The sequence below is a fragment of the Nocardia sp. NPDC051981 genome (assembly GCF_040680715.1).
Taxonomy (GTDB): Bacteria; Actinomycetota; Actinomycetes; order Mycobacteriales; family Mycobacteriaceae; genus Nocardia.
This window is the reverse complement of sequence record NZ_JBFAXK010000026.1, coordinates 1-57,671: the sequence shown is the minus strand read 5'-3', so window position 1 is coordinate 57,671 and position 57,671 is coordinate 1. Positions and strand designations below refer to the sequence as shown.

General features: G+C 66.9%; 43 protein-coding genes and 1 pseudogene. 22 read left to right on the top strand and 22 right to left on the bottom strand.

Translation table 11 applies throughout. The features are described 5' to 3' along the window. Window positions 1-32: 32 nt before the first annotated feature. On the top strand, window positions 33-1,040 hold the full coding sequence (locus AB0L60_RS33545; RefSeq protein ID WP_364622448.1) for a bile acid:sodium symporter family protein: 1,008 nt from the start codon (window positions 33-35) through the stop codon (window positions 1,038-1,040). Between the two features lie 4 nt (window positions 1,041-1,044). Here the strand turns inward: AB0L60_RS33545 and AB0L60_RS33540 are convergent, their stop codons facing one another. Then, the gene (locus AB0L60_RS33540; protein WP_364622445.1) at window positions 1,045-2,436 is read right to left on the bottom strand and encodes a nucleobase:cation symporter-2 family protein; all 1,392 of its coding nucleotides are present in this window, start codon (window positions 2,434-2,436) and stop codon (window positions 1,045-1,047) included. A 398-nt stretch (window positions 2,437-2,834) separates the two neighbouring features. Between AB0L60_RS33540 and AB0L60_RS33535 the strand changes: the two genes are divergently transcribed. Genes AB0L60_RS33535 through xdhC form a run of 3 tightly spaced genes read left to right on the top strand, consistent with a single transcriptional unit; the run spans window position 2,835 to window position 7,469 of the window. Beyond that, window positions 2,835-4,283 (top strand): FAD binding domain-containing protein, encoded by a 1,449-nt coding sequence (locus AB0L60_RS33535; RefSeq protein WP_364622442.1) that lies wholly within the window; start codon window positions 2,835-2,837, stop codon window positions 4,281-4,283. After that, window positions 4,280-6,649, top strand: coding sequence for a xanthine dehydrogenase molybdopterin binding subunit (xdhB, locus tag AB0L60_RS33530; protein WP_364622439.1), 2,370 nt, complete (start codon window positions 4,280-4,282; stop codon window positions 6,647-6,649). Before AB0L60_RS33535 ends, xdhB begins: the two co-directional genes overlap by 4 nt. Before the next feature lies 1 nt (window position 6,650). After that, window positions 6,651-7,469 carry a xanthine dehydrogenase accessory protein XdhC gene (xdhC, locus tag AB0L60_RS33525; protein WP_364622623.1) on the top strand — a complete coding sequence of 273 codons (819 nt, stop codon included), beginning with the start codon at window positions 6,651-6,653 and terminating at the stop codon, window positions 7,467-7,469. Between the two features lie 21 nt (window positions 7,470-7,490). Here xdhC and AB0L60_RS33520 read toward each other — a convergent pair whose 3' ends face one another. Continuing rightward, entirely contained in the window at window positions 7,491-9,107 is a 1,617-nt protein-coding gene (locus AB0L60_RS33520) for an FAD-binding protein (RefSeq protein ID WP_364622436.1), read from the bottom strand. A gap of 81 nt (window positions 9,108-9,188) precedes the next feature. Here AB0L60_RS33520 and ligD point away from each other — a divergent pair, with 81 nt between their 5' ends. The 3 genes from ligD to AB0L60_RS33505 all read left to right on the top strand — a co-directional run bounded on the left by ligD (window position 9,189) and on the right by AB0L60_RS33505 (window position 12,563). Then, window positions 9,189-10,184, top strand: a complete 996-nt coding sequence (gene ligD / locus AB0L60_RS33515) for a non-homologous end-joining DNA ligase (protein WP_364622433.1) — start codon at window positions 9,189-9,191, stop codon at window positions 10,182-10,184. Between the two features lie 171 nt (window positions 10,185-10,355). After that, entirely contained in the window at window positions 10,356-11,804 is a 1,449-nt protein-coding gene (locus AB0L60_RS33510) for a lipase maturation factor family protein (RefSeq protein ID WP_364622430.1), read from the top strand. Window positions 11,805-11,810: 6 nt separating this feature from the next. Continuing rightward, a complete protein-coding gene (locus AB0L60_RS33505) occupies window positions 11,811-12,563 on the top strand; it encodes a hypothetical protein (RefSeq protein ID WP_364622427.1) in 753 nt (250 codons plus the stop codon). A 50-nt stretch (window positions 12,564-12,613) separates the two neighbouring features. Here the strand turns inward: AB0L60_RS33505 and AB0L60_RS33500 are convergent, their stop codons facing one another. After that, window positions 12,614-14,857 carry a phosphocholine-specific phospholipase C gene (locus AB0L60_RS33500; protein WP_364622620.1) on the bottom strand — a complete coding sequence of 748 codons (2,244 nt, stop codon included), beginning with the start codon at window positions 14,855-14,857 and terminating at the stop codon, window positions 12,614-12,616. 881 nt (window positions 14,858-15,738) lie between these two features. Between AB0L60_RS33500 and AB0L60_RS33495 the strand changes: the two genes are divergently transcribed. The 3 genes from AB0L60_RS33495 (at window position 15,739) to efeB (ending at window position 19,884) form a co-directional block, all read left to right on the top strand. After that, entirely contained in the window at window positions 15,739-16,227 is a 489-nt protein-coding gene (locus AB0L60_RS33495; RefSeq protein ID WP_364622424.1) for a GtrA family protein, read from the top strand. Window positions 16,228-16,559: 332 nt separating this feature from the next. Next, window positions 16,560-18,623 (top strand): iron uptake transporter permease EfeU, encoded by a 2,064-nt coding sequence (efeU, locus tag AB0L60_RS33490; protein ID WP_364622420.1) that lies wholly within the window; start codon window positions 16,560-16,562, stop codon window positions 18,621-18,623. Window positions 18,624-18,651: 28 nt separating this feature from the next. Continuing rightward, window positions 18,652-19,884 carry an iron uptake transporter deferrochelatase/peroxidase subunit gene (efeB, locus tag AB0L60_RS33485; RefSeq protein WP_364622417.1) on the top strand — a complete coding sequence of 411 codons (1,233 nt, stop codon included), beginning with the start codon at window positions 18,652-18,654 and terminating at the stop codon, window positions 19,882-19,884. A gap of 21 nt (window positions 19,885-19,905) precedes the next feature. Here the strand turns inward: efeB and AB0L60_RS33480 are convergent, their stop codons facing one another. The 5 genes from AB0L60_RS33480 to AB0L60_RS33460 form a co-directional block, all read right to left on the bottom strand. Next, on the bottom strand, window positions 19,906-21,303 hold the full coding sequence (locus tag AB0L60_RS33480) for an FAD-binding oxidoreductase (RefSeq protein WP_364622413.1): 1,398 nt from the start codon (window positions 21,301-21,303) through the stop codon (window positions 19,906-19,908). Window positions 21,304-21,666: 363 nt separating this feature from the next. Continuing rightward, window positions 21,667-21,933, bottom strand: coding sequence for a transglycosylase family protein (locus AB0L60_RS33475; protein ID WP_364622410.1), 267 nt, complete (start codon window positions 21,931-21,933; stop codon window positions 21,667-21,669). Between the two features lie 166 nt (window positions 21,934-22,099). Then, the gene (locus AB0L60_RS33470; protein ID WP_364622407.1) at window positions 22,100-23,560 is read right to left on the bottom strand and encodes an NAD(P)/FAD-dependent oxidoreductase; all 1,461 of its coding nucleotides are present in this window, start codon (window positions 23,558-23,560) and stop codon (window positions 22,100-22,102) included. 414 nt (window positions 23,561-23,974) lie between these two features. Continuing rightward, on the bottom strand, window positions 23,975-24,313 hold the full coding sequence (locus tag AB0L60_RS33465) for a transposase (protein ID WP_364622404.1): 339 nt from the start codon (window positions 24,311-24,313) through the stop codon (window positions 23,975-23,977). An 87-nt stretch (window positions 24,314-24,400) separates the two neighbouring features. Continuing rightward, window positions 24,401-25,351: a LysR substrate-binding domain-containing protein gene (locus AB0L60_RS33460; protein WP_364622401.1), complete on the bottom strand. Its 951-nt coding sequence runs from the start codon at window positions 25,349-25,351 to the stop codon at window positions 24,401-24,403. Between the two features lie 346 nt (window positions 25,352-25,697). Between AB0L60_RS33460 and AB0L60_RS33455 the strand changes: the two genes are divergently transcribed. Beyond that, on the top strand, window positions 25,698-26,240 hold the full coding sequence (locus AB0L60_RS33455) for an SMI1/KNR4 family protein (RefSeq protein WP_364622398.1): 543 nt from the start codon (window positions 25,698-25,700) through the stop codon (window positions 26,238-26,240). Between the two features lie 70 nt (window positions 26,241-26,310). Here AB0L60_RS33455 and AB0L60_RS33450 read toward each other — a convergent pair whose 3' ends face one another. The 3 genes from AB0L60_RS33450 to AB0L60_RS33440 form a co-directional block, all read right to left on the bottom strand. Continuing rightward, window positions 26,311-26,928: a hypothetical protein gene (locus AB0L60_RS33450; protein WP_364622395.1), complete on the bottom strand. Its 618-nt coding sequence runs from the start codon at window positions 26,926-26,928 to the stop codon at window positions 26,311-26,313. Window positions 26,929-27,087: 159 nt separating this feature from the next. Continuing rightward, entirely contained in the window at window positions 27,088-28,023 is a 936-nt protein-coding gene (locus AB0L60_RS33445; protein WP_364622391.1) for a tyrosine-protein phosphatase, read from the bottom strand. A 40-nt stretch (window positions 28,024-28,063) separates the two neighbouring features. Beyond that, window positions 28,064-29,548: a cellulase family glycosylhydrolase gene (locus AB0L60_RS33440; RefSeq protein ID WP_364622388.1), complete on the bottom strand. Its 1,485-nt coding sequence runs from the start codon at window positions 29,546-29,548 to the stop codon at window positions 28,064-28,066. A gap of 290 nt (window positions 29,549-29,838) precedes the next feature. On the opposite strand from AB0L60_RS33440, the gene AB0L60_RS33435 reads away from it, so the two are divergent. The 4 genes from AB0L60_RS33435 to AB0L60_RS33420 all read left to right on the top strand — a co-directional run bounded on the left by AB0L60_RS33435 (window position 29,839) and on the right by AB0L60_RS33420 (window position 34,466). Continuing rightward, window positions 29,839-30,549 (top strand): hypothetical protein, encoded by a 711-nt coding sequence (locus AB0L60_RS33435; RefSeq protein WP_364622385.1) that lies wholly within the window; start codon window positions 29,839-29,841, stop codon window positions 30,547-30,549. A gap of 144 nt (window positions 30,550-30,693) precedes the next feature. Continuing rightward, window positions 30,694-31,650 carry an alpha/beta hydrolase family protein gene (locus tag AB0L60_RS33430; protein WP_364622617.1) on the top strand — a complete coding sequence of 319 codons (957 nt, stop codon included), beginning with the start codon at window positions 30,694-30,696 and terminating at the stop codon, window positions 31,648-31,650. A 209-nt stretch (window positions 31,651-31,859) separates the two neighbouring features. Next, a complete protein-coding gene (locus AB0L60_RS33425) occupies window positions 31,860-33,398 on the top strand; it encodes a cellulase family glycosylhydrolase (RefSeq protein ID WP_364622382.1) in 1,539 nt (512 codons plus the stop codon). Between the two features lie 297 nt (window positions 33,399-33,695). Then, window positions 33,696-34,466, top strand: a complete 771-nt coding sequence (locus AB0L60_RS33420; protein WP_364622379.1) for a hypothetical protein — start codon at window positions 33,696-33,698, stop codon at window positions 34,464-34,466. A 411-nt stretch (window positions 34,467-34,877) separates the two neighbouring features. Here the strand turns inward: AB0L60_RS33420 and AB0L60_RS33415 are convergent, their stop codons facing one another. Further along, window positions 34,878-35,843 carry a LysR substrate-binding domain-containing protein gene (locus AB0L60_RS33415; RefSeq protein WP_364622376.1) on the bottom strand — a complete coding sequence of 322 codons (966 nt, stop codon included), beginning with the start codon at window positions 35,841-35,843 and terminating at the stop codon, window positions 34,878-34,880. 306 nt (window positions 35,844-36,149) lie between these two features. Between AB0L60_RS33415 and AB0L60_RS33410 the strand changes: the two genes are divergently transcribed. After that, window positions 36,150-37,046, top strand: a complete 897-nt coding sequence (locus AB0L60_RS33410) for a tyrosine-protein phosphatase (RefSeq protein WP_364622373.1) — start codon at window positions 36,150-36,152, stop codon at window positions 37,044-37,046. A gap of 18 nt (window positions 37,047-37,064) precedes the next feature. Here the strand turns inward: AB0L60_RS33410 and AB0L60_RS33405 are convergent, their stop codons facing one another. Next, window positions 37,065-37,886 (bottom strand): helix-turn-helix domain-containing protein, encoded by an 822-nt coding sequence (locus tag AB0L60_RS33405; RefSeq protein ID WP_364622370.1) that lies wholly within the window; start codon window positions 37,884-37,886, stop codon window positions 37,065-37,067. A gap of 107 nt (window positions 37,887-37,993) precedes the next feature. Between AB0L60_RS33405 and AB0L60_RS33400 the strand changes: the two genes are divergently transcribed. The 3 genes from AB0L60_RS33400 (at window position 37,994) to AB0L60_RS33390 (ending at window position 42,325) form a co-directional block, all read left to right on the top strand. Beyond that, window positions 37,994-39,241, top strand: coding sequence for a cytochrome P450 (locus AB0L60_RS33400; RefSeq protein WP_364622367.1), 1,248 nt, complete (start codon window positions 37,994-37,996; stop codon window positions 39,239-39,241). Between the two features lie 660 nt (window positions 39,242-39,901). Then, the gene (locus AB0L60_RS33395) at window positions 39,902-41,323 is read left to right on the top strand and encodes a cytochrome P450 (RefSeq protein ID WP_364622364.1); all 1,422 of its coding nucleotides are present in this window, start codon (window positions 39,902-39,904) and stop codon (window positions 41,321-41,323) included. Between the two features lie 9 nt (window positions 41,324-41,332). Next, entirely contained in the window at window positions 41,333-42,325 is a 993-nt protein-coding gene (locus AB0L60_RS33390) for a GAF domain-containing protein (RefSeq protein ID WP_364622361.1), read from the top strand. A 973-nt stretch (window positions 42,326-43,298) separates the two neighbouring features. Here AB0L60_RS33390 and AB0L60_RS33385 read toward each other — a convergent pair. The 5 genes from AB0L60_RS33385 to AB0L60_RS33365 form a co-directional block, all read right to left on the bottom strand. Then, a complete protein-coding gene (locus AB0L60_RS33385; protein WP_364622358.1) occupies window positions 43,299-45,158 on the bottom strand; it encodes a cellulase family glycosylhydrolase in 1,860 nt (619 codons plus the stop codon). 332 nt (window positions 45,159-45,490) lie between these two features. Beyond that, window positions 45,491-46,213 (bottom strand): hypothetical protein, encoded by a 723-nt coding sequence (locus AB0L60_RS33380; protein WP_364622355.1) that lies wholly within the window; start codon window positions 46,211-46,213, stop codon window positions 45,491-45,493. A 24-nt stretch (window positions 46,214-46,237) separates the two neighbouring features. Then, window positions 46,238-46,591, bottom strand: a complete 354-nt coding sequence (locus tag AB0L60_RS33375) for a hypothetical protein (protein ID WP_364622352.1) — start codon at window positions 46,589-46,591, stop codon at window positions 46,238-46,240. Between the two features lie 57 nt (window positions 46,592-46,648). Beyond that, on the bottom strand, window positions 46,649-46,939 hold the full coding sequence (locus AB0L60_RS33370) for a hypothetical protein (RefSeq protein ID WP_364622349.1): 291 nt from the start codon (window positions 46,937-46,939) through the stop codon (window positions 46,649-46,651). Window positions 46,940-47,116: 177 nt separating this feature from the next. Beyond that, entirely contained in the window at window positions 47,117-47,539 is a 423-nt protein-coding gene (locus AB0L60_RS33365) for an OB-fold domain-containing protein (protein ID WP_364622346.1), read from the bottom strand. 516 nt (window positions 47,540-48,055) lie between these two features. Between AB0L60_RS33365 and AB0L60_RS33360 the strand changes: the two genes are divergently transcribed. Continuing rightward, window positions 48,056-51,337, top strand: coding sequence for a protein kinase (locus AB0L60_RS33360; protein ID WP_364622343.1), 3,282 nt, complete (start codon window positions 48,056-48,058; stop codon window positions 51,335-51,337). A 528-nt stretch (window positions 51,338-51,865) separates the two neighbouring features. Here AB0L60_RS33360 and AB0L60_RS33355 read toward each other — a convergent pair. The 4 genes from AB0L60_RS33355 to AB0L60_RS33340 all read right to left on the bottom strand — a co-directional run bounded on the left by AB0L60_RS33355 (window position 51,866) and on the right by AB0L60_RS33340 (window position 55,787). Beyond that, entirely contained in the window at window positions 51,866-52,831 is a 966-nt protein-coding gene (locus AB0L60_RS33355) for a LysR family transcriptional regulator (RefSeq protein ID WP_364622340.1), read from the bottom strand. 88 nt (window positions 52,832-52,919) lie between these two features. After that, window positions 52,920-53,315 carry a MarR family transcriptional regulator gene (locus tag AB0L60_RS33350; protein WP_364622337.1) on the bottom strand — a complete coding sequence of 132 codons (396 nt, stop codon included), beginning with the start codon at window positions 53,313-53,315 and terminating at the stop codon, window positions 52,920-52,922. 478 nt (window positions 53,316-53,793) lie between these two features. Then, window positions 53,794-55,038, bottom strand: a complete 1,245-nt coding sequence (locus tag AB0L60_RS33345; RefSeq protein ID WP_364622334.1) for a serine hydrolase domain-containing protein — start codon at window positions 55,036-55,038, stop codon at window positions 53,794-53,796. A 59-nt stretch (window positions 55,039-55,097) separates the two neighbouring features. Beyond that, window positions 55,098-55,787, bottom strand: coding sequence for an OB-fold domain-containing protein (locus AB0L60_RS33340; RefSeq protein WP_364622614.1), 690 nt, complete (start codon window positions 55,785-55,787; stop codon window positions 55,098-55,100). A 1,356-nt stretch (window positions 55,788-57,143) separates the two neighbouring features. On the opposite strand from AB0L60_RS33340, the gene AB0L60_RS33335 reads away from it, so the two are divergent. Both AB0L60_RS33335 and AB0L60_RS33330 read left to right on the top strand, forming a co-directional pair. Beyond that, the gene (locus AB0L60_RS33335; RefSeq protein ID WP_364622330.1) at window positions 57,144-57,395 is read left to right on the top strand and encodes a hypothetical protein; all 252 of its coding nucleotides are present in this window, start codon (window positions 57,144-57,146) and stop codon (window positions 57,393-57,395) included. 162 nt (window positions 57,396-57,557) lie between these two features. Beyond that, window positions 57,558-57,671 (top strand): annotated as a pseudogene (locus AB0L60_RS33330) (1,4-dihydroxy-2-naphthoyl-CoA synthase); the annotation flags it as partial.

Sequence of the window (57,671 nt, the reverse complement as noted above, 5' to 3'; positions counted from 1 at the left end):
GCGATCAGCATCCGCGCTCCTACCGTCGAAACGTGCAGCTCCTCGCCAAACTCCGCATCGACTCCTTCATGCTGGGCATCCTCGCCACCGTGGCGCTGGCCGCCCTGCTGCCCGCGCGCGGGGACGCGGCCGAGGTGCTGGACTGGGCCACCAAGATCGCCATCGCGGTGCTGTTCCTGCTCTACGGCGCCCGCCTGGAACCCCGTGAGGCCCTCGCCGGACTGCGGCACTGGCGACTCCACTCCGGAGTACTGGCAGCCACTTTCGTGATCTTCCCGCTGCTGGGCCTGGCCCTGCGGGTGCTGGTGCCGAGCGTGCTCACCCCGGACCTGTACACCGGTGTGCTGTTCCTGTGCCTGGTGCCCTCGACGGTGCAGTCCTCCATCGCCTTCACCTCGATGGCACGGGGCAATGTGGCGGGCGCGGTGGTGAGCGCCTCACTGTCGAATCTGATCGGCGTCTTCGCGACCCCGCTGCTCGTGATGGCCTGCATGAAAACTACGGCAGGCGTACATGTTTCACCATCGGCGGTGCTCGCCATCGTGGTCCAGCTGCTGCTGCCGTTCCTGGCCGGGCAGCTGCTGCGCCCCCGCCTGGGCTGGGTGCTCGGCCATCCGGCAGCCACCAAGACGGTGGATCGCGGCTCGGTCTACCTGGTCGTCTACGCGGCGTTCAGCGCCGGTGTGACAGCGGGCATCTGGCACGATCTGTCGGCCCGGGTGCTGGTGTCCACGGTGCTGGTCTGTGCGGCCCTGCTGGCCACCGTGCTGGCCCTCACCACGCTGGGTGGCCGCCTGCTCGGCTTCTCCCGCACGGACCGCATCGTGCTGACCTTCTGCGGCTCCAAGAAGAGCCTCGCCACCGGCCTGCCCATGGCCTCGGTGCTGTTCGCCGGGCATCCGGTCGGCCTGATCGTGTTGCCGCTCATGATCTTCCACCAGATCCAGCTCTTCACCTGCGCGGCTCTGGCCCAGCGCTATGCCCGCCGGGCGGACCCGGTGGAAGCCGAGTTGCCCAGCGGTGCAGTGGAACCGGTGTGATCGGTCAGTGCTCCTCGTTCACCGGTGTGCCGGTTTTGCTCGCACCCCAGTGATTGAAGACCAGATTGAGCACGAAGACCACGATCACGGCCGAGGTGATCGGGCTGCCCGCGATCATCTGGAAGTCGGCCGGGAACTTGGTGTAGATATTCGGGGCCACCGCCGGCAGCAGCGCCACCGACAGCGTGACCGCGATGATCAGCATATTGCTGGTGCCCTCGAACTGGACCTTGTGCAGCACCCGCAGCCCGACCGCGGTGACCATGGCGAACATGACCGTTGCCGCACCGCCGATCACCGGACCCGGCAGTGCCGCAACCACACTGCCGACCTTGGGCACCAGCCCGAGCGCCACCAGCATGCCGCCGCAGGCCGCGACCACCCAGCGGCTGCGCACGCCGGTCAGCCCGACCAGGCCGACATTCTCTGCGAAGGCGGTGTCGGGGAAGGAGTTCATGAATCCGGCCAGCACCGCGGAGAGTCCGTCGGCGGCCAGGCCGCGTCCCAGGTCCGCGGGCTCGAGTTGCTTGTCGACCATTTCGGCGACGGCGACCATATCGGCGGTGGACTCGGTGAAGGTCACCAGCATGACCACACACATGGAGATGATCGCGCCGAGATGGAACTCGGGGGCGCCGAAGATGAACGGCCGCGAGATCGCGAACCAGCCCGAGGACCCGACCGCCGACATGTCGACCAGATGCATGGGCACCGCCACCAGCGTGCCGATCATGACACTGATCAGCACGGCCAGCTGGGCGATCAGCCCGCGGGCGAACCGGTGGATCACCACGATGAGCGCGATCACCAGCCCGGCCAGCGCGATATGCGAAATCTGGCCGTAGTCGGCCGCTTTCGGGTCGTCGCCGGCGATCAGCCCGGCGTCCGCGCCGATCAGCGACAGCCCGATCACACAGATCACGCAGCCCGACACCAGCGGCGGGAAGAACCGCACCACCTTGGCGAAGAAGCGGGCGATGATCAGACCGAATACGCCCGACACCAGGATCGCGCCGTAGACGGTGGGCAGCCCGGCCTCGCCGCCGCCGAATTGCTGCGCGATCAGGATCATGGGCGAGACCACGGTGAAGGTCGCGCCCGCGACCACCGGCAGCCGGACACCGAGAATCCGGCCGATGCCGACCGACTGGATGATGGTGACGATGCCGGAGACCAGCAGATCGGCATTCACCAGCAGGCCGATGGTGTGGGCCGGCAGTTTCAGCGCCCCGCCGACGAGCAGCGGCACCGCGACCGCGCCCGCGTACATGATCGCCAGGTGCTGCAGGCCCAGCAGCGCCAATCGTGGGGGCGGCGGGATTTCGTCGACCGGATGCCGGGGCCGGGCGACGCCGATATCGGGTTTACGGGAGGGGCGCGAAAAGCGCATTTGCATGATGCCTCCTGGAACGCGTGAACAACGGCCCGAACAGGCCGCGACCACGACCCGAATGATGACGCAGGAAATACCTGTCCCGCAGCAGATTGTTCGATTGTCCAGCCGGTTCGGCGCGCCTCCCGGCCGCCTTCGTATTTTCCTACAGAATCCCGCGGCGCGCGTCCCCTCGTGTTGACCGAATATCGTGCCGCGACGTAGGTTCGGGGCCTCGTAACCCGTGGTCACAGGCAGGAGGCGACCGGATGTCCACCAATTCCGACCTGCGTCGCCTCGCCCACCGGACGGTGTGGGTGCCCGGCCGCGTGGCGCACGGCTGCTGAGGCGCGGCTTTTCTCGACGAGCGGAATTAATCCGCGAACACTGGATAGTGCACTCGACGTAGAAGGCAGCCTGCAATGGCAATTTTCATGACGGTGAACGGGAAGACCACGACGATTTCTCCCGCCGCGCCGCATACCTCTCTGCTGGACTTTCTCCGGGAGCTCGGGCTCACGGGATGCAAGGAGGGTTGCGCGGAGGGCGAATGCGGCGCGTGTTCGGTGCTGGTGGCCCGGCCGGGAGTGGCCGAGCCGACCGAATGGGTGGCGATCAATGCCTGCCTGGTGCCCGCCGTCGCGCTGGACGGACAGGAGATCGTCACCGTCGAGGGCCTGGGCGGCCCCGCGCGGCTGCATCCGGTGCAGCGTGAGATGGCGGTGCGCGGCGGATCGCAATGTGGTTACTGCACACCGGGATTCGTGTGCAGCATGGCCGCGGAGTACTACCGGCCGGATCGGCGGGCGCTCGACGAGATCGCACCCGACTGCGCGCATGCCGAGACCGGGCCCAATGGCTTCGATCTGCACGCGCTCAGCGGCAATCTGTGCCGGTGCACCGGCTACCGGCCCATCCGCGATGCGGCGTTCGCGGTCGGCGAGCCCGAGGCCGATGACGAACTGGCCCGGCGGCTCGCCTCCGACCCGCCGGAACTGGTGGCGACCGACTTCAGTTCCGGTGGGCAGCGTTTCGTCCGGCCTGCGACCCTCGCCGACGCACTCCGGCTGCTGCGTGAGCACCCGGACGCCACGGTGGTGGCGGGCAGCACCGACCTGGGCGTCGAGGTGAACCTCCGCGGCCGGCGGGCGGAGTACACGCTGGCCGTCGATCAGCTGCCCGAACTGCGTGCGCTGACCATCGGCGCGGACCGGATCGAGCTGGGCGCGGCGCTCACCCTCACCGAGATCGAACGCCGCCTCGCCGGGCGGGTGCCGCTGCTGTCGGAGTTGTTCCCGCAGTTCGCCTCCCGGCTCATCCGCAATGCGGCCACCCTGGGCGGCAACCTCGGCACCGGCTCGCCCATCGGCGACGCACCGCCGGTGCTGCTGGCGCTGGCGGCGTCGGTCGTGCTGGCCGACGCCGCCAGCGAGCGTGAGGTCGCGCTGGCCGACTACTTCACCGGCTACCGGTGCTCGGTGCGGCGGCCGGACGAGCTCATCAAGTCCGTCCGGATTCCACTGCCGCTGGCGCCGGTGACCGCCTTCCACAAGATCGCCAAGCGCCGCTTCGACGACATCTCCAGCGTCGCAGTGGCTTTCGCGCTCGACATCGAGGACGGTCTGGTCCGCACCGCGCGCATCGGGCTGGGCGGTGTGGCCGCCACCCCGGTGCGCGCCTACGACACCGAGGCGGCCCTCGTGGGCCGGCCGTGGACCGAATCGACCGTGATAGCCGCCGCGCAGGTGTTGCGGGACGAGGGCACTCCGCTCGACGATCACCGCGCCAGCGCGCGGTATCGCAGCGCCATGCTCGGGGAGAGCCTGCGCAAACTGTTCGCCGAGACCGAACCCGCGGGGGTGCTGTCATGAGCCACCTGTCGCAACGACCCGAGAATCCCGCGGTGGGTGTGGCGCTGCCGCACGAGAGCGCCGCCCTGCACGTCACCGGGGCCGCGCTCTACACCGACGACCTGGTGTACCGCACCAAGGATGTGCTGCACGCGTATCCGGTGCAGGTGCCGCACGCGCACGCGCGCATCACCGCCCTGCACACCGCGCCCGCGCTGGGCGTGCCGGGCGTGGTGCGGGTGCTCACCGCGGCGGACGTGCCCGGCATCAACGATGCCGGCGTCAAGCACGACGAGCCGCTGTTCCCCGACGAGGTCTGCTTCCACGGCCACGCCGTCTGCTGGGTGCTGGCCGAGACCCTGGAGGCCGCGCGGCTGGGCGCGGCGGCGATCGAGGTGGAGCTGGAGCCGCTGCCCTCGCTGATCACGATCGAGGACGCCGTGGCGGCCGGCAGCTTCCAGGGCGCGCATCCCCAGGTGCGGCGCGGCGACCTGGAATCCGGGTTCGCGGCCTCGGCGCACGTGTTCACCGGTGAGATCCACTTCTCCGATCAAGAACACTTCTACCTCGAAACCCATGCCGCCCTGGCGCATGTCGACGAGGGCGGGCAGGTGTTCGTGCAGTCCAGCACGCAGCATCCGTCGGAGACCCAGGAGATTGTGGCCCACGTACTCGGGCTGCACAGTCACGAGGTGACCGTGCAATGCCTGCGCATGGGCGGCGGATTCGGCGGCAAGGAGATGCAGCCGCACGGCTTCGCGGCCATCGCGGCGCTCGGCGCGACCCTCACCGGGCGTCCGGTCCGGTTGCGGCTCAACCGAACCCAGGACCTGACCATGTCCGGCAAGCGGCACGGATTCCACGCGCAATGGCGGGTCGGATTCGACGCCGACGGGCACATTCAGGCCCTGGACACCACCCTGACCTCGGACGGCGGCTGGAGCCTGGACCTCTCGGAACCGGTGCTGGCCCGCGCGCTCTGCCATGTCGACAACCTGTACTGGATTCCCAACGCGCGCTTCACCGGTCGCATCGCCAAGACCAACAAGCCCTCCAACACCGCCTTCCGGGGCTTCGGCGGTCCGCAGGGCATGCTCGTCATGGAGGACCTGCTGGGCCGGTGCGCGCCGCTGCTCGGCCTGGATCCGATGGAACTGCGCCGCCGCAACTTCTACCATGCCGGGCAGACCACGCCCTACGGGCAGCAGGTGCGCCACCCCGAACGCATCACCGCCACCTGGGACCAGGTGCTCGCACGCGGTGAGATCGCCACGCGCACACGGGAGATCGCGGCCTTCAATGCCACGCATCCGCACGTGAAGCGCGGGCTGGCCGTGACCGGCGTCAAGTTCGGCATCTCGTTCAATATGACGGCCTTCAACCAGGCCGGGGCGCTGGTGCTGATCTACAAGGACGGGTCGGTGCTGATCAATCACGGCGGCACCGAGATGGGGCAGGGCCTGCACACCAAGATGCTGCAGGTGGCGGCCACCACACTGGGCATCCCGCTGGACAAGGTGCGGCTCGCGCCGACGCGAACGGACAAGGTGCCCAACACCTCCGCGACCGCGGCGAGTTCGGGGGCCGACCTGAACGGCGCGGCCATCAAGAACGCCTGCGAGCAGCTGCGCGAACGCCTGTTGCAGGTGGCGGCGGCTCGGCTGGGGGTCCATGCCTCCGACGTCCGCATCGCCGACGGCGTCGCCCGCGCCCTGGGCCCCGGTGACGCGGTCGTCGAGTGGAACGACCTGTGCCGGACGGCCTATCTGCAGCGAGTTCAGCTGTCGGCGGCCGGTTTCTACCGCACCGAGGGCCTGCACTGGGACGCGAAGACCATGCACGGCTCGCCGTTCAAGTACTTCGCCTACGGCACCGCCGCCGCCGAGGTGGAGGTGGACGGCTTCACCGGCGCGTACCACATCCGCCGCGTCGACATCGTCCACGATGTCGGCGACAGCCTGTCCCCGCTCATCGATATCGGCCAGATCGAGGGGGGCTTCGTGCAGGGTGCGGGCTGGCTGACGCTCGAGGACATCCGCTGGGACACCGGTGACGGACCCGGCCGCGGGCGGCTGCTCACCCAGGCGGCGAGCACCTACAAGCTGCCCAGCTTCTCGGAGATGCCCGAGGTCTTCAATGTCACCCTGCTGCAGCACGCGCACGAGGAGGGCGTGGTGTACGGGTCCAAGGCGGTGGGGGAGCCGCCGCTCATGCTGGCGTTCTCGGTGCGCGAGGCGCTGCGCCAGGCCGCCGCGGCCTTCGGACCGGACGGGGTGAGCGTCGAGCTGGGCGCACCCGCCACGCCGGAGGCGGTGTACTGGGCTCTCGACGCGGCCCGGCGGGCCCGCGAATTCGCCACCGGGGAAAGCCTTTCCGCCCGTGCGTGACATGACCTGGGTGACCGCGGTCGCGCGCCTGCGCGACCGGCGGGAACCCGGCGTCCTGGTGACGGTGGCGTCCGTGCGCGGCCACGCACCGCGCCGGGCGGGCGCGAAAATGGTGGTGGGACAGTCCGATATCTGGGGTTCGATCGGCGGCGGCAATGTCGAGGCCGTCGCCGTCGAGCGCGCCCGCGAGCTGATCGCGAAACCGCACGCCGAACCCGAGCTGATGGAATTCGCCCTCAACGACAAGGTCGTCGGTCAGCACGGTGTCCAATGCTGCGGCGGCACGGTGACCGTGCTGCTCGAGCCGTTGCCGGTGCGCCCTGCGGTGGCGATCTTCGGGGTCGGTCACGTCGGGCTGGAACTGGCCCGCATCCTGGCCCGTCAGGATGTCGACCTGCACCTGATCGACTCCCGGCCCGAGGTGCTCTCCGGGGAACGGCTCGCGCCGCTGGACGACGCCATCGCGCGGGTCCATACCCATCACACGCCGCTGCTGCCGGAGCAGGTCCTCGACCGGCTGCCGCCCGGCACCCACGTCCTGATCATGACCCACGATCACGCCGAGGACGCCGCCCTCTGCGATGCCGCCCTGCGCGCCGACGACCTCGGCACCATCGGCCTGATCGGATCCCCGGCCAAGTGGGCGCGGTTCCGGAAGCGGCTCACCACCGAGGGCGGTCATTCGCCGGAAGCCCTGGGCCGCATCAAGACTCCGATCGGGCTGGCCGATATCACCGGGAAGGAACCGGCCGTCATCGCGGTGAGCGTCGCGGCGGATCTGTTGCACACTTTCGAACTCGGAGCGCGCACCACCGACTGACGCCGTGGCCGGCCGCCGGGGTCAGTGGGTGGCCGCCAGCTCCACGCTGTGGGTGCCGGCGCGGCGGCCCGAGAAGACGCAGTCGGCCAGGGACAGGCCGCTCACGTACGAGTTCGAGCACACCCCGACCGCGGCCCGGCCCGCCGCGAACAGACCCGGGATGGCCGCACCGGATTCGGTACGGACTGCGCCCGTCTCCTCGTCCACCAGCAGCCCGCCCAGGGTGAGCATGGGCATCGGGTAGGTCAGCCGGGACCTGAACGAGATATCCAGCAGCGCAAAGGGTCCCGCGTGCAACGGGCGGCGGATGTCGTCGGGCTTGCCCATGGGGTCGGGCAGCTGCTGCTCGATGGCGCGATTGTGCGCGTCCACGGTCTTGCGCAGGGCCGCCGGGTCGATGCCGGCCCTGGCCGCGACCTCCTCGACGGTCCGGCCGGTCACGCTGCCGAACCGCAGCAGCCGCTCGGCCTGCATACGCTGGAACCACACCGACTGCTTCCCGATCTGGCGGCGCGCCTCATCGGCCAGCCGCGCATCGACCAGCAGCCAGGCCCGATGCCCCGGACTCGCGGCGATGGCCGCGCCCAGGGCCGCACCGTAGCGGGACTCGTCGATCATGCGCTGCCCGTTGGCATCCACGGCGATCGAGCCGAAGTAGGCGCTCGGCGGGGCGATGAAGCGCCAGGTGGACAGCGCGTCCATGCGACCGGTGGCCGCGCCCGCCGCCCGGGCCATGGCGATGCCGCTGCCGTCGTCACCGGCGGTGCCCAGCGGCAGGCCCTCGGCCCACGGATAGCCGGGCGCGTGCTCGGCGACCATCGCGCCATTGGCGATGAAGCCACCGGTCGTGAGGATGACCCCCGACCGCGCCCGGATGCGCACCGGCGCCCCGTAGCGCCGCTCGATGCGCGCCAGCAGCGCCTGCACCGCCTTGCGCGAACCCTGGTGGTACACACCGGGTTTCGCCGAGATCCGGGCCAGTGCGGCGAACCTGCGCTGCACCGCCGCGGGCGCGCCGCTGATCGTGGTCGCCTCGATGCCGACCACCCGGCCGTCCTCGACCACGAGTCGCGTTGCCCGGGTGCCCGTTCGAACGCGCACTCCGTGTTTCGCCGCCGACTCGGCGAGCGGACCGAACAGCTTCTTGCCGGACACGCCGCGTCCGTGCGCGCGATGCCCGCGCTGCCGCGGTCGCGCCAATTCGCGGAAGCCGCCGGAGTTTTCGCTGCCCGAGTAGTACAGGTAGTAGTCGTCGGTGGGGTACGAGGTCTTGAAGGGGCACAGCGACGGCTGGAACGGCACCCCGTGCCCGGTCAGCCAATCGATCAGTGCGGGCGACTCCTCGCAGAACCTGCGCAGCGTCCGCTCGCTCACGGTGTCGCCGACCTCGGCGCGCAGATACGCGAGCATGTTCTCCACGTCGTCCTCGACCCCGGCCGCGCGCTGCACCCAGGTGCCTCCGCCCGCGTACACGATTCCGCCGGACAGCGCGGTCGCCCCGCCGCCCAGGTAGCGGTCCAGGGCGAGCACGTCGGCGCCCGACTCCCGCGCGGCCAGCGCCGCCGCGACGCCCGCGCCGCCGTATCCGACCACCACCACATCGGCCGAAGAGTCCCAGGTACGCACCGTTGCGTTCACCTTCCCGAGTGAAGAAATCCCAGCGAGGTGAACTATAACGTGTTCTAGTTCGGTGTGTGGTTCGCGGCGAGCCGGTCGCGGATGACCGGAAGGCCGGTTACCGTCGGACGGGTGGCCAGCAAGTCAGCCGCACCGGCGATCGAGGTGCCGGTCGGCGAACACACGGTGCGCGTGTCCAATCCGGATCGGGTGTACTTCCCGGAGACCGGGGCGACCAAGCTCGACCTGGTGCAGTACTACCTGAGCGTCGGCGACGGGATCGTCAACGCCTTGCGGGACCGGCCGTGCATGCTGCACCGCTTCCCGAAGGGCCTGCCCGGCGGCAAGGTCCACCAGAAACGCCTGCCCGGCGGTGCACCGGACTGGATTCCGACTGTCCAGCTGTACTTTCCGCGCTACGGCCGCACCGCCGACGAACTCTGCGTCGAGAAGCTCGCCGACGTGATCTGGGCGGTGCAGATGTCGACGGTCGAGTTCCATCCCTGGAACTCGCGCCGCTTCGATACCGAACTCCCCGACGAATGGCGCATCGACCTCGACCCCATGCCGGACTGCCCGTGGTCGCGAGTGCAGCGGGTGGCCGGGGTCGTGCACGAGGTGCTCGACGAGCTGGGTGCGGTCGGCTGGCCGAAAACCTCCGGCGGCAAGGGATTGCACGTCTACGTCCGCATCGCGCCCCGCTTCGGATTCCAGGAGGTACGCCGGGCCGCGCTGGCCTTCGCTCGCGAGGTGGAGCGGCGCGCGCCCGCGGACGTCACCACCGCCTGGTGGCGCAAGGATCGCGATCCGGCGCAGCTGTTCGTGGACTACAACCAGAACGCCCGCGACCACACCATCGCCGCCGCGTACTCGGTGCGTGGCGTGCCCGAGGCGACGGTGTCGACTCCGGTGCGCTGGAACGAGATTCCCGAGGTGCACCCCGGCGACTTCACTATGAAGACCGTGCCCGCGCGCTACGCCGAACTCGGCGACCTGCACGCCGGTATCGACGAGGCGGTGTTCGACATCGAACCGCTGCTGGAGTGGGCCGACCGCGACCGGATCGACGTCGACCTCGACGAGGGCGGCGGCGACTAGAGCTCGCCGGTTCCGCCGGCCAGATGCACCACGGTGAGCAGCAGGCAGGCGGCGTGCCGGAAACGGCCGCCCCGGGTCAGCGACCCGGCCCGGTGCGCGCGGGGGGTGAGTACGCTTCCAAGTGGACGGACGTAGTGCCCGAGGTGACACGGCCGGCGCAGGAGGCGCGGGATGGAGTGGTTCATCGCACCGGAATACTGGTTCGCGCGACAGGTGATCGAGCGCGGGATCGCGGCCATCTATCTGATCGCGTTCGTGGCGGCGGCCCGGCAGTTCCGGGCGCTGACCGGGGAACACGGCATGCTGCCGGTACCGCGGTTCGTGGCGCGGCGACCGTTCCGGGTGGCGCCGAGCGTCTTTCAGCTGCACTACACCGACCGGTTCTACGCGACGGTGGCCTGGAGCGGGGCGGCGGTGTCGGCGGCCCTGGTGGCCGGGGTCGCGGATCTGCTGCCGCTGTGGGCGGCCGTGGCGGTGTGGCTGCTGGTGTGGGTGCTGTACCTGTCGATCGTCAATGTGGGGCAGGTCTGGTATTCGTTCGGGTGGGAGTCGCTGCTGCTGGAGGCCGGTTTCCTGGTCGCGTTCCTCGGCAACGACCGGGTGGCCCCGCCGGTGCTGGTGGTGTGGCTGGCCCGGTGGCTGGTGTTCCGGGTGGAGTTCGGGGCGGGGCTGATCAAACTGCGCGGTGACAGTTGCTGGCGGGATCTGACCTGCCTCTACTACCACCACGAGACCCAGCCCATGCCCGGCCCGCTGAGCTGGTTCTTCCACCAGCTGCCGCGGCCGCTGCACCGGATCGAGGCGGGGGCCAATCACGTCGCGCAATTGGTGGTGCCCTTCGGGCTCTTCGCGCCACAGCCGATCGCGAGCGTGGCGGCCGGAATCATCATCGTCACGCAGCTGTGGCTGGTGCTGTCGGGCAACTTCGCCTTCCTCAACTGGCTGGTCATCGTGCTCGCCTGGTCCGCCGTCTCCGATTCCGCGGTGGCAAAGGTGTTTCCGATACCCGCGGCGCCGGCTCTGCCGGACTCGCCGCTCTGGTTCACGGTGCCGGTATTCGTCTTCGTGGCCTGCACCGTGGTGCTCAGCTACCTGCCGGTCCGCAATATGCTGTCGAGCCATCAGCGAATGAACCAGTCCTACAATCCTTTCCATCTGATCAATACCTTCGGCGCGTTCGGGGTCGTCGACCGCATCCGCTACGAGGTGGTCGTCGAGGGCACCGGCGAAGTCGCGCTCACCGCCCACACCCACTGGCGCGAATACGAATTCAAGGGCAAGCCCGGCGACCCCCGCCGGCTGCCCCGCCAGTGGGCCCCGTACCACCTGCGCCTGGACTGGCTCATGTGGTTCGCGGCCCACTCGTCCAGCTATGCCCGGCCGTGGTTCGACGGCCTCCTCCAGCGCCTGCTGCGCAACGACCCCGCCACCCTGCGCCTGCTCCGCCGCAATCCCTTCCCGGACGTCCCGCCCCGTTACATCCGCGCCCGGCTCTACGAGTACCGCTTCACCAGTCCCCGTGAACTTCTCGAGACCCACGCCTGGTGGGTTCGCACCCTGGTCGGCGAATACGCGCCGCCGATGTTCTCACCGCGCATCTCGCGCGTGACCCGGACATAATGCGGCATGGGTTTCTTCAGGCCGCGCTGCCCGGTGGGGGAGGTGGAACGGCTCTGGGTCGAGGAGATGCTGTCCTGGTGCGCCACCCAATTCGGTACCAGGACGTTGCGCACCCCGGTCATCCTCCCGACGTCCGACTACTTCCCGGACACCTACTCGGGCGCCGAATCGCAGGTGCTCGCGGTCGTGGAGCGGGTGGTCCGGTACATGGGGGTGGGGCGGGATCGCATTGTCGTGGAACTCGATTCGGCCGGTGCGGCGCCGCTCGACCAGCTCATGCAGCTGGAGGGCGCGGCCCGCGGCGAGGCCGGGCACTACCGGCTAGAGCACGGGCGGGCGGTGGTGACGCTCGAACTGGCGCGCCTGCGCTCACCGGTCACCCTGGTGGCGACCGTCGCCCACGAACTGGCCCACGAGCGGCTGCTCGGTGAGCAGCGCATCGCACCGGACCGGCACGACGGCGAACAACTCACCGATCTGGCCACGGTTTACCTCGGCCTCGGCGTCTTCAATGCCAATGCGGCCTTCCAGTTCTCGCAGAACAGCCGCGGCTGGCGCTCCCAGCGTCTGGGCTATCTCTCCCAGCCCATGTACGGCTACGCTTTGGCCTGCTGGACGGTCATGCGCGGCGACCTTCGCCCCGCCTGGTCGGCCCACCTCGATACCAACCCCCGTGTCTACATGAAGCAGTCCCTCAAATACCTGCGAGCCAACCCCGACGCCCTCCCCGGCTGGCGGGCCGCGGCGTTCGAATCCTGAAGCCGGCCCTCGGATCCGCAAGTCCGGATCCGAGGGCCGTGCGGCCGCGACTACGCGGTGCTACTCACGCCGCCGTTCTCCAGGTGACCGGCGAAGTGCCTGCGCCAGTTGGAGTTTCCGGACAGGCTGAGCGTCAGGTCGTACCAGCCCTGGTCGAGCGGGGCGGTGATATCGCGTTTGGATCCGGCGTCGATCGTGGCCGGGGAACCGCCGCTCACCTGGACCGTCAGTGCCGAGCTGCCGGAATTGCTCACGGTGACAATGAAAGTGGGCTGATCGGTGGTGCCACCGACGGCGGCGGTGGCGGTGAGGGCCGCGGTATCGGCGGTGCCCGCGGCCTCGACGAGGAACCCGTTGGGGGCGTGGATCGCGAAGTCGTAGGAGCCGCCGAGCTGGAATCGCTCCTGGGCGGTGCCGCCCGGGACCACCACGGTCTGGCGGATCGAATTGTCGTGGTAGGCAAAGGTCTGGAACGGCATGGCCACCGTGCCCTGGTTGCCGTACCGGGCCGTCGCGGCGTTGCCGGCGACCTCCACCCAGGCGACCGGCTGATAGGGCAGCGGCCGGGCCTTGGCGCGGCCCGCGTCCTGGACCGGCATCTGCTGTCCGGCGGGGGAGGGCGGGGTCGGCTTGGGCAGGTTCTTCTGACCGGCCGCGCGGGCGCGCTCGGCATTGGCGTCGGGCAGGGTGGGAATACTGGTGTCGCGCTTGCCGAAATCGAAGCAGCTGGTGAGGTCGCCGCACACCGCGCGCCGCCAGGCCGAGATATTGGGTTCGGCGACGCCGGTCCACTGCTCCAGGAAGCGCAGCACCGAAGTGTGGTCGAACACTTGGGAATTCACGTAGCCGCCGCGGCTCCACGGCGAGATGACCAGCATCGGTACCCGCGGTCCCAGGCCGATCGGCGACTGCCCGCCCAGCAGCGCCCCGGCCCGGCTGATCAGGGTGTCCATGGTCGCGGACCCTGAGGCCAGCCCGAGCGTCGCCGAGCCGGAATTCAGGTCGGTGCCGGTGATCTCCAGCGACGGCAGGATCTCATCGGGGGTGCCGGGCGGCGCGGTCGGCGGCACCACATGGTCGAAGAAGCCGTCGTTCTCGTCGTAATTGACGAGCAGGACCGTCGACTCCCACAGTTTCGGGTTGTCCCACAGGGCCTGCAGGACACGCTGGATGTAGGCGGCGCCGTCGGCGGGACGGTAGGCGGGGTGCTCGGAGTAGCCGGCGGGCGCGACCACCCAGGACACCTGCGGCAGGGTGCCGGCGGCGCAATCGGAAATGAACTGCTGCAGCACGTAGTCGACATTGGTGCCATCGGTGCCGGCCGGTGCGGGCGTCATACCGGTGCTCGTCACCTTGGCACGATCGGCCAGCTGGCGGACCGCGGGATCGGACGAGGCCGCCGCGTCGTGATACGCGCGGAACAGCCACAGCGGATTGTCGCCGAAGTCGGCGAGGAAGTCGCCGCCGCTGTGCGAGTCGGCGTACACCTGCCACGAGATTCCGGCCTGCTGCAGGCGTTCCGGATAGGTGGTCCAGGTGTAGACGGGCCGATAGTCCGGGGGATTGGACACGGCGGGGCCGCCCGCGCGCCCGGCGGCGTCGATGGTGCCGGTCCAGTGGAACAGGCGGTTCGGCGTGGTGGGTCCCTGGATCGAACAGAAGTAGTGATCGCAGATGGTGAACGCGGAGGCCAGTGCGCGATGGAAGGGAATGTCGGCCTCGGTGAAGTAGCCCATGGTCATCTTGGACTTGGCCGCGATCCAGGAGTGGTAGGCGCCATCGGCCCACGCCATGTGCGTGGTGTTCCAGTCGTGCGCCAGATCGCCGAGATCCTGCCCGTCCACCCGGCTGGTGTCGACGTGCCAGGGCAGCAGGAACCCGGTGCTGCTGAACGCATCCGGCTGATGGAACGCGTCCCGGTTGTCGCCGCCCGCCGACCCGCTGCTGCTCCCGCTGCCCGAACCGCTGCTCGATCCGCTCGCCGAACCGCTGGCGCTCCCGGTGCCCGCCGACCCGCTGCCCAGATCGGTCCCGGGTCCGCCGGCGAGGGCGGTGTCCATGGCCGCCTGCAGGATCGGGTCGTAGCCGCCGGCGGGCAGCCTGACGGCGCGCCTGTCACCGAAACCCCGGACGCCGCTCATGGTTCCGAAGTAGTGATCGAACGAGCGGTTCTCCTGCATGAGGATCACCACGTGCTGAACCTGATCCAACGAACCCGAGCGCCCCGGTTCTGCCAGCGCCGCCGCCATGCCCTCCGGCAGCCCGGTTACCCCCGCCGCGCCCGCCGCCAGCATCGACCCCAGCACCGTCCGCCGATTCGCGGTACCGAACCCACGACCCATCAAGAAATCTCCGTTCAGGCTGTCAGTGACGACCCACACCCCCGCCGACGTGTTGTGTACGCCCGGGCGGCGCGGCAGACGCTACCGCGTCACTTCTCGATCTGCATCGTTGTCGATTGGTGTCCGGCGGACATCAATTGGCGCGCCGACTATCAACACAGGCCTTCGAAGGATCACGAATTTCTGATTCCGTGTTCCCTTGCGCTGTGTTCCAATGTCTCTGGGCGTGGGTGAAGCCGCTCGTATTCGTAGGAAATCCAGACCGGTGTTGACACCGCCGATTCTCGGGGGCTCAGTCCGTTTATCCACGGTGTCAACACGAAAAATATTAGAGCACAACTGGATTGAGCTGAAACGCTATTTTTCGCGCCATTGACAAGACTGGGTTGTCAATCGAAGTCGCGGCGGTTCCCTGGTTTGCGGACCAGCCGGAAGAAATCATGTGCAACGCCGGCTGGTCGGAATGATTGCGCGACAGGATTTTTCGACGCGGGTTCCCGGAAGAAACGAAGGAATATGCGCAAGAATCCGAGGCATATCACCGCTGCCGATCCGGCGCTGGTCGGGGCGAGGATGACGTGGACGGGCGATATCGGGGCGCTCATCACACGCGGTGTGATCCTGCGTAGCCGGCGCGGAGCGGCGGCCGAGTGTGACCCGACGGCTGAGCTGACATCCGCCTACCGGGAACTGCTGACCATCGGCATTCCCTCGGAACCAGGGAACGGGAATCGACATGACAACACGTCGACACCTCGGCGGCTCACGTATCGACTGGCCGGAGTTGGTCCGGTGATCACCTGTCGGTCATGCGGCGATGTCACCGTGGGCGGATGCGGATGGAGACGGAGGCGCGACCGGCCCGGGCGGTTCGCTGGTTCCACCTGGTGTGCGACCGGCTGATCGCGCGGCTGCCGTTCGGACTGGGGCTGCTGGTAGCGCCGACCTTCGTGGGCTACCTGTTGGTGAGCGGATGCACCTTCGCGGTGGATCTGGTGGTGCTCACCGCCTTGCACGGGGCGCTCGGGCTGGCGCTGCCGATCGCGGTGACCGTGGCCTATTGCGCCGCATTCGGGTTGAGCTACCTGCTCAATCGCACGCTCAACTTCGAGTCGCACGCGGCGGTCGGCCCGCAGGTCGCCGTTTACGTCGTTGTGGTCGCGGTCAATTACCTGGTGTTCATCCTCGGCGTGACCAGCGGCGTGGCCGCGCTCGGCCTCGACTACCGGATTGCCCGCGTCCTGGGCGGTCTCGGTGAGGGTTCGTTCATGTACGCGTCGATGCGGCTGCTCGTCTTCCGGACAGGGAAGCTCGGACGGTAACCGAACCGCCGGGCGGCGTCCGCGAGGGTACGCGACCCGCGGGCGGGAACTTCGGCCATGGAAATCAGGTACTCGGACCCTGAGGGCGGCGGGGCGCTCGGTGCGATCGTCATATTCGACGCGGTCGGCGGTGTGTTTCCGGCCCGGGTTCGAGGAGCTGAGAGCAATGGACATGAACACCATGGATATGCAGTCGCCGATGATGCAGGTGTGCTGCGCGATCATGATGTGGCTGCATCAGCAGGGCCTGATGCCCGGAATGACCATGTGAGCGACCGGCCGGCGACGGTGCGGGGATGGACGAGCATATAGGTATGGCTTACCTTGGCACCGTGAGTGTTGCCGAGGCTGTGCCGAATCTGCTGATCTGCCTGCGGGAGGGCCTGGAGGCGGGGCTCGTGGTGACCATCCTGCTGGCCGCCGTGCGCCGGCTGTCCACACCTCAACGCCCGGTCTCGACCACGCCGGTCTGGCTGGGCGTGCTCGGCGCGATCTCGGTGGCCGGGAGTTTCGCCGCCGTGCTGACGTATTCGACTGCCGCACTGACCAGTTCGGCCCGGGCCGCCGTAGCGGGCGTGCTGAGCGTGCTGGCCGTGGCCCTGGTCACCGCGATGATCTTCTGGATGCGGCGCACCGGGGCCTCGCTGTCGGGACAGCTGCGCGGCGAGGTCGCGCGGGCCGCGGGACTGGGCGCGGGCGTGCTCGCGGTGACGGCGTTCCTGGCCGTCGGGCGCGAGGGCCTGGAGACCACGCTGTTCGTGTGGACGGCCATCAAGGCGGCGGGATCGACAGCCGCTCCGCTGGTCGGCGCGGCCCTCGGGCTGGGTATCGCGATGGCGCTGTGCTGGTTGCTGTTCCGGCGTGCGGTGCGGCTGAACCTCGGTGTCTTCTTCAACCGGACCGCCGTACTGCTCATCATCATCGCCGCGGGCGTGCTCGCCTACGGCCTCGGTGACCTGCAGGAGGCGGGCTGGCTGCCGGGCGCGCGCTGGATCGCGTTCGACCTGACCGCGCACGTCGACCCGAACTCGTGGTGGGTCTCGATCATCACCGGCATCACCAACCTGTCGCCCAAGATGACGGTGCTGCAGGTGGTGGCGTGGATCGCCTACCTGGCCACCGTGATTCCGCTGTTCATCCGGGCGGGCCGCACCCACGCGACCGAGGCCGAGCCGGTGGCGAAGCCGGAAACCGAGCCCGCGCACGCGGATTGGTGGGAGCGGATCGCCGGTCCGCGTCCGGTGCTGGTCGGCGCGACCCTGGTGCTGGTCCCGGTGCTGGCGGCCGGCACCGCCATCGCCCTGCTGCCCGCGGGCGGCTCGAACACCGCGCGCACGGTCACCGTGACGGCGGATGCCTGTGCGCCGGAATGGACCTCGGCGCACACCGGCACCCAGACCATCGCGGTGCACAATACGTCCGGCAAGTCCGGCGAGATCGATCTGATCGACGCGGACGGCGCGGTGGCCGGTGAGATCGAGAACATCGGTCCCGGCACCACCGCCGAGCTGACCGCGACCCTCAATCCGGGCAGCTACACCATCGTCTGCCTGATGTCGGGCCGCCCGTCGCTGTCCTCGCCGCGCGTGCAGGCCACCGGTCCGCAGACCGACGCGCCGCCGGCCTTCAAACCCGCGCGCGCCAGCGAACTGCACGGGCCGAACGAGGCCTACCAGACGTACGCGCGGGGCGTGCTGACCCGTCTGACCGGTGCCGTCGGCACGGTCGGCCGGGATCTGCGGGCGCGCAATATCCCCGCCGCGCAGGCCGATTGGCTGCTCGCGCTGCAGGAGTGGGAGCGGGTCGGCGCGTCGTACAACAGCTTCGGCGAGGCGGGGACCGCGGTCGACGGGCTGCCCGGCGGCCTGCCGGACGGCGTCAACGATCCGGGATTCACCGGCCTGCACCGCCTCGAGTACGGCCTCTGGCACGGCCAGGGCCCGGATCAGCTGCTGCCCGTGGTCGACAAGCTGACCGCGGATATCGCCGCGATCGGGGACAAGCTGACCAGCACCGATATCGCCGGTGACCCGGCCACCCTGCCGGTGCGCGCCCACGAGATCCTGGAAGACGCACTGCGCGACCATCTTTCGGGCCTGGACGATCAGGGTGCGGGCGCGGCCTATCCGGCGACGCTGGCCGATGTCGAGGTCACCCGCACCGTCCTGGATCAACTCGCCGTCCCACTGGACGAGCGTGACCCGCAGCTGCGCCCCGCCCTCGGGTCCAAGCTGGACCGGCTTCGCGCCGCCCTGCTGGCCACCCAGGACAACGGCCGCTGGCGTACGCCCGCACAGACGCCGCAGGCCGCCCGGCAGGCGGTGCTCGCCGCGATCGGCGCCGCCCTGGAAGCGCTGGACCGGGTGCCGCGGCTGCTGGAAACCAAAGCGAACTGACTCTCTACGAAGGACCGAGGCCATCACCATGACTGTCAGCCGCCGCCGCTTCCTCTCCGGCGCCGCCGCGGGCGCCGCCGGAACCGCCCTGACCGCAGGCGTTCTCGTCGAGGGCGCCCGCGTGGACGCCGCCGCCGCGGGCGGGCAGGCCACGATCACACCGGCCTACCCGTTCCACGGCGCGCATCAGGCGGGCATTCTCACCCCGGCTCCTGCCGATCGCCAAAATGCCTCCTGCTTCGCCGCGTTCGACGTGACCGCCGCCAACCGCGCCGAACTCGCCGACCTGATGAAGACGCTCACCGCGCGGGCCCGCGCCCTCACCGCCGGTGGCCCGCCGCCGGATCTGGGTCCGAGCCACCCGCCCGCCGACAGCGCCGTCCTCGGACCCGATATCCCGGCCGACGGCCTGACCGTCACCACCGGTGTCGGTGCGAGCCTGTTCGATCAGCGGTACGGGCTGGCTTCCCAGAAGCCCGCGCACCTGACGCCGATGCGGATCTTCCCCGACGACTCCCCGGAAGCGGCCTGGATGCACGGTGATCTGCTGTTGCAGCTGTGCGCCCACAACCCCGACACCATCCACCACGCCATCCGCGATCTCACCCGCCACACCCGCGGCGGGATCCAATTGCGCTGGAAGATCCAGGGTTACAACTCCCCGCCGCGGCCGTCCGGCACCGGCCGCAATCTGCTCGGCTTCAAGGACGGCACCGCCAACCCGACCGGCTCCGACGCCGCCGCTCTGATCTGGGCCGACAGCCCCGACGAGCCCGCGTGGACCCGGGGCGGCACCTACCAGGTGGTCCGTCTCATCCGGATGCTGGTGGAGTTCTGGGACCGCGTCTCGATCGCGGAGCAGGAGAACATGTTCGGCCGCCGCCGCGAATCCGGCGCACCCCTGGACGGCACCAAGGAATTCGACGTCCCCGACTACGCCGCCGATCCCGACGCCACCGTCACTCCCGCCACCGCCCATATCCGCCTGGCCAATCCCCGCACCCCCGACACCGCCGACCAGCAGCTGCTGCGCCGCTCCTACAACTACGATCTCGGCGTCGACCCGAACGGCAATCTCGCCACCGGCCACATCTTCACCTGCTTCCAGCAGAACATCCAGCGCCAGTTCGAAACCATCCAGACCCGTTTGGCCGGAGAGCCCTTGACCGACTACGTCCAGCCCTTCGGCGGCGGCTACTTCTTCGTCCTGCCGGGCGTCACCGACACCAAGGACTGGTACGCCCGCACGCTGCTGAGCTGATCAGCCACCGTCCGAGCCGGGTCAGACGGTCAGCACGGTGTGGATCCGATTGCCGGGGTCGATGGTTCGGCGCAGCGCGGCCAGGCGCGCGTAGTTCTGTCCGTAGTAGCGGCTGAGGGGATCGCCGGGTTCGAGGTAGTTGGCATAGGCCCCCACCGAGACCGGTGCGAAGAGCTGGTGGGCGGCGGTGACCCAGGCCTGGGCGGTGTCGTGCGGGATCGGTTGGTAGGCACCCCATTCGACGAGGGCGGCGTGGTTGCGCCAGGGGAAGGCGGTGGCGGTGGGTGCGGTATCACCGATCGCGCCGTCGAGGGTGTTGATCTGCACCCAGCCGGTGCCGCCGGCGCGCGAGAAGATCGTCAGGGCTTCGATGATGCGGGCGATGGCGTCGGGGGTGAGCTCGGAGACGACGTCGGAACCATTGATGAAACTCGCCCGCGGTGAGGTGGGGCTGCCGCCCGCCAGATACATGATGGTGTCCATGTGATCGAGGGTCTGCGTGTCGATGGTCGACGGTTGCAGACCGATCGCATCCGTCAGCGCGGCCGCGGCCTGGTCGCCGGACCCGGCCGGGCAGACCAGCTGCATCCAGCAGTCCAGGCTGCCATTGCCGTCGGCGTCGACGCTGACGTCGGCCCACTGGGAGCGGTCCGCGGACTGCAGCCAGGTGGACCAGCCGGCGATCACCTGCGCCGCGCTGTCGCCGGGAAAGGTCAGGCGCACCAGGTCTTTCGACGTCGCGGGACAGGTGTCGAAGATCAGCGAGGTGACCACGCCGAACAGTGCGCCGCCGCCGCGCAGCGCCCAGAGCAGGTCCGGGCGGGAGGTCTCGGAGACCTCGGCGACGGTGCCGTCGGGCAGTACCAGCGTCGCCCCGGCGAGCCGGTCGCAGGTGAGGCCGTAGGCGCGGGATTCGAAGCCGAGGCCGCCGCCGAGGGCGAGGCCGCTGATGCCGACATCCGGGCACATACCGGTCGGGATGGTCAGATCCGACCGGTCGAGCTCGCGGTAGACGTCGTACAGGGTGTGACCCGGCCCCACCACCGCCTGTCCCGCATCGACACTCACGCCGGTGAGCTGCCGGACGTCGATGATCATCGCGCCGGTCGTCGTCGACACCCCCGCATAGGAGTGCCCGCCGGACCGAGCGGCCACGGGCAGGCGGTATTCGGCCGCGAAACTCATGGCCGCGACGACATCGGCGGTCGAGGCGGCCTGCACCACGGCAGTGGGTGTTTCGCTGTCGAACCGGGTGTTGAAGACCTGCTTGGCCATCTCGTAGCCGGTGTCGCCGACCCGGACGACGCGGCCGCGGACGAGTCGCTCCAGCCTGCTCCAATTCGGTTTGGCCGCACCGGGTCCGGAGGCGACCGAGACGGGATCGGCATCGGAGAGGCCGGTGAATCCCCACCCGGCCAAGGCGATTCCCAGCGCACCACACAGAAATGTGCCTCGCGAGAAGCCGGCATCCGTCGCCCGTACGGATCTCACTCTGCGCATGTGCCCTCCAGGCTCGGTGCTAGCCGGAAAACCATGGCGGGCAACGGATGCACGCCTGCCCGGGACGTCGACTATGTGTGGTTTGCCGCAATTGCCTGCGGATGGTGAACAGCCGCCAGGTAATTGTGCCGACCACCCGGGTGGCGAGGCATGAGTTCGACCTAGGCCTAAGACAACTCACAGGCAACCGTGACCGAATTTGCCCGCGTGTCGCTCTAGGTCGTGAAGTTGCGCTCTAGGCAGTGAAGTTGAAGGAGTTGTGGCCTCGGAGGAGTTATGGCCTCAGAGATAGCCCCCGCAGTAGGGCCACGCCCCGGGACCCTCGTGCGCGAGGATCTGTTCCGCGATGCGGATCTGCTCCTCGCGACTGGCGTCGGCGGGATTCCCCCTACCGCCGTACGCATTCCAGGTGCCCTGGCTGAATTGCAGGCCACCGTAGTAGCCGTTGCCGGTGTTCGCCCCCCAATCCCCGCCTGCCTCGCACTGGACGACGGCATCCCAGTCATGCCAGCCGGCGGCGAGTGCGGTTGCGGCCGGCCCACAGGTCAAGGCCGTGATCCCAACCGCGAGAGCAAGAAAGTGAGCAGGTCTTCGAAACGAGTGCTGTCCGATCATGGCGTATCTCCGCCCTGGTAGCCGAACTCGCGGGAAAGACAATCAGCTGATCGTAGCTGAAGATTTGCTAGGATTCTATATTTTAGTATTGACCTGGCGATTAGTTGGTTTGCAGATGGAAGTCGGCCGGGTCGGGCTCGGACAGCATGGACTCCATGGTGGCGCGGTCGAAGGGGAGCAGGTCGATGCTGCCGCCCTCGGTGAAGTACCAGGAGTTACAGCCGGTGTTCCAGACCGTGGGGCCCATGGCCTCGGCGACCTCGGTCTCGAACCGGTCGGTGGCGTCCTCGGTGACCTCGACGGTGTCGAATTCGCCTGCGCTCCAGCGCTGGATCCACCGGGTGATGTAGCGGGCGGTCACCTCGGCGGCGTGGTGCAGCGGAATGGAACCGGTGGGGGAGTGGGGGCCCAGGACGGTGAAGAAGTTGGGGAAGCCGGGGATCGCGGTCATCCGGTAGGCGCGCGGGCCCTTCGCCCAGGCGTCATCGATCGAGATGTCGTCGCGGCCGGTCAGATTCATCGGCCGCATGTAGTCGTGGGCGCGGAAGCCGGTCGCGAGGACGATCAGATCGAGCTCGTGGTGGCGGCCGTCGGCGGTGCGGATACCGGTCGGGGTCACCTCCTCGATGGCCGTGGTGATCAACTCCGCATTGCGGGCGCGCAGCGCGCGATAGTAGGTGCCGGACAGCACCTGCCGCTTGCACAGCGGCTCGTAGTCGGGGGTGAGCTGTTCGCGCAGCTCCGGCTGGAGGATCTGCGCGCGCAGGCTCAGCCGGGCGTACTCCTGGACCGCCCGCCGCCGCCAGCTCGGCCGGGTGACCACGTCGGTGAACAGCCGGGCTCCCATCATGCCTGCCCGGTAGAGCGCGCGATTCACCTGTGGCAGCCGGTTCAGCACCGCGCCGACGATCGCGGGCTGCGGGATCTGCATCGGAGCCCAGATCACCCACTGTGGGCTGCGCACGAAGTGCGTGACGCGCTCGGCCTCCGGCTGCAGCGCCGAAAGCACCTGCACGCCGGTCGAGCCCGTGCCGATGACCGCGATCCGCCGCCCGGCGGTCGCCACGCTGTCGTTCCAGCGCGCGGTGTGCAGCACCTCGCCGGTGAACTCGGACAGACCGGGCAGATCCGGCACCGCCGGATGATGCAGTACTCCGGTGGCCGCGATGACGAAGTCGGCTTCGTAACGGCTCCCGTCGCCGGTCTCGACCAGCCACCCGGATCCGGTGAACGTCGCCGCCACCACCTCGGAATTCAGCCGCAGATGCGGCCGCAGCCCGTACTGCTCGGCCACATCGGCGAGATACCGCTGGATCTCCGGGCCGGGCGCGAAGATGTGCGACCAGTCCGGCTTCGGTGCGAATCCGAACTGGTACAGCTGGGAGGGCACGTCACAGGTCAGTCCGGGGTAGTGGTTCCAATGCCACACCCCGCCGACATCGGACCCCTTCTCCAGGATCACGAAGTCGTCGAACCCATTGCGCTGCAAGGTGATCGCACTCGCGATGCCGGACACTCCGGCCCCGATGATCACGATGCGAGGCTGCCGCGCCGCACCCATCCCAACCTCCTTGTTGGATACCCATGGAACTCAAATACTGACGGTATTTGGAACTGGTGGGTATGTCAATCGGCCGGCGATGGGTCACGGCTCAGCGCGGAACCGGTGCGGTTGCGTGTCCTGGTCGGGTTCTTCTGGTTCGAGGGCAGGCCCGGTCCGGTCGCAGTTCGGAACCGGAACCCGCCCCAGAACAGGTCAGTTGGTCTTGTGGGGCGCGGACGAGCCGGTGCTCATCAGGTTCTTCAGTGCCGCGAGGATGGTGTCCAGCGAGACGTTGCCCAGGGAACCCATTGTTTTCTCCTTCGATCCGGAATTGCTTCGAGTGCTTGTGCGCTCGTCGAAAACGTTATGGCACAAGGAGTTCGAAGAGAAGTCACTATTCCGGATCCATTGACAATCTCGAATTGTTGTTCCTCACGGCAGGATTCGGCCGAATTCCACGGCGGCAAGGGGTCGAGTCGCCCGCAACACCGCGATTATCCGTTCGAGGTCCGCCACCCGCCTGCGGAGATTCTTGTTCTCCTTGGCCATGGCGGTGAAAAGGCTCTCCTCGGCCGCGCCGGTTGCGTTCTCGGCGCGGCCTTCCATGAGCTCCGCGTGGCGAATCCACAATCGCAGTGCCTCGTGATGGACACCGAGATCCGCTGCCATTCTTCGAAAAGTCGGTTTGGGATCCGATTCTCGGTAGAGTCGGATCGCGTGCGCCCGCAGCGCGTCCGGATACTTCTTCGGTGGTGCCACGGGCGACCCCATTTCTCTTCGATCCCGAGAAACGCTAGTTCGCAAGGGAACTACGGAGAAATCACTTTTTTCGGATGATTGACCAGCCCGGATTGTCAATCAGAGATGCGGCGGCACCGTGCAATCCGTGAAGTCGGGTTCCTGCAGCTGGGCGACCAGGTCGGGATGGGTGTCGCGGATGCTGCGGGCGACCTCGACGAAGGAGCGGACCAGTGCCGATTCCTGCGCGCCGCGCCAGCCGACGGCCACCTCGTTGGGCGGGACGTCGGCGATGGGGAGCAGGCGCACCCCCGGGAAAGGAATCCATCGGGCGCAGGCCACCGTGAGGACGATGCCGACGCCCGTCGCGACCTTGTGCAGCTCCTCGAGGAGTGAATTCGAGCGTGACACCACCGTCGCGGCGGCCCCGTCGCGGTGGGCGCTCAACTCCCAGAACGCATTCCACACCGGATCGGTGGTAGCGGCGCCGAGCAGCGGCTCATCGAGTAGCTCGTGCGCGAAGACCTCGGTGCGCTTGGCCAGCCGATGGTTCGTCGGCAGCATCACCATCAGGGGTTCGGCGAACAACGTCTCGAATTGGACGCCGTCGTCGACGAACGGGCGGCGGGCGAAGGCCACGTCCACCGATCCGGTGGCCAGACCGGCCGATGGATCCTCGTAGGTGAAATGGCGCAACTCGACGGTGATGCCCGGATGGCGCTGGCGGAAGGTGGAGAGGATCGGCTCGGTCAGGGTCAGTGCCGCGCCCTCCAGCGCGCCCAGGACCAGCCGGTCCTGCTCGCCGCGATGCACCGAGCGGGCGCGCTCGACCGCGGCGTCCAGGCCGGTCAGCGCACCGCGGATATCCTGCAGGAACACCACGCCGGCGGCGGTCAGTTCGACATTGCGGGTGGTCCGGGAGAACAACACCACGTCCATCGCCTGCTCGAGCTGCTTGATCTGAGTGCTCAACCCCTGTTGCGAGACATGCAATCGCTGCGCCGCACGAGTGAAACTCAGCTCCTCCGCAACTGCGATGAAGTATTGCAACTGACGGGTGTGAACTTCCATGTCGCGCAGTCTAGGTGGACGAACGTTCCGGACAGAACTTTTTCCCGAAAAGCGGACCGATTGACAAATGAGGCTTGTGAACAGTCCACGAACGATGATTTCTCTTCGCCTGTCCGGTGCCCTAGCGTTTCCAGAGCGTTCGTCGTGACCGGGACACAGGAAGTAGTTCCTTCCCATGCCGCTCCGATAACGCGATAAACGTGCGAGCCAGCTTCCCTCCAGGCTCGCACCGCCTCACTGGTGCTGAGGCAATGTCGGCGCCGCTGGCAACCGTAGCGAGGAGCCGGGGACAGCCAGCGGTGCCGACTTCTTTCGCGATCGAAATCGTCCCCGGCGACAGGAATCGATGACGAATTGGAACGCCCTGGTGGGCTCGCTGTACGCGACGCAATACGGGGCCGCGGAGCGCTTCGGCGAGCCGGGGCTGTCCATGCCGCCCAATCCGCCCGCCTCCGAGGCCACGATCGCTGCGGCCGAGCGACGGCTGGGCGTGTGCTTCGATGCCGAATTCCGTGAGTTCCTGTTGGTTTGCGACGGATGGTCACGGTTCGGGACGATCCAGCTTTTCGGCGTCGGTGATCTCGCCGCGGGTGAGAAATGGCGTCGGGATTCGGCGTGTGCCGCGGCGTATTTCGGCACCGACGCTTCGGGCGCACTCGTCGTGCCCGACGGGTATCGCCGTGTGCTCGTCGGGAAAACCATGTTCTCACCGCGATTCATCGTGATGATGTTCCCGATCCGGCCGGGGTATGGCGCGAGTCCGTGTTGGGATTGCGCGGCCGGAATCGACCTCCGCTACCCCGACTTCGGTGTCTGGGCGGAGCATGAAGCGGCCGCGATCTCCTACGCGTTGAACGAGGAGATCGCGGACCGCCGATGTCTGCGCTGACCGACGCCGGCACCGGCGATCCGGCGTAAGCCGTTGCGCCGCCGGTGTTCCCGGCGATGGCCGGAGTGTACTACTTGCTGGAGCCGAAGCCGCCGAGCAACGATGTCAGGCTGCTACTGCCGGAGTCGCCGCCGGTGCCGCCGCCGGGTGTCCCGCCGACGGTGATCGACGGGCCCTTGGTGGAGTCGGCGTCCCAGACGCCTACTCCTGCCTGGGAGTACGCTATCCCGGTGGTCAGGCTGGTACCGGGGGTACACGCGCCGACCTTGTACTGCGCACTGAAGACGGGCGCAGTCTGGCCGGAACCGGCCTTGACGACCACCTTCAAGCCGTCGGCCACGAAGTCTGCCGCGATGTAATTGGGATTGAGCTCGAGCCAGGGCTCGATCTGGTGGGCGCCGGCAGCGTCGGTCAGCTTCGCCGAACCGGATACGTAGGTGAGGCACGAGGGGTGGAAATCCTTGAGCCAATTGAACGTTACGTCCGGGGTTTGGGTGCGATAGATCGCCGTCGTGACGGTGATGGTGTCACCCACGGCGGGCGTGGCGTTGCTGATCGTGCGGACGAATTGGGTCTGGCCGTCGTTCCAGGTCAGCGTGGCGGGATCGGCACTGGCGGTGCCGACCCCGAACAGGGTCAACGCCCCTACCCCGATTATGGCGGCGGCACCCGCGGCAGTATGTTTCACAGCTCGTTGTCCCATTGCGATTTCCCTTATGTCATCTCGAATTACACTCGACTGTGAGCCATTTCGCTCACGCGGGAAATGTTAGAATTTGTTGGGATACAAGAGAAATCACAATTCTCGGATTGTCTACAAACAATTCTTGTAGCTACGCCGCGAGCATCAGGCCAGGAGCTTGGCGCGTAGCGCGTCGATGGTGGCCTGATCCAGGCCGAGTCCATCGCGCACGTACTTGTCGATGCTGCCGTAGAGCCGGTCGACTTCGTTGAAAGCCGCTTCCAGCCAGGACAATTGGACTGCCTTCGGGTCTCCGAGCTCTGCATTGCTGGCCAGGTAATCGGCATTGACCACATCGCGCGGTACGCCGAGCAGGGTGAGCAGCACCGCGGTGGCCCAGCCGGTCCGGTCCTTGCCGGAGGTGCAGTGGTAAACGGTTGCGCCGCTGGTATTTCCGGCGATCGAGCGGAGCAGGGTGCCGAAGGCGACGTCCGAGCCGTGGAAGTTGACCATGAACGGATAGTCGATCGACTGGACCATGTCCGAGGACCCGTTGATCAGCCCGTCGATGACCGCGCGTCCGAGGGTGATCGGCGGGAGCTCGTGGAAGGAGATGCCGCTGTCGAAGCTGATCACGTCGGCGACCTTGTACTGTGCGCCCGTCGGCACCCGATCGGGCGCGCTGCTGCGCTCGGAGCCGCTGCGCAGGTCGACGTCCAGCGTCACGGTGGCGGCGCTCAGCTTGGTCAAGTCGGCGTCGGTGAGCCCGGCGAGGCGGTTGGATCGGAAGGCGACACCCGTACGAACTGTGTGCCCGTCGGTGGTGCGGTAGCCGCCGATATCGCGGAAGTTGGTGGCGCCGTCGAGTTTGATGGCGGTGGAGGCCGGGGCGGGCAGGGTCGACACCGGATCGTTCGCCCCGGAGGAGCCGGAATCGGAGGAGCCGGATGAACCGAAACCTCCTGAGCCGGAAGCGGATCCGGAGGCGACATCGGCGGGCGCCGCGGTGGCCGGTGACGCGCCCAGTACCGCGCCGAGCGCGATCATTCCGGTGAGCGCCACTGCTGCGGTGTCGGCTCGGAGGGTTCTGCGTGAAGACATGGGGGACCTGCTTACTGTGGGGGGAAAGAACTCGAGTCCGTCAGGACTGCTTGATGGAATAGGCGCCGACGGTGTTCCCGATCAGCTGCCAGCCGCCCCCCACCTGGGTGAGGGTGAGGTCGGAAACATTGGTGGACTGCACATTCGGGCGCGCGGCTCCCGGATACCAGGCCTCGAGACGTCCGGTGCCGGATCCGGCGAACCCGCTCGCGGTGACCGATGCCAGGCTGCCCGGCATGGCGCGCGGGTAGGCACGGGACAGTGGCCGGGTATATCCGGCCGGCTGACCGAGGGGAGTGTTCGACGGGCAGGCGTAGCGGTTGAGATTGCCGGTCGGCTTGTTGGTGTTGCCGTCGCGAATCACATGCGGGTCGCCGCAGGCCCCCTTCCAGGCCCACCACGCACCGCCGATGCGGTTGGCGTTCAACTGGTCCACGAACCGATCCACCTTGGGCGAGTCGGTGTCCGCATCGCCGAACCAGCCCCACTCACCGCTCCACACCGGCACCTTGTACCGCGCCGCGGTATCGAGCGCGAGCTTGAAGCCCAGCTCGATCGACGGGAAGGCGTTGACGACATTGATGGACTCGCTGTACAGATGCGGCGAGAACACCGCCAGTGGATCAGTGATGTAGTGTGCGGGCGGAGTGGCATCGATGCCGATGGCCGACCAGATCGCGCTGGGCTCGAAGATCGCCAGGTGCGGCAGGCTACCGTGCTCGGCCTGCCGGATCGCCGCGATCACCCGCTGGTAGTACTTGCCGAGCTGGTCCGCCGCCGAGAACGGGTCCCGCAGACCGGGATTGGGCTCGTTGATCAGGTCGTAGCCGGCGATGGCGGGCTCGTCCTTGAACTCCGCGGCCAGCTTCGCCCAGGTGCCGACCAGATGGCCCTGAATGCCCTGGGTGTCGTCGTAGAAGTTCTGGAATGCACGCGCCACTGCGGGCGCGGATTCGCGGACGCCGCCGAAGTTGCAGGTGGTCCAGCCGTCGGTGAGCGTCGCCCAGGCGGGCGCGCCGTCCCAGCCGATGCCGGGCTTCATGAAAATTGGGCAACCCTGTCCCTTGGGCGTGCCCACGGCCTTGCCCCAGGCATCCTGATGCATGTCCAGCACCGTGTAGATGCCGTTCGCCTTGGCGTCGTCGACGGCGGTATGGATGCGGGCCAGATAGGACTGGTCGAACGCCCCGGGCGCGGGTTCGAGTGCTGACCACGCCAGATTCAGCCGCACCACATTGAAGCCGAGTGCCGCCATCTGCGCGAAATCGGTGCGATCCAGCGGCTGCACGGTCGGCAGTGCAGGATCGTTCTGCGCGTAGTCGTTGAGCTGGTTGACATTCGCGCCGCGCAGCAGCACCGTGCGTCCGGTGACATCGGTGATGGCTCCATGGGAGACGGTGAGCCTAGGCAGGGTCCAGCCGCCCGATTCCGCCGCCGCAGCCTCCGGCGCGTCCTGCGCCACGATCCCGGCGAACAAGAGCGCCGCCGCGGCAGCGGGGGCCAGAACTCGGCCTCGCAGTAGCATGTCGAACCTTTCAATGGAGCGAAATCGCGAAGATTTCTCCTGGCGCTCCGTGCCGAGCCGCTGGAGCAGGGGCCGGTTGCGTGCACCAAAAACCTAGTGGCCCACCGGGGTCGGGTGGAAACAGTAGTTCACAGCCGATTGACAAGGCTGCGTTGTCAATGAACCGCAAAATCAGATTTAAGTTCTCTTCCGTTATGCCCTAACGTTTCTCGGCGTGAGCGAAGGCTCGAATTCCATACCGGCTCACTAGTTATCAGTTCCGCGTTCCGCGGGAACTGCTGGAAGGAATCATGCGTAAGACCCCGAAATTGGCTGCCGGAATTGCGGCGGCCGCATTGGTGATGTCGGGGGCGGGTATCGCGCTCGGCACCGCCACTGCCGTGGCGGACACAACCTCGGCCTGCGTTCAGACGAAGCACGTGGACTACAACCCGGGCATCGAGAGCTTCTGGATCACCCACACCTACGACAAATCGATCGACGTCACCACCGCCGCTCCCGGCACCCTGGTCACCTACAAGCTCGTGGTCGGAACCACGAGCATCGGCAATCCGTATGTCAATCGGATCACCGACTTTCCGCCGCCGGGGTTCGACAAGCCGGTCAAGACCGTGGTCACCGCGTATCACGCCGGGACGGGTGAGCAGGCCGTCGAAGTGACGTCGGAGCCGGACGCCGGCGGCTGGAAGGTGACCAGCACCGGTTGGTTCGTGAACTCCGGCTATCCCGTCACCGCCGAGTTCACCTACAAGGTGCCGAGCTCCGTCACCGACGGACAGCAGGTCCTCAGCGGCGGCATGAGTGCCGGCGGCACCGTCGGTTCCGGTTCCGACCAGCCGAGCATGGGTGTGTGCTTCACCGGTCGCGGCGCGAATCCCGGTGAGGCGCTGCTGGGCAGTCTCGACCAGGGTGGCCTCGGTTCCTCGCAGAACCAGCTCAGCTCCACCGGCTCGGTGACCGACACCATCGCCAATGTGATCAAGCGCCTGATGGGCAGCTGACCGGCCGGTCCGATACTCCTGGGCCGCGGCGTCTGCGCGGCCGCCGCGGCCCAGGACCTTTCTCACCACCGTTGCGAGGAGTCTGTCGTGTCGCCCAGGCGGACCATTGCGTCGCTCATCTCGTCGTGCGTCGTCGCCGCAGCCCTGCTGTATGTCGCACCGAGTGCACTGCAGGCTTCGCATGCCGAACCCGTTGCCTCCCATCTGGATCACATCGATCGCGCGGGCCAGCGGCAGGAGATGTTCTATGTGTATTCGGCCGCGATGCAGCGAACAATCCCGTTGCAGGTGCTCACGGCATCCGATGCGAGCACGCCGCACCCGACGCTGTATCTGCTGAACGGCGCCAGCGGTGGCACCGATATCACCAACTGGTACAGCCGGACCGATATCGTGTCGTTCTTCTGGAACAAGAACGTGAATGTGGTGACTCCGGTCGGCGGCGAATTCTCCTATTACACCGATTGGCAGCGCGACGATCCGAAGCTGGGACGCAATCGCTGGGAGACGTTCCTGACCCGGGAACTGCCGCCGATCATCGACGCGACCCTGCATACCTCCGGCGTCAATGCGATTGCAGGCGTGTCCATGTCGGCCACCTCGGCGCTGGACCTCGCCGCCGCCGCACCCACGCTGTATTCCGCGGTCGCGGCGTACAGCGGCTGCGCCTCCACCTCGGACGCCGCCGGCCGTGCCTACATCCGGCTGGTGCTGGCCCGTGGTGACGCGGACCCCAAGAACATGTGGGGCCCCGACGATGATCCGGCCTGGCGCGCCCATGACGCGATCCTCAACGCGGACGCCCTGCGCGGCAAGGCGATCTACCTCTCCAGCGGCACCGGTCTGCCCGGACCGGCCGAGGCCCTGGGTGCGCAGGCCACCCCCGACCAGGTCGTCACCAAGGCGAATCAGATGGTGCTGGGCGGCATGATCGAGGCCGCTACCAACTCGTGCACCCACCAGCTGGCCGATCGCTTGAGCGCACTGAACATTCCGGCGCAGGTCGATTTCCGGACTGTCGGTACTCACACCTGGGCCTACTGGCAGGACGATCTGCACAACTCCTGGCCCCTGCTCGCCGCCGCGCTCGGCACGGAGTAGCTCGGGGCCGGGCCCACGAACGCGAGCTGCTCGACCGGCTCGCCGCCTCCCAATGACGAGCTGCTCGACCGGCTCGCCGCCTCCCAATGACGTGGGGCTACCGCGAAATCGGCACCGTCCGGGACCGCCTCGAGCTCCGGACCGGCGGTGCCGACCACACAGGCCTGAGCGCGACCCACCGCCGGAGAGCGACCCAGAAGCAGGAGAACATGGACACGACAATCGCCCGCAGCGTACGCCGGCCCAGGTGGATGACCCGATCGGTGGCTGCGGTCGCGGTAGCGGTGGGGTGCGCGCTGGCCGTATCGGTCCCGCCCGCCACGGCTGTGGCCGATACCGTCTCACCATTGCATGTCGAGGGTTCCCACTTCGTCGATCAGTACGGACGGGTCGTGCTGCTGCACGGCGTCAACAGCGTCGGCAAGGAACCGCCCTACTTCGCGCCGGGATCCGTTCTTACGGCCCAGGATGCGGAGCTGCTGTCCCGGCACGGATTCAACACTGTGCGGCTCGGCGTCAACTTCGACGGGCTCATGCCCACTCGGGGCGTGGTCGACACCGCGTATCTGGATCGGGTCGCCGGCGTCGTGGACACCTTGGCGCAGTATGGGATCCATACCGTGCTCGACAATCATCAGGACGGACTGTCGAGGATCTGGGGCGGCAACGGGTTTCCCGAATGGGCCATCCACGCCCGGCCCGGCCCTGGCGAAAACAATCCCGGCTTCCCGCTCTTCTATCTGATGCCCAGTATGAACTCCGCCTGGGATGAGCTGTGGAACAACAGCTTCGGTGCGTTGGACTATCTGGGGCAGGCGCTGGGCGCGCTCGCGGACAAGATGAAGAGCCATCCGGGTGCGCTCGGGATCGAGCTGCTCAACGAGCCGTGGCCCGGCTCGGCGTTTCTGTCCTGCTATCCCAACGGCTGCTCGGGCTTCGATACGAAATATCAAGCGGCCATGCAGAAGCTGACCGACGCGGTGCGGGTCCGCAACGGCGACATCATGGTGCTCTGGGAGCCCAATGTCACCTGGAACGAGACCATGCCTACCAACCTGGGCAAGAATCCGCCGATCAGCGCACCCGGGATCGTCTTCGCGCCGCACGACTACTGCATTCCCAGCCAGATGGCCGTCTACAACGGATTGCCGACCTTCCTGCGCGGCCTGTGCCCGCTGCAGCAGGGCAAGACCTGGGGCAATATCGACGCCTTCCAGCATCGGACCGGAATCCCCGCGCTGGTCACCGAATTCGGTGACGGCGACGCGACGGTGCTCAGCAATACGCTGATCAACGCCGATGACCGGTTCCTGGGTTGGCAGTATTGGGCCTACCGGGGCGACGAACCGTTCCGCGGCGATATCGGCACGCAGCTGGTGCGCACCTATCCGCAGGCCACTGCGGGCGCACCCGGCCGGATGATCTTCGACTCGGGCAACGGCGACTTCGCCTACCGCTACACCCCCCATGCCACGACGAAGCCGACCGAGATCTACGTCTCCGACCTGCACTACCCGGACGGCTATCAAGTGCGCGTCGACGGCGGCACGGTTACCTCACCCGCCGGTGCCCGCGTGGTGAGCGTGCAGGCGAACGGCTCGGCGCCGGTCACGGTATACATCAACCGCCCCGGATCGAAGGGCGCGACCGTGCCCGACGGCCCGGTCGGAACGGGTTCCGCGTCCGGCTCGGCGTCCGGTTCTGCCAGCGGATCCGGATCGGGCTCATCCTCCGGATCGGGCTCTTGAACCGGTGGTTGTCCTGAGAGAGGGCCGGAACCGTAAGGTTCCGGGCCTCTTTGAGGGATTGAGGTGTTGGAGTTCCTGGCAACGTGATTGACAGCCGGGGTTTGTGAATCCTTCTCGAATTCGGATTTCTCTTCGCGACGGCGGTGTTCTAGCGTTTTCGGCGTAGTCGGTTACTTGATATAGACAGAATGTGGAGTCTCTGTTCACTATTCGTGTTCCGGTCTCTATTCGGACTGCGGTTCTCTCGCGGCCTTGCTTCGGTTGGCCGACGCATCACATTGTCAGAGGAGTACATTCATGAAACCCAGCCTCGTGCGCATATCGGTCGTCACGTCCCTGGCGCTGCTGCCGCTCGGTCTCGCGGCGAGTCCGGCCCAGGCGGATCCGCAGGTCCCGCCGACCGTGAACTTCCAGTGCCAGGCCACGCCGCCCGTCGGTGGGGCGCAGACCTTCTCGATGGCTCTCGGGGTTACGGGCACGGCGCCGGGTACCGCGAAAGTCGGTGACCCGGTGGCGATCACGCTGACCCCGGCGGCCATGCAGGTTCCGGCTACAGTCTCCGGGCACGCGCTGCGCAGCATCAAGGGAATCAAGCTGATGATGCCGGTACCGGCGAACTCGACCTACGTGTCCGCGTCGGTGTCGGGCGGCACGGTCCAGGCGACGGCCGGCCAGTCGGCGGGCAAGATCACCATCGACGCTCCCGAAGCGACGGCTTCGGGCGCGAGCTTCACCTTGCCCGCGCTGACCGTGAATGTCACCGCCACCTCCGCCGGAACGATCACCAGCGCCATCGGTGGCACCGGCTTCAGCGATCCCGGCCTCACCTTTACCGCTTCCGTGGACTCCGGCACCTTCCTCGGTGCGGTGGACGTGCCGGTGCAGTGCTACCCGAGCCCCGCCTCGACCCTCACCACGACCACGGTCTCGGCGGGCAGCCCCGGTGGCAATCCGGGCGGAACGCCGGGCGGTGACAGTGGTTCCGGCAGCAGCGGCTCCGCGAGCAGCGGTTCCGGGTCGCTGTTCTCCCCACTGCTGCAGGCTCTGACCGGTTCCGCCGGTTCGTAGATCGAAACCCGGCACGGCGAGCGGAGAGGCCCGGAACCATCAGGTTCCGGGCCTTGTGCCGTCGCCCCGGTGCCCGGACCCAAAAGCGGTGCCGAGTCGTTGTCGTACGACTCGGCACCGCTTCTATGTCAATGTGCCCGGGTCAGGGGCAGGGGCGAATTACGCCTTGGTGCCGGCGGAGCCGCTGAAGAGCTTCTTGGTCAACTCTGAGATGAGAGCGTCCAGCAGGAAATTGGCGACCGAACCCATTTGTTCTTCTCCTTCAGGTGTTTTCGAATGAGCCTGCGCTCACGCCGAAAACGTTATGGCAGATGGGAAAAGAACTGAAATCAATTGTCGGGGATGATCGACAAGGAACAATTGTAGATCGTAAGTGGTATCGCGCAGCGCGGTTCGCCGAGCGCGAAGAGGTCAGGACGGTAGCGCGGCGGCCGCGCGAGCGTGTTGCCGGTCGCGGCAGCGCGGCGCTTGAAGCCGCGCGATCAGGCCGGGATTCGCATCGCGGACCCGGCGCGCGACATCGACGAAGGAACGCACGAGGGCATTTTCGTGTCCGGCGCGCCAGCTCACCGCGACCTCGCTCGGGGCGGCGTCGAGCACGGGTACGAGGCGCACGCCGGGGAACTTGATCCACGCTGCGCAGGGCACGGTCATCGCGATGGCCGCTCCGGTGGCAACCTGGTGTAGTTCCTCGAGCAGGGTCTTCGTGCGGCAGGCCACCGGCGCCGGGCGTCCGCCGCGGTGGGAGTCCAACTGCCAGAAGGCATTCCACACCGGGTCGGCGGCGGCCGAGGAGAGGATCGGCTCGTTCAGCAGTTCCTCCGCCGCGACCTCGGCGCGGTCGGCCAGGCGATGATTCGCCGGCAGCATCACGATCAGCGGCTGCCGGAACAGCGGCTCGAATCGCAATCCGGTGTACTCGAACGGTCGCCGCACGATGGCCACATCCACCTGTCCACTCGCCAGGCCCGCCGACGGCGTCTCGTAGGTGAAGTGGGTCAACTCGAGAGTGACCTCGGGGTGGCGCTCCCGGAACGCGGTCAGAATCGGCTCGGTCAGGGTCAGCGCCGCCCCCTCGAGGCAGCCCAGCACCAGCCGATCGTGTTCACCGCGATGCGCGGCGCGGGCCTCTTCGAGCCCGAAAGCCAAGCTGGACAATGCCTCTCGGACGTGTCGCAGGAACACATTCCCGGCCGCCGTCAGCTCCACCTGCCGGGTGGTGCGCGCGAACAGCGTGACGTCCATATCGTGCTCGAGCTGCTTGATCTGCATGCTCAGACCCTGCTGCGAGACGTGGAGCCGCTGGGCGGCACGGGTGAAACTCAACTCCTCCGCTACCGCGATGAAGTAGTGCAACTGCCGAGAATGAACTTCCACGCAGCGCAGTCTAGGCTGGTCAGATGTCCTAAATGGGTCATTCCGCCAACTCGGCTCTGAATGTTCAGCAATTTTGCAGCAGTCAAAGAGGTCGGAGCCGAGATTCGTTTCTCGCTCACCACTCGTCGTATCCGCACAACCCCATCCCGGATAGCCGATGTCCCGCTGAATGAGACCCGTTGGACTGTTTTCTGATTGGTTTCCGCTGGTTCATCCGGTCCGCGTAGATCTGTCTGCGATCAATTGCGTGTCGCGCGTTGTCGCAGATCAGGGCACGGGTGGCAGGCACGAACAGGAGTCTGAGAGTTGTCTGTTTCGTGGCGTCGTAGCGCCGTCGTTGTCGCGCTGAGTGCTGGGCTGCTGGCAAGCCCATTGCTCGGGAACGTGGTGGATGCCCAGCTGTCGGCGCTGCCGGCGGCGACCGCCAAGCCGAAATCCGATCAGGCGGCGGATGTGCCCCGGCTCGCCAGCGTCGACAATTTCCGCGATGTCGCGGGCACCGGCGCCGGTTACGACGCGCAGGGCAGCCACCACGTCAACAAGGGGGTGTTCTACCGCTCGAACGCGCTGACCCCCAACGATTCCGACCTGGCCACGCTGAACGGGCTGCACCTGAGCAGCGTCTTCGACCTGCGCAGCAGCAGCGAGATCGCCGCCAAGCAGGACCGTGTTCCGACCGGTGCGACGTATGTGAACATCCCGATTCTCGGTGGCGATCTGTCCAGCGCCGTGGCGAAGCTGAAGTCGCCCGATGACGCCGCCAACTTCATGCGGGACATCAACCGGCTCTTCGTCACCGGCGCGGACGAGCGTGCGGGATTCGCGAATCTGCTGACCCAGCTCGCCGGTCAGGACGGTCCCGCGGTCTTCCACTGCACCGCGGGCAAGGACCGTACCGGCTGGGCCGCCTACCTGCTGCTGAGCATCGCCGGCGTCGACTCCGACACCATCATGAACGACTACCTGCTCACCAACCAGTACTCGGCCGCCTCCATCGCCGCCACCCTCGCCCAGATCAAGGCTGCCAAGGGCGACGCGGCCGCCGCCCTCTACCAGCCGCTGCTCGGCGTGGACCGCAGCTACCTGCAGGCCGGAATCGACCAGCTCACCGCGACTTACGGTTCGGTCGACAAGTATCTGAAGGACGGTCTGGGCCTGAAGGGTCAGACCATCGAACAGTTGAAGCACAAGCTGATCCAGTAGCCGCCCGGCGGTGGGCTGTCAGGAGTTGCCGGCGTCCAGGGGATGGAGCCGGCCCCGGGAACGGACGATCGGCAGCTGGTGCTGCATCTGCCAGTTCTCCATGGTCAGCGAGTACAGCCCGCCTCGAACCCGCAGGCGCGATTGCATATCCAGTGGCAACGTGTACGTCACGGCCCCGGCTTCCCACATGGTCCGGAAGTCGGGGAAGCGCTCCAGCCGTTCGTGATATTCCTGCGCCCACGAGGTGTGGCCGTAGCGTCCCATGAATCCTCGATGGGTGGCGACTCCGATCCCCACCTGATCATCCCAGTTGATCATGATTTCCCGAGCCTCGTCGGTGAACGACCACTCGAGCATGTACATCCCCGGCCGATGCGTCGGGAAGGTATCGTAGTAGGCCTGATTCGCCGTGATCAGCCGGCGCTGCGGCGCGTAGAAGGACACGAGATCGGCTGCCGCCTCGGTCATTTCGGTGGCCATGATCGGTGTCACCGCGGTCTCGAACACCTCGAGCTCCGGGATCTCCAGGGCCGGGCCGATTCCGGTGATGGACGGATAGGGCGAGGCATAGCCGGCCAGATCGCAGATATAGCGCCACTCGTCGTCGCTGGCCTGATAGGTCGTCGCCAGCACCCGCAGGATCCCGACGTCGACCTGTCCGACCTCGTCACGCTCGACCTTGGTCAGGTAGCTGGCGGTGATATGCGCTTCGGCCGCAGCCTTTTCCCGGCTGAACTTCCGCGCCGCGGGAAGCTCGCCGGTCTCGTGCCTGTGCACCTCTTCGCGCTTGCGCAGAAACGTAAGATGCTGCCCCAACGACTGTTTCGTGGGCTCGTTCACCACTCTCGGCGGATCCTCTCTGGGTACTACATGCAACGCGATTGTATATACGGGCCGGGGATGTTCGGTTCGGGTCGCGCCGGACCCGCCCTGATACATTCCGAAACATGGGGTACGAGATCGGCTCTCCGGCAGACAATTTGGCGACCGAGGTCATCGAACTGACCGATAACTTCTTCGATGACCCGCACACGGTGTACGACCAGTTGCGGGGCAGGGGAGCGGTGCATCGGGTCCGCCTGCCGGATTCCGGACTCGGATGGCTGGTCACCGATTACGAGGTCGCCAAGGCCGCGTTCACCGATCCCGCCATCAGCAAGGTCCTCAAGTCCCCCGGCGCCAAGGCCACGGTCGCGGCGGAGGGTGGCGACCGGCATCTCGGCGGCAGCATGTTCGCGGACATGATGGTCTTCTACGACCCGCCGGAGCACACCCGACTGCGCGGGCTGGTCAACCGGGCCTTCAGCGGACGGGCCATGGCCGAGCTGTCGCCGCGGATCAGCGAACTCGCCGACGAGTTGCTCGCCGACTTGGCTTCCGACCGTGGCGAAGTCGTGGATCTGCTGGAACGTTTCGCCGTCCCGCTCGGCATGTCGGTGATCTGCGAACTACTCGGTGTCCCCAGCACGGACCGCGACGCCTTCCAACGCTGGTCCACCTCGCTGTTGTCCAGCGAGGAAAGCAACGAGGCCCGCGCCACCGCGGTCATGGATTTCGTCCGCTACATCGACCAGTTGATCCGCACCAAGGACGCGACCCCCGGCCGGGACCTGCTCTCCGAACTCATCGCCGCCCGCCAGGACGACGACCGCCTCAGCCACCGCGAACTGATCAGCATGGTCTTCCTGCTCCTGGTGGCCGGCTTCGAAACCACGGTCAACCTCATCGGCAACGGCGTCGCAATCTTCCTGGCCGACAAGAACCTTCACCAGGCCCTCCTCGCCGACCCGGACCGCATCCCCGCCTTCATTGAGGAGGTCCTCCGCTTCGAAGCCCCCGCCACCGAAGCAACCTTCCGCTACACCACCGCCCCCACCACCCTTGGCGGCATCGAAATCCCCCAGGACCAACTCATCCTCATCTCCATGGCCGCCGCCGACCGCGACCCCACCCAATTCCCCGACCCCCACCGCTTCGACCCCGACCGTTCCCCCAACCACATAGCCTTCGGCCACGGCATCCACCGCTGCGTCGGCGCCCCCCTCGCCCGGACCGAAAGCGCCATCGCCCTCACCCGCCTCCTATCCACCTACCCCAACCTCGAACTCGCCCCCGACACCGGCCTCCATTGGCGCAAAAGCCTCATCGTCCGAGGCCTCACCGCCCTCCCGGTCCGGTTGCCGCTGAACTGCTGACCCTCGGCCTGTACGGCAGTGGGTCGAATAGGCTGCCCACAAGCGGTGTGCTGGAACGGGTCTCGGGAGTAGTTGGGGGCCGGAGTTCCCCTCCGAGCCCGGCCCCCAACGTCAGGCCGCGGTCAATCCGCGGTGATCATCGAGGCCCCCGGCCTGCGGAGCCAGCCTGTATGCGCCGGGTAGATGATTCCTGGCAGACCCACGACAATCGGGTTGCTGCAGGCACCTCGCCGTTGCGTGATCGGCTGCGCCGACGGCTCGGTCTGTACAGCACAGAGCAGAGCGGGCACGGACGGCCGGCGATGCACGGTGGAGATTTCGACGAATTCGACCCGGCTTACCCGATGAGCGATGACCGGCGAATCACGGCGGCATGGCAATGTCAGCCCTGAACCGTGTGGTGCGCTGGCGCGGTCTTGGGTGCTCATTCGTCATCTCACCTACTGGTCGTATCGCGCAGCTCAGCAGGACAGACGGGTGCATAGGTACACCGCGCTGTGCGCGAGCTTCTTACGTCCAGCTAGGGGAATGAGCCGCCCAGCTTGGCGACAAGCAAATCATGAGGGTAAGGGCTCGCGCAACCGACGTCGGAGGAATTCGCGCGGAGCCCGATCGCACTCGGGATGGCAATCAGCGGGTTGGCGTGTTTGAGTGGCACGCATGGAATCATCAAGTGCCGCGCTGTCTTTGGATGCGCTGCCGCATCCGCCGGGTCGGCTTCCGATCCTCGGCGATGTGGCCAGTGTGGACCGCCACCGCCCGACGCAGCACGAGCTGAAGCTTGCGCAGGGCGGGCTGGGGCCGATCTTCCAGCGCAAGTTGCTCGGCACGCAGTTGATCATCGTGACCGGCGGCCGGTTGGCGGCGCAGTGCAACGATGAAACATCCTGGGGGCGTGTACTTCTCGGGCCGTTGGCGAAGATCCGGCCGGTCGCCCCGCACGGCATGTTCACGGCCAGCTCGAAGGATCCCCTGTGGGGGCAGGCCCGCCGCATCCTCACTCCGGGGTTCACCCAAGCTGCCATGCGCACCTACCACGATGCGATGGCCTCGGTCGCCGATGACCTGGTGACCGAATGGGCCTCGGTAGGCGGGGGTGGTGTGGCTGTTCATTCGGCGATGACCCGCGCCACCCTCGAAGTGATCGCGCGGGCCGGGTTCGGCCGCGACCTACGGCTGTTCGACGCCGCCGCGCAAGACAGCGATTCGCACCGATTCGTGCAGGAGCTGGGCCGCACGCTGCAGTGGGCCTCGGAATCCACCAACGACCTGCCCATCATCGGCGACGTGCGGGCCGCGCTGCGAGCGCCCGGCGTGCGCCGTGACATCGCCTCCCTGCAGCGCTACGTCGACGAACTGATCGCCGACCGGCAGCGCGAAAGCGCCAGCGACGCATCCGATCTGCTCGGGCTGATGCTGACAGCCACGGACCCGGAGACCGGGGTTCGGCTGCCAGCGGACAACATCAGGGACCAGACACTCACGTTCTTGATCGCCGGGCACGAAACCACCGCCGCCCTACTGGAAGTCGCGCTGTACTACCTGGCGCAGAACCCGAACTATCAAGAGCGCGTGCGCGCCGAGATGCCCGCGCAGACAACCGATCTGGGCTACGACGACGTGGTGAAGATGCGATTCACGCGTCAGTTCCTCAACGAATGTCTCCGACTATGGCCGCCCGCGCCGGGCTACTTCCGGATCGCGCGCACCGACCAGAACCTCGGCGGCTATCGGATCCCGGCGGGGCGGGCAGTGTTCGTGCTTGCGCTGGCCGCACAGCGCGACTCCGATGTGTGGGGTCCAGGCGCCGCGGCCTTCGACCCGGACCGCTTCGATTCCGCCGCGTTGCGCGCCGTCCCTGACCGGTTCTTCCAGCCGTGGGGCACAGGCCCGCGCTCGTGTATCGGCCGAGCGTTCGCGCTGCACGAGGCAACGCTGATGCTGGGCCGGCTGGTACACGCCTTCGACCTGGCCACGACCTCCGCCGCGCCCCTGACTCTGCGCGAGCGCGGAACATTGCGCCCCGACCCGTTCGAATTGACCGCCCGCGGCCGCTCGGTGGCCGCCACCACCAAGAGGTAGGCGCTCTCGATGTCGTGGTTTCTGATCGAGGCCCTTGGGCCTCTGGACACCCCCGCAACCATCGTCGCCAAGGACGGCGAACGCCGCGATTGGGTGTCGCTGCGGTCGCTGCAGCGCAACGAAGGTGTCGATGTCACCGACACCATCGACTGGGTGCGCCGGTCCGGATCGGTCTTCGATCAGGTGGTCTCCGGCCGCGGTGGTCACAGCCGCGTCCAAGCCCTGCCCATCCTCGGCCCCGACGACGAGGTGTATGCCGTCCACCTGTGGGTCGGGGCGCCGGGCGAACCTATTCCCGCTCATCGCCCTGCAGCTGGAATCGCGTGGTACGCCGGGGATCTGCAAGTTCAGCAGCGCCTCGAGTCATGGATGATGTCCACCGATGATGCCGATGGATTCAAACGGGTTCGCTCGCCCGGTGAATTCTTCCGCAAGGTCGTGAAATTCGATGACGCCACCGCCTTGATTGCACTGGGCACCAACCCCCAACCCGGTGCGCAATTCAGCCAGCACATCGTGGTTCTGCACGACAATGGGCGCCTGATGAACTGGCAGACGTTCGCGGTCGGCCGAACCGATTTGGAGCGGCCCGGCCTGCGTGGGCTGACACACGATGTCTCCGACGTGGATCCGGTTTCGCTGAGCCCGCACGAAGCGCTCGGCCTGACCGATGAACCCGGGCCGGATGCACCCGCCGCCGCCCTGATCGCGTTCCCGCCCACCGGTGCCCCGCTCATCGCGCAATGGATCGGGCACGTACCCACCTGGATCGACTGGCAACGCGAGGGCGACGCCGAATTGATCCACCGCGACGACTGGGACGCGATCGCGAAAACCGCGGTCATGCTGCAGCCCGGACTGCTCGACTCCAAAACTGTTACCCCCGCGCGGATCCGCGCCCACACCCCCAGCGGCTGGCAAGCGGTGACGATCACCTCCCGCCGCTTCCCCGGGGAGGTCGGGGGCCGTCTGCACATCGTCAGGATCGCCCGTGCCGACTAGCGTACGAGCCGGCCGGTTCAGCGATATCGGCGTGGATGTGATCGATGCCAGCGGTGTCCGACCACCAGGAGGCGCCGAGGAATCCGTTCCACCCACCCCAACCTCGAACTAGCCTCCCGACGCCGACCTCGAAAGGCGCAAACGCCTCATCGTCCCGGGGTCTGGCCACCCTCCCCGTCCAGCTGCGCTGACGCCAGACGCAGTGTCGGGCTTCGAGTCGATCCCGGTGGCGATGACCACCGCCTCCGTCGAAGGCCCGGCGAAGTTTGTGCGAGACACGGTCTGGTTACGGCGCCGGTGTGCTCCAAAGTGCGCTGATGGGAAGGCATGACAGTTGGTCGCCGAATGGGAGTTGCTGGTCGCCGCAGTAGAGGACGTATCCCGCATGGAAGCGGTCGCCGAGGCGTCGGACTGCCTCGGGGTAGCCGGTCTCGGGTCACGGTCGACCAACTCACCTGGAGCCGCACCATGGCCCAGTTAACAATCCTCCGATAATCTGCCGACACTGTGGCCGATGATCTGCCGACAGGTTTGTCGATGATCTGCCGACTCATGCCCCGATGATCTGCCCACAGGCCGAGAGGGGGTACGCACTCCAGATCCGAGAGCAGTTCCCCGGGAGTCGACTCTTCGCGGAGGCGCCCCGAATCTGGAACGTCCTGGCTTGCTCATCGACTCACCAAGTTCTACGAATGGCGACTTTGTATCAAAACCTGGTTGCCTTGATGCGTTGGTGAAAGGTACTCCGGGGCGGTCGGTTTCGCTGGTGAGCTTCCTCGCGGTTACCGGTTCGCTGTTGGGGGACACAGATTTACAGCCGGACATCCGCGCAAGGCACCGCGTGGCAGGCGAGTCACTGACGTTCTGGTCCGCATGCTCTTCGCGGGAGCTCTGGGGCGCGGAAGACGGCCGACGGCCCCGCCGAATGTTCGGTCGGGGCCATCGGGTTCGCTCTGTCAACCGCCGGGGTGGGCTACTTCAGCTTGCGGCAGTAGAGGGCGTCGGGATGTCCGCCGCGCCAGAACTTCCACGAGAAGGCGATGCCCGCCGCGTACTCATCGGCATTGCACTGGGCCTTGATGTGGCCCTCGGCGTAGTCGCCGCCCTCGCCCGAGGCGGGGCGCTGGTCGTATTTGTCATCCCAGAGGGTGCGGCCCGCACCCGCCAGCGGAATCCGGCCCGGTGCACAAAGAATGGCCGACATGCCGTCCCCACGCTGGCTGTAGCCGATCATGAATTGTCCTTCGGCGCATTGGTATTTGGTGAAGCCACCCGCCCAGTCGGTGGTGACCTTCTCCTCGGCGACCTTCACCGCGGTCGTGCCCGGCTTCCAGAGATCGCCCTCGGTGGCGTCGGTGCACAGCCCCCGTTCGTCGGACGAGCTGATGCCGATCAACCGCTGGTCATCGGGGCAGACGACCTTGTTCGCGCCGGAATCCCAGTCGTTACTGGCCCGCAGCGAAGCGTTGTGGGTGACGTGTTTGCCGTCGAGTGCCGACCAGCTCCGGACCCGGTCCACCTGTCCGGTCTTGCCGTTCGCGTCTAGCAGTCGCCGCATCTGCGGGCCACGCCAGTCGTCGGCGTCCATGACACTGCGCTTGCCGCCGTCGGTGTCGTAGCGCAGCAAACCCCACTGATTGCCCTGGTCGTTGTGCTGGAACCCCACAATCGGCCAGTACGCGAAGTCGAGGTCTCGGTCGATGAGGTAGTCGACCATATTGGGGAACCACGCCTTGTCCTTGCCCTCGGCGTCTTTGCCGATACCGAATTCGCTCACCCAGACCGGCGCGGTGAAATGCCGGTCGGGGGTGGTGGCGACGAAACCAGCCCGCTCGTCCATGGCCTTGAACAGATCATCGCGCGACATGTCCCGGAAACGGGGGTCGTGGGTTTCGCCTCCGCCCAGGCCGTCTCCACCGGTGTGGTTCGGTCCGATGTAGCCGTAGAAGTGGGCGGCGTAGACGATCTTGTGCGAGACCACCAGGGTGTCGGAGAGCGTCTTCATCGGCTTCAGCATCGGACGCTCGTGCCCGGTCAGGTCGGTGGGGATGCCGGTCCAGTTGATGCCCTCGATCATGATGAGCAGATTCGGGTTGGCGCCGGCCAGGATTCGGTCACCGGCCTTGCGGGAGGCTTCATACCAGTCGTGATCGTCGCCCCAACCCCAGTTCACGTCGTTCCAGGTGTCGCGGCGGACCTCGTTGCGCAGATCCGCGCCGATCACTCCGGGATTTCCCTTGTACCGCGCCGCCATGAACGCCCAGTCGTCCACCCATTTGTCGGTACCCTGCCCGGAATTCCAGCGTTCGTTGCCGTCCACGGCGCAACACCAGCGGGTGGAGGTGGTGTGGTTGTTGAGGATGACGCCCAGCCCGGCGTCGGTCAGCGCGGCGACCGCCCGGTCGTACACCTCGAGTGGCTTCAGGCCGTTCAGCGACGGATTGGCGGTCAGACCCTTGACCGGGCGGCTGTCGGTGATCATCTCGTTGGAGAAGGGCAGCCGAATACTGTTGAGCCCCAGGTCTTTGAAGTCTCCGACGATCTTGTCCAGCGGCACCCGGTCCAGTCCGAGCGGCGCGCGATGCCCGACTTCCTGCGCGGTATTGTTCGCCGGATCCTCGTCGTCACCGCTGCCGGTCCAGGTGCCGCTGGACCCGTGCCAGTTGCCGGATTTCAATTTCACCCGGTTACCGGCCTCATCGATGATGTACCGCCCGCGCGTACTCAACGGGCCCTTCAATCCGGCGGGCGCGGCGTGCGCGACCGGCTCGAGATATGTGGCCGGGGCCATCAGCAATCCGGCGGCGAGCAATAAGGCGGTGATGGCCCTCATGTGTCCTTCTGGGTGATCATCGATACTTCGAGGGGCGGGTTGGGTTGAATGGGAAGTTGGATCCGGACTCCGCCTCCCCGGCTGACAGTGGAGTCTCAGGTGCGCTGGAGGATCCGGTGGCCGGCAGCTTCTTCAGCCTGCGCAAGGATGCCCACCGGTGGCGGTTTCCGCGCGTTCTGCATGACTGAGCGACAGTCGCAGTGTTTCGTGGTGCAAACCGAGTTCCGCCGCCATTCTGCGGAAGGTCGGTTGGGGCTCACGCCGGAAGACGTTAGTTCGCAATGGAACTGCAGAGAAATCATGATTCTGCCCGGATTGACAAGCTTCGGTTGTCAATCAGAGATGCGGTGGCACCATGCAATTCGCGAAGTCGGGCGCTGATCCACCAGCCAAGAGGGTTGTCGTTCTCGATCCGGGGCGGGAACGGTCAGTGGCTGGACCCGCAGCACCGCTTCCCCGTTTATGTTCAGGGGCTCGCGGCTGGTGGTGAGAATCCGTAGTCCCGGGCACGCACGCAGCAATGCCTCAGCGATCTTCGCTACCGTGTCGATGATGTGCTCGCAGTTGTCGAGCACCAGCAGCAGTTGCTTTGGGGCCAGGTATCCGATCAGCACATCGAGGACCGGCTTCCGTTGTGGCCGCAACCCGACAGCGGCGGCGATCACCCCGGGCAGCAGCGCACCGTCTCGCAGCTCCGCGAGCTGGACCAGCGACACTGCGTGCGGAACACTGCGTTGCGCACGTGCCGTGATCCGCAACGCCAGTCGGGTCTTGCCCACCCCGCCGATCCCGGTCAAAGTCAGCAGCCGCGAACTCGCCAAGAGACTCTTGGCCTCGGTCAGCTCGACGCGCCGGCCGACAAAACTCGTCAGCTCCAGCGAGAGAGCAGCCTCGGCGTCAACCAACGAACCGGACGACACGGGTCGTACTTGCGAGCGGTCGATGGCCGGCGGAATCAACGGAACGGGGGTGTCTTCCGGCCGCTCGGCACCCGCTGCGGCCCACACTGCCATGCCATCGACCGGCCACCCGCGCTCTGTCTGCTGTTGAGTCATGAGGCTCACCCGCGAACACGCGCATCAGGTGAGCCGCGGCCGCCTGCCGGCATTCCGGGTACAGAAGTTTCCAGCGTGATCTCCTTCAACGCCGCCTGCTGCGGATCCGCTTCGGCCAGCGGCGTTTTCAGGGTGGCTTTCCTCCCGCTCGAGGTCCTCGATATTCTTCGCGCCATCGGCTTCCAGGCCGTCGAACTGATTGCGCCACCGGTAGTAGGCCCCCTCGGCGACCTGCAGGATCCGGTACGCGGAAACCAGCATCATCACGACCGCCATCAGCGCGGCGTCGAATATCGCGACCGGAGTCCGGGCGATGCGTTTCAGGTGGCGGCGCAGCATGATCGACGAATCGGTCAGTGGCGCGGAAATGGTGTTCATCGTGCGACAACTTCCATGGTGGCCTGCCCGGTCAGGGCACGCAGAACATCATCCAGGTCAGGGGTGAACTTCCTGCACTGCGGCTTCGGCTCGTACCTCGAGGATCGCGAGGAGGACCATGCGGCACACGGACATGCCCGACAGGTGCCCGGGCAGCGTCAGCACAGTTTGTGCCTTGGCTCGCCGGCATTCCTGGACGAGATCGACGAAGGCCGGGGGCAATGTCGCGTTCTGTGGTTCCGACTCGTGGAATACGGTGCCCAGCGCATACCCGAGTGATCTGGCGGCGGCCCGCAATATGCTGTCGCTGGAATTCGGGTCGCGATCGCTCAGCAGATCGTCGCGCACGTATCCATAGGCAAGAGGCAGTAAAGCAGTCATCGAAGCATCCGGTTTCCCGGTCGGTCGGCCACGAGAGGGTTACCTCCAGCAGCCGGGGCGTGTGTCATCTGGATCTGTCAGCCCAGGGGCGGCATCTGTGCACCCTGTGCCATCGCTCTCGGTACGCAGGCGCGGCTGATCTGCTCACGGGAGTGGGCGGGTTGTGGCCGGCATGCGCGATGACGATCTACCGGCGCGGGCGGTCATGACCAGCTTGGCGATCGTGGGTGCCGGCTGTCGCGAATCTGCGTCGACCGTGAAGACCGGGAACCCGTCCTGGCGGGGACTGGGCTGGAAGTGCACGCGTACCGGCCCGGTGGAGATCAGCGGGACGTCACCTTCGATGGAGGTGTAGACCCATGGGCCCTCGTCGAGTTCGACTACGGCGATCGTCAACGGCGTCAACTCGCCGTGCGGATCACTCGCGCGATGGACCACCCGCCACGACACGATCGAACCAGCACCGGACGAGGGCACCCACTCGAGATCGTCGGACGCGCAGGCGGAACACGCGGGGGTCAGCGGTGCGAAGAGCTTGTCGCAGGCCGCGCAACGCCGGATCGTCAACGTGTCTTCGACACAACAGGCGCGGTCGTCGCTAGCACCCTCTGGTTGCTGGGCATTCGGCGAGAACATGGAAACCTCCGCGGATCGGTGCTGGTGGATTTCGCTTCAGCATCGTCCGTGCGGAGTACTCCCACGACGGTTGAATAGCCGGGGGACATACCTATTTTTGGCCGAGCCTTCGCCGGTGCGTGCGTATAAACAGTCACTCCACGAATCGCCGTATGGAGATATTGCGGATCCGAGTGGCTTCGGCGACCCCTCGTCGTCATCCGAGTCCTCGGCGGCCGACGCGGGCAGCGGTTGTCAGCGGGCGGGCCCGAGTTGGTTCGGCGGCCCCGGATATGTGCCGCCACGAGGGCGAAACCGCTGCGATAGAGCTACACGGTGGGCACATGCTCGCTCCCGCCCAACTACTTCGGTCGCCGAGGTCGGTGGGGATACGCTGTCCATTAACGACGAGTTAACACAGCGATTCTCCGTGTTCGTGCCTTTGCTGGCGGGTGGTGTGTGTGGCTGATGAGTGACAATGATCGGTTCCGGACGGTCCGTGACGTGTTCGATTCGGTGACAGAGGAATTGGCCGAGGCCGGGTTCGAGGATGCGGAGGAGATCGGGCGGGGCGGTTTCGGTGTGGTGTATCGCTGCACGCAGGACGAGCTGGATCGGACGGTGGCGGTGAAGGTGCTGACCGCCGAGTTGGATGCCGAGAGTCGGGCGCGTTTTTTCCGGGAGCAGCGGGCGATGGGCCGGTTGACGGGGCATCCGAATATCGTCACGATGCTGCAGGCGGGGGCCACCGCGAACGGGCGCCCGTTTCTGGTGATGCCTTATCACCCATTGGGTTCGCTGGATGCCCGGATCCGTGAGCAAGGTCCGCTACAGGCGGAGACGGTGTTGTGGATCGGGGTGAAGATCGCCGGGGCATTGGAGAGTGCGCATCGGCTGGGCATCCTGCATCGAGATGTGAAGCCGGGCAATATCTTATTGACCGATTACGGTGAGCCCGCGTTGACGGATTTCGGTATCGCGCGTATCGCGGGCGGGTTCCGGACCGAGACGGGCACCGTGACCGGGTCGCCGGCGTTCACAGCTCCGGAGGTGCTCGAGGGCGGGGCTCCGACTCCCGCGGCGGATGTCTACGGATTGGGCGCGACCCTGTTCTGTGCGTTGACCGGGCATGCGGCGTTCGAGCGGCGCAGCGGGGAGAACGTGGTGACCCAGTTTCTGCGGATCACCACCGAGCCGGTGCCGGATCTGCGTGAGCAGGGCATTGCGGAGGACATCGCCGCGCTGATGGCGGCGGCGATGAGCCGTGATCCTGCTGAGCGGCCGTCGGCGCAGGCGCTGGGGGAGGCGATCCGGCAGGCACAGCGCCACCACGGGTACGCCCTGAAGGAGATGGCGTTGCAGGCCGAACCGGCACACGAGCGCGGGGACCGTGGGCCCGTCGCGTCGGAGTGGCGTGCACCGACATCAGCGCTTTCGCAGGGTGCGGGCGATCTGCCGCCGGAATTGACCAGTTTCGTCGACCGACGCAACGAGGTGGCGGAGGTGAAGAATCTGCTGGCCTCGGCGCGGTTGGTGACATTGACCGGGATCGGCGGGGTCGGCAAGACGCGGCTGGCGCTGCATTCCGCGGCGACTGTGCGCCGGGAGTTCGGCGACGGGTTGTGGTTAGTCGAGCTGGCCGACGTGTCCGACCCCGCGCTGCTGGTCGACGTGGTGGCGGCTGCCCTGGGGTTGCGTGATGATTTGGCACGGCCGTTGCCGCAGGTGGTGGTGGAGTTCCTGTCCGATCGTGAGTCGCTGTTGGTGCTGGACAACTGCGAGCACCTGGCCATGGCGGTCGCGCGGCTGGCCGAGACATGGCTGCGGGCATGTGCGAACCTGCGGATCCTGGCCACCAGCCGCGAACCGCTCGATATCGGCGGAGAGGTGGTGCTGCGGGTGCCGCCGCTGCCGGTCCCGGATCCGGAGCGGGAGCCGTCGTCGCGAGAATTGCCCCGCTACGACGCGGTGACCTTGTTCGCCGACCGCGCGACCGCGGCGGTGCCGGGCCTGCGGCTCTCCAACGACGACAAGGCAACGGTGGCCCGGATCTGCGCGCGGCTGGACGGGTTGCCGCTGGCGATCGAACTGGCCGCCGCGCGGGTCCGCACGATGTCGCCAGAGCAGATCCTGGGGCGGCTCGACGACCGGTATGCGTTGTTGACCCGCGCCAGTCGCAGCGCGCCGACGCGGCAGCAGACGCTGCGGTGGTGCGTCGATTGGAGCTACCGGCTGTGCAGCCCGGTCGAGCGGCGGCTGTGGGCGCGGCTGTCGGTGTTCGCCGGTGGTTTCGAGCTCGACGCTGTCGAAGGGATCTGCGGCATCGACCTGGATACCGACAGTGTGCTGGATGTGGCGTCTTCACTGGTGGACAAGTCGATCCTGATCCGGGTCGAGTCCCAGGGTGTGGTGCGGCTCCGGATGTTGGAGACGGTGCGTGACTACGGGCGGCAGAAGCTCCAGGAAATCGGCGAGTACGCCGATCTGTGCCGGCGGCACCGCGAGTGGTACCAGGATTTGGCGCTGACCGCGGACGACCAGTGGATCAGCGACCGGCAGCCCTACTGGGTAGCCCGGCTCGACCGCGAACTACCGAATCTGCGCGGCGCGCTCGAATACTGCCTGGCCGAGGACACCGACCAGGCGGCCGCAACCGCACTGCGGACCACCGCCGCACTGGCGGGGTTCTGGACTTTCCGGGGCCTGTACAGCGAAGGTCGCCGCTGGATCGAGCGTGCTCTCGCCCACCCCGCCCGGCAATCCATCCCCGACCGGGTCAAAGCGATCCACGCCTGTTGCGCCATGGTCGTGATGCGAGGTGATGTGCCGGCGGCGGCCGCGCTCGTCGAGGAGGGGCGTCTCCTCACCCAGCAAGATCCCACCCCGATGAACCAGGCGCTGATGGACAGCTCCGACGGTGGGGTGGCGGTTTATCGTTGGGACCTCGACCTCGCGACCTCGCGCCTTGAACGCGCCGTCGAAGCGCTCGATTCCTACCGACCCGGATTCGCGTACTTTGCCTCTTTGCTCGCGCTCGGTTTGGTGCACGGACTTGCCGGTGATACCCAACGGGCGGCCGAGTCCTACCGGCGGCTGATCTCCATCGCCGAAGCGCACGGCGAAACCCTTTTCCGTTCGACTGCGTTCTACGGCCTGGGCACTATCGCCTGGCAGGAAGGCGACCGGTCCCAGGCCACCGAGCTGCTCGAGAAGGCATTGAGAATCCATCGGCGAATACGCAGTCCGCTCATCGCTGCCGTGAGTCTCGAGGCTTTGGCCTGGGCCGCGTGCGCCGACGGTGATGCCGAGCGCGCGGCCGTACTGATGGGAGCCGCGCAGGAACTCGACCGGTCCCTCGGTACCGTCGCAAGTATCGTCCCGCTCGTGCCGCAGTATCACGACGAATGTCTCCGGCTGACCCAGTCGGCTCTCGGCGCACGCAGGTTCGATGCGGCCGTCCGCAGCGGCCGAGCGATGGGGATGGACGCGGCCGTCGCGTACGCACTCGGCGAGCAGCCCGCCGTCGCTCCGCCGGCCTCGGGTCCGGGCGTGGCTCTGACCAAGCGTGAACGCCAGGTCGCAGACCTCGTCACCCGGGGCCTGACCAACAAACAGATCGCCGCCGAACTGGTGATCTCCCAACGCACCGCCCAGGGCCACGTCGAGCACATCCTCACCAAACTCGGATTCACCTCCCGCGCCCAGATCGCGGCATGGGTCGAAGAAGGTGCGGAAGGCCAGAATCCGTGATCGACCGCGGATCGAAATGATCGGCCACCTCGCCGCGCGACTGAGCCTTTCCGGCTTACGGTGCGTGTAGCAAACTGCGATCGCGACCCGCTACTCGGAAAGGACCGGTAGTGGCCGAACCATTGACAATACCGGGATGTCAATGGTCCTCAAAATAGGATTTAAGTTCTCTTTCGTTGTGCTCTAGTGTTTCCCGGTGTGCGAATGTTCTTATTGCACATCGGCTCATGAATATCCAAATTCCGCGTTCTCCGGGATGTTGCGGAATATTGGAAAGGCTCGCAGCCCCCCAAAGACGTGGGGCCAGCCTCCCAGAGACGTGGGGCCAGCCTCCCAGAGACGTGGGGCGACCGCGAATAATCGGTGCCGCCGGCGACCGACTCGAGCTTCGGAACCGGCGGTGTCATCCACAAGCAGCAGAGCATGAATACGACAGTTCTCGAAAACCCTCGCCGAACGAGGTGGAACGCGATGCGCTGGATGCTGATCCCCGAATTCTCGCAGCGGGATTTGACCGGCTCGAATAGGTCAGGCGGATATCGCGTCTGACGCGCGTGCGTGGTGCCGGTCCCGGCGGCGCGGTGTCTCGAGCCGGGCGAGCAGGCCGGGATTCGCGTCGCGGACCCGGCGTGCGATGTCGACGAAGGAGCGCACCAGAGTGTTCTCATGCCCGGCGCGCCAGCTCACGGCGACCTCGTTCGGGGCCGCGTCGGTCACCGGGACCAGCCGGACGCCGGGAAATTTGATCCAGGCGGCGCACGGCACGGTCATCGCGATAGCGGCTCCGGTGGCCACCTGCTGCAATTCCTCCAGCAGTGTCTTCGTGCGGCAGGCTACCGGCGCCGGGCGGCCGCCGCGATGGGAGTCCAACTGCCAGAAGGCATTCCAGATCGGGTCGGTGGCCGCCGAGGAGAGGATCGGCTCGTCGAGCAGTTCCTCCACCACGACCTCATCGCGGTCCGCAAGGCGGTGGTTCGTGGGCAGCATCACCATCAGCGGTTGCCGGAACAGCGGCTCGAATCGTAGCCCGGTGTCGTTGAACGGTCGCCGCACGAACGCGACATCCGCCTGTCCGCTCGCCAGGCCCGCCGACGGGGTCTCGTAGGTGACGTGGTTCAACTCGAGGCTGACCTCGGGATGGCGCTTCCGGAATGCGGCCAGAATCGGTTCGGTCAAGGTCAGGGCCGCTCCCTCGAGGCAGCCCAGCGCCAGCCGGCCGTGCTCACCGCGATGGATCGCCCGGGCCTCTTCGAGCCCGGAACCCAGGCTGGTCAATGCGTCCCGGACATGTCGCAGAAATGCCGCCCCAGCCGCCGTGAGCTCCACCTGCCGGGTGGTGCGCGAGAACAGCGTGACGTCCATTTCGTGCTCGAGCTGTTTGATCTGTGTGCTCAGGCCCTGCTGCGACAGGTGCAGCCGCTTGGCGGCCCGAGTGAAACTCAGCTCCTCCGCGACCGCGATGAAATACTGAAGCTGTCGACAGCGGACTTCCATGCGGGGCAATCTAGGCTGGTCAGACGTCCGAAACGGGTTGTGTCCCAAACTCTCACGTGAATGGCCGGCAACTTCGCAGCGGTCGAGGTCAGCGCGGTCGTGGCTGACACCGTCTGGGTTCTGGGCATTCGGTGGGAACATGGAACCTCCGCGGAACGGTGCTGGTGGATTTCGCTTCAGCATCGTCTGTCCGGGAGTAGTCCCACGACCGTCGAATGACCCGGGCGGCATACCTATTTTGCCCGAGCGGGCCTTCGTCGGCGCACACCCAGGTCGACGTCGCATGGCGCAGCTGGCCGAAAACCCTCACGCCCGCAGGTAGGGATCCATGTTGCTCCTGTACGCGACGGGCGGCGAGATCGGTGGCCACGACGATCACGCAGCGACGATCGGTGGGGTGCGGTGAGCGAGCGATATCGCCCTGCTTCTCCAGCCGGTTGAGCATGACCGTGGCGCCTGCGGCGGTGAGCCGCAGCCGTGACATACATGCTTCTTGACAGTGGCAGGCCCTTTCTGTCCCTCATTGTCTTCGAATTTCTGGTGCGTGTCGGTTTGTGCCGCATCGAGCTCAATGTGTTAAGGAAACCCAGTGCGAATCCTGCTTCGTTCGAGCGTATTCAACAGCCTCACTCAGCGTTTTCACGCGGAATTGCGACACCGGGGGCACTGCGTGGGGGTCGAGTTGGCACTCGGTGACAACGAGTCGCTCGGGGCGGGCGTAGCGAGATTCCGGCCCGATTCGATCCTTGCGCCGATGCTGACAGTCGCTGTGCCAGACAATATTTGGTCGGAGAATACGGTATTGATCGTGCATCCGGGTCCGAAGGAAACCGAGGTCCGTCGGCGCTGGAGCGTGGAGGTGAGTGGGTCATCCATCGCGAGAGGGAAGGGAGCCAGACGGTTGCGAGATAGCTTGGCGAGAAGCAGGATTCGATCTTCGGCGAACAAGCCGACGCTGCTGGTCAGCTGATCCCCGTACTGAGATCCTTCGGTTGGGGGTGTGTGGTGCCGGTGGCGGCGCGGACGACGGGGGCGAGCAGGCGCGGGAGGATGAACTGGTCGCGCGGTAGGTGTCGTGCGTCGGGGAGCCAGTTGTGCACGAGTCCGACGGCGAGGCCGCTGTCGGGGTCGGCCCAGCCGCCGGAGCCGGCGAGTCCGCCGTGTCCGAAGCCTCGTGGGGCGCCGGGGGCGGGGATGGAGTGGTAGCCGAGTCGCCAGCCCATGGGGAGCAGCAGGTTTCGGTCCGGGAGCCAGGTCTGCACGCGCGATATCTGCCGCACCCGTGATCGTGACAGCAGTGGGGTGTCGGTGACGATCGTGTTGTAAACGGAGGCGACGGCGCGGGCGGTGAACACTCCATTGGCGGCGGGCATTTCACCGGTCAGGATCGCTGGGGCGGATCCGGAGGTCAGCTGGTCGATGCCGTGGGTGTAGATGGCTCGGGCGAATCCGGTGCCCGGCAGGGGGATTCGTCCGGCGATCCGTAGGACGTGGGCGGCGCCGGGGATGCCGAACGGGACGGATGATCCGTGCGAGACGGCGACGGTGGTGTTCGCCGATGATGGTGGGATGCCGAGGTGGAGGCCGTCGGTGCCCAGGGGGTCGGAGAGTTCGGTGCGGTACAGCTCGCTCATGCCCTTACCGGTGACCGCGCGGGCGATTCCGGCGGCCAGCCAGCCGAAGGAGATCGCGTGGTAGGCGGGTATTCCGCGCCATCGGTCCGGTGCGGCGGCGGCGATCCGCTCTTCCATCAGGTGGTGGTCGACCAGCTCGTCGAGGTTCTTGGCGAGCGGGGTGACGTGCGAGAGTCCGGCGCGGTGGCTGAGGACCTCGGCGACGGTGATCTTCTTCTTGCCGTTGGCGCCGAAGGCGGGCCAGTACTCGGCGACCGGTGCGTGGTAGTCGAGCAGTCCGCGTTCGGCCAGCCGGTGCAGCACGGTGGCGGTGATGCCTTTGGAGGTCGAGTACGACAGTGCGGCGGTGTTGTGTTGCCAGGCGATGCCGCGGTCGGGGTCGGCGGTGCCGGTCCAGACATCGATCACAGGGCGGCCGCGGTGGTAGACCGCCAGTGCGCCGCCGCCGCGGCCGGTGGAGAACAATCGCGCGAATGCGGTGATCGCATCGGCGTATTGGGGTGCCCAGGTGCCGTGTACGACGGTGTCGGACCCCTGGGGGTGATCGTGTCGGGAAGGTAGCGGATCAGGCACGTCGTTGTCGCCTTACTCGTTGCCGAATTTTGCAGTACAGGAGAATCGAAAAGGTGGCCCTAGCAGGGGGCGTAAGCAAGCGAGGAGTCGGGGTAGGCGCGCCACGCCCATGACAGCGAGTCCAGCAGGTTGCGTTTGAGCGTGCGCGCATCGCGGGTGTCGCTGGGGCGTTGGACGAGGGCTTCGCGGATCATCTGCACGAACCGCCAGCGGGTGACGCCGAAGGCGACGAGCAGTTCGCCGGCGCTGGCGCCGCCGGACGGGGCCCGTCGGATCGCGAACTCGACCACCGATCGCGCGGCCGTGTCGAGCGATTTGTTGGCCGCCAGGAAATCGCAGTGCGTCATCGAGGAACGAACCCATCCCGGGTCGTGGGTGGTGTGTGTCGCCGATGACATCACCGACTGTGGGCTGTTCGTATCATTCGCGGGCGCGCTGTCGGGCGGGGTGCTGTTGTCCTGGGTTCGTGGAATGGTGATGTCGATGGTGAAGACCGGGAATCGGTCCTCGGGCGGGTCGGGTTCGTATCGGACACGGATCGGCTGGTCCGAGGGTGGTGGGAGCTCACCGTAGATGGTGGAGTAGATCCAGGGGCCGTCGTCGAGTTCGACGATGGCGACCGTGGACTGCTCCCACGTCCCGGTGTTCGAGGGGTGGTGCGCCACTTTCCACGACACGATCGACCCGGTGCCCGAGGAGGGTACCCAGTCCAGGGTCGTGGCTCGGCACGATGAGCAGGCGTTGGTCATTGGCGCGACCAACGTTGCACAGTCGGTGCAACGCCGAATCATCAGGGTCGTGCCGCCGTGGTGTCGTGGGTTCTCCAGCTTGTAGTCCAACATCGCAATCCTCGCCAGTTCTTGCCTGCGCTGTCACTGACGAGCCTGCGTCACGGACGCCCCTACCCGCGACGGCAGAACTACCCACGGCATACCTATTTTTGCCACCCCGCCCAGTAGAGGCAGCGGTCGACAAGGGGCGGGAGGCGCAAATCCGTCCAGCACGACGCGGCGCGTCTGCAGGATAGGAACCGCAGCCATTCACCTGCTGGAAGGTCCCGCTACGTCTACAGCTGACTCGTCTGGATGGCGTGCGGTCAGCGCCTGAGCACAGACAGTACCCCGGCGACCTCGCGGATAGTGAATTCACGTAGGTCGCGTTGTCGATCGCTCGAATGCGGTCAGGGGGCCCACAGGTGTCGCAGCTCGGCCCAGTCGGGCGCGGCGGTAGGCCGCCTCGCCGCGGCGGGTTTGTCGGGCCGTCCAGGATGAGGTCCAGGTGTCGGGGAAGGCTGTCCAGGGTCGGAGTCGTCGGCCATGACGGACTCGGCGCGGCGGAGGATCTCCGACCGCAATGACGAGGCGGTCCTGCGCACGGGGCGTGAGCTGGCCGTCGTCACCAGCGAGCACGGCTCGGGCGCGGAGTGAGAATCGACCCCGGTCACCCTCGAGCTCGGCGGCAAGATTCCGGTCGTCATCGATCCGGCCACCGACCGTCGCGGCCGCGGCGCGCCTGGTTCGGCGAGTGGCGGCGGAGGCTGCCGACGATCCCGCGCGATCCCGAGTACGCGTCGATCATCAATGGGAAGAATTTACTCGGTACCGGGCAGACAGAGCGGGAGATGCGGCCGAGCCTCAGCCGAATCGAATGGCTGTGCCGGAGTGCCGGGAAGATTCCACAATCAGGACTTGCGTGAGTGACCGATTCGACAGAGCGATGCCGCCGGGTGAAGGGGGAATTTGACCCGGCGACATCGACATCATCGGCAGCCGACAGCGTTCGAGCTGCAACTGGCCACCAACTCGTGGGTCAACACCGCTTGGGGTATACAGGTCGGCCCGGACCGAACCCTACGGATGCCCCCCGCGTTGCGCAAATTAGCCAAGATGATTGAAATCTGCTGGCCCACAACGTGGCACAGCATCTGCTCGATGCAGGGTCCGCAGCCATCGAGCTGGCGCCGCAGTGCAGCATCGAAATCGTCGAGCGCCCGTCGGGAGCGACGAAGCTGTGCCCGTTCGAAACCAGAGGCCGCCTGTCACAAGATCACGTACCACGCGGTTCGTAAGTGTCGCCGACAAGTCGGCCTGTGATTGAGTGTTGGAGTGGGAGACGAACTTTCAGCCTTGGGCAGTCGTCGCGACGCTGGTGCGAGTCGTAAGCGCCCCATAAGCCTGGGCGGCCGCATCGACAATCTCGGCACCTATCGATTCTTATGCCCGACGGTTGGTTGCCGGTGGTTTCGCGACGAGAACACCACCCAGAGCAATCCGCGTTGGCGCGAGCTGGTCGAGGCCGCGATCGATGACCACCTCGCTGCTGAGCATCCTCATTGGATCCATCCGGAATACAACTAGATCGAAATCGAACGCGTTGATCTGTATGCCCGCGTCGTATGCCGGGCAACGTGACCTGTGCCAGGCGAAAAATGGTGCATTGCACAGCGTTTCGGCTCGCTATTGGCCGGAGGGGCATGGGTCGTGGATCTCGCGAAATGGGAAGCTGGCTAGGGTGGGACGGTGACCTTCAATCCAGATTTGTGGCGGCCCGTCCCGGGATTCGAGAACCTCACCGACATCACGTATCACCGGCACGTCGAGCAGGGCACGGTGCGGATCGCCTTCGATCGCCCC

What these genes read in the sequence shown, in the direction of transcription:
- AB0L60_RS33540 (WP_364622445.1), bottom strand. Translation starts at nt 2,436, where the DNA reads ATGCAAATGCGCTTTTCGCGCCCCTCCCGTAAACCCGATATCGGCGTC.
- AB0L60_RS33535 (WP_364622442.1), top strand. Translation starts at nt 2,835, where the DNA reads ATGGCAATTTTCATGACGGTGAACGGGAAGACCACGACGATTTCTCCC.
- xdhB (WP_364622439.1), top strand. Translation starts at nt 4,280, where the DNA reads ATGAGCCACCTGTCGCAACGACCCGAGAATCCCGCGGTGGGTGTGGCG.
- xdhC (WP_364622623.1), top strand. Translation starts at nt 6,651, where the DNA reads ATGACCTGGGTGACCGCGGTCGCGCGCCTGCGCGACCGGCGGGAACCC.
- ligD (WP_364622433.1), top strand. Translation starts at nt 9,189, where the DNA reads ATGACCGGAAGGCCGGTTACCGTCGGACGGGTGGCCAGCAAGTCAGCC.
- AB0L60_RS33510 (WP_364622430.1), top strand. Translation starts at nt 10,356, where the DNA reads ATGGAGTGGTTCATCGCACCGGAATACTGGTTCGCGCGACAGGTGATC.
- AB0L60_RS33505 (WP_364622427.1), top strand. Translation starts at nt 11,811, where the DNA reads ATGGGTTTCTTCAGGCCGCGCTGCCCGGTGGGGGAGGTGGAACGGCTC.
- AB0L60_RS33500 (WP_364622620.1), bottom strand. Translation starts at nt 14,857, where the DNA reads ATGCTGGCGGCGGGCGCGGCGGGGGTAACCGGGCTGCCGGAGGGCATG.
- AB0L60_RS33495 (WP_364622424.1), top strand. Translation starts at nt 15,739, where the DNA reads ATGCGGATGGAGACGGAGGCGCGACCGGCCCGGGCGGTTCGCTGGTTC.
- efeB (WP_364622417.1), top strand. Translation starts at nt 18,652, where the DNA reads ATGACTGTCAGCCGCCGCCGCTTCCTCTCCGGCGCCGCCGCGGGCGCC.
- AB0L60_RS33470 (WP_364622407.1), bottom strand. Translation starts at nt 23,560, where the DNA reads ATGGGTGCGGCGCGGCAGCCTCGCATCGTGATCATCGGGGCCGGAGTG.
- AB0L60_RS33465 (WP_364622404.1), bottom strand. Translation starts at nt 24,313, where the DNA reads ATGGGGTCGCCCGTGGCACCACCGAAGAAGTATCCGGACGCGCTGCGG.
- AB0L60_RS33460 (WP_364622401.1), bottom strand. Translation starts at nt 25,351, where the DNA reads ATGGAAGTTCACACCCGTCAGTTGCAATACTTCATCGCAGTTGCGGAG.
- AB0L60_RS33455 (WP_364622398.1), top strand. Translation starts at nt 25,698, where the DNA reads ATGACGAATTGGAACGCCCTGGTGGGCTCGCTGTACGCGACGCAATAC.
- AB0L60_RS33445 (WP_364622391.1), bottom strand. Translation starts at nt 28,023, where the DNA reads ATGTCTTCACGCAGAACCCTCCGAGCCGACACCGCAGCAGTGGCGCTC.
- AB0L60_RS33440 (WP_364622388.1), bottom strand. Translation starts at nt 29,548, where the DNA reads ATGCTACTGCGAGGCCGAGTTCTGGCCCCCGCTGCCGCGGCGGCGCTC.
- AB0L60_RS33435 (WP_364622385.1), top strand. Translation starts at nt 29,839, where the DNA reads ATGCGTAAGACCCCGAAATTGGCTGCCGGAATTGCGGCGGCCGCATTG.
- AB0L60_RS33425 (WP_364622382.1), top strand. Translation starts at nt 31,860, where the DNA reads ATGGACACGACAATCGCCCGCAGCGTACGCCGGCCCAGGTGGATGACC.
- AB0L60_RS33420 (WP_364622379.1), top strand. Translation starts at nt 33,696, where the DNA reads ATGAAACCCAGCCTCGTGCGCATATCGGTCGTCACGTCCCTGGCGCTG.
- AB0L60_RS33400 (WP_364622367.1), top strand. Translation starts at nt 37,994, where the DNA reads ATGGGGTACGAGATCGGCTCTCCGGCAGACAATTTGGCGACCGAGGTC.
- AB0L60_RS33395 (WP_364622364.1), top strand. Translation starts at nt 39,902, where the DNA reads ATGGAATCATCAAGTGCCGCGCTGTCTTTGGATGCGCTGCCGCATCCG.
- AB0L60_RS33390 (WP_364622361.1), top strand. Translation starts at nt 41,333, where the DNA reads ATGTCGTGGTTTCTGATCGAGGCCCTTGGGCCTCTGGACACCCCCGCA.
- AB0L60_RS33385 (WP_364622358.1), bottom strand. Translation starts at nt 45,158, where the DNA reads ATGAGGGCCATCACCGCCTTATTGCTCGCCGCCGGATTGCTGATGGCC.
- AB0L60_RS33380 (WP_364622355.1), bottom strand. Translation starts at nt 46,213, where the DNA reads ATGACTCAACAGCAGACAGAGCGCGGGTGGCCGGTCGATGGCATGGCA.
- AB0L60_RS33375 (WP_364622352.1), bottom strand. Translation starts at nt 46,591, where the DNA reads ATGAACACCATTTCCGCGCCACTGACCGATTCGTCGATCATGCTGCGC.
- AB0L60_RS33360 (WP_364622343.1), top strand. Translation starts at nt 48,056, where the DNA reads ATGAGTGACAATGATCGGTTCCGGACGGTCCGTGACGTGTTCGATTCG.
- AB0L60_RS33355 (WP_364622340.1), bottom strand. Translation starts at nt 52,831, where the DNA reads ATGGAAGTCCGCTGTCGACAGCTTCAGTATTTCATCGCGGTCGCGGAG.
- AB0L60_RS33350 (WP_364622337.1), bottom strand. Translation starts at nt 53,315, where the DNA reads ATGTCACGGCTGCGGCTCACCGCCGCAGGCGCCACGGTCATGCTCAAC.
- AB0L60_RS33340 (WP_364622614.1), bottom strand. Translation starts at nt 55,787, where the DNA reads ATGACCAACGCCTGCTCATCGTGCCGAGCCACGACCCTGGACTGGGTA.